The 56,146-nt window shown below is 71.1% G+C and carries 47 protein-coding genes and 1 pseudogene (2 of these 48 cut by a window edge); 26 read left to right on the top strand and 22 right to left on the bottom strand.

Annotated elements, in window-relative coordinates; all coding sequences use genetic code 11:
• A protein-coding gene (locus ACOZ90_RS07400; protein ID WP_422893013.1) for a multidrug efflux RND transporter permease subunit crosses the window boundary here: on the bottom strand, positions 1 to 2,573 show its 5' portion. It extends 541 nt beyond the left edge of the window; only the first 2,573 of its 3,114 coding nucleotides appear in the window; it begins with the start codon at positions 2,571 to 2,573; the stop codon falls past the left edge of the window.
• Positions 2,570 to 3,796, bottom strand: coding sequence for an efflux RND transporter periplasmic adaptor subunit (locus tag ACOZ90_RS07395; protein ID WP_422893012.1), 1,227 nt, complete (start codon positions 3,794 to 3,796; stop codon positions 2,570 to 2,572). Before ACOZ90_RS07395 ends, ACOZ90_RS07400 begins: the two co-directional genes overlap by 4 nt.
• Positions 3,797 to 4,118: 322 nt before the next feature.
• On the opposite strand from ACOZ90_RS07395, the gene ACOZ90_RS07390 reads away from it, so the two are divergent.
• From ACOZ90_RS07390 to ACOZ90_RS07370, 5 genes are all read left to right on the top strand, one after another.
• Entirely contained in the window at positions 4,119 to 5,231 is a 1,113-nt protein-coding gene (locus tag ACOZ90_RS07390) for a UDP-N-acetylglucosamine--N-acetylmuramyl-(pentapeptide) pyrophosphoryl-undecaprenol N-acetylglucosamine transferase (protein ID WP_422893011.1), read from the top strand.
• A 100-nt stretch (positions 5,232 to 5,331) separates the two neighbouring features.
• Positions 5,332 to 6,945, top strand: a complete 1,614-nt coding sequence (locus ACOZ90_RS07385; RefSeq protein WP_422893010.1) for a phytoene desaturase family protein — start codon at positions 5,332 to 5,334, stop codon at positions 6,943 to 6,945.
• 204 nt (positions 6,946 to 7,149) lie between these two features.
• Positions 7,150 to 9,987 (top strand): bifunctional [glutamate--ammonia ligase]-adenylyl-L-tyrosine phosphorylase/[glutamate--ammonia-ligase] adenylyltransferase, encoded by a 2,838-nt coding sequence (gene glnE / locus ACOZ90_RS07380; RefSeq protein ID WP_422893009.1) that lies wholly within the window; start codon positions 7,150 to 7,152, stop codon positions 9,985 to 9,987.
• Positions 9,988 to 10,150: 163 nt separating this feature from the next.
• Positions 10,151 to 10,714 (top strand): TlpA family protein disulfide reductase, encoded by a 564-nt coding sequence (locus ACOZ90_RS07375; RefSeq protein ID WP_422893008.1) that lies wholly within the window; start codon positions 10,151 to 10,153, stop codon positions 10,712 to 10,714.
• 83 nt (positions 10,715 to 10,797) lie between these two features.
• Entirely contained in the window at positions 10,798 to 12,225 is a 1,428-nt protein-coding gene (locus ACOZ90_RS07370; RefSeq protein ID WP_422893007.1) for an amidohydrolase family protein, read from the top strand.
• A 17-nt stretch (positions 12,226 to 12,242) separates the two neighbouring features.
• On the opposite strand, the gene ACOZ90_RS07365 is transcribed toward ACOZ90_RS07370, so the two are convergent.
• Positions 12,243 to 13,244, bottom strand: a complete 1,002-nt coding sequence (locus ACOZ90_RS07365) for a mitochondrial fission ELM1 family protein (protein ID WP_422893006.1) — start codon at positions 13,242 to 13,244, stop codon at positions 12,243 to 12,245.
• 106 nt (positions 13,245 to 13,350) lie between these two features.
• On the opposite strand from ACOZ90_RS07365, the gene ACOZ90_RS07360 reads away from it, so the two are divergent.
• From ACOZ90_RS07360 to ACOZ90_RS07350, 3 genes are all read left to right on the top strand, one after another.
• Positions 13,351 to 13,938 carry a malonic semialdehyde reductase gene (locus ACOZ90_RS07360; RefSeq protein ID WP_422893005.1) on the top strand — a complete coding sequence of 196 codons (588 nt, stop codon included), beginning with the start codon at positions 13,351 to 13,353 and terminating at the stop codon, positions 13,936 to 13,938.
• Between the two features lie 54 nt (positions 13,939 to 13,992).
• Positions 13,993 to 14,592: a YceI family protein gene (locus tag ACOZ90_RS07355; RefSeq protein WP_422893004.1), complete on the top strand. Its 600-nt coding sequence runs from the start codon at positions 13,993 to 13,995 to the stop codon at positions 14,590 to 14,592.
• Between the two features lie 91 nt (positions 14,593 to 14,683).
• Complete coding sequence (locus ACOZ90_RS07350; protein ID WP_422893003.1) at positions 14,684 to 15,394, top strand: pirin family protein; 711 nt, start codon at positions 14,684 to 14,686, stop codon at positions 15,392 to 15,394.
• A 27-nt stretch (positions 15,395 to 15,421) separates the two neighbouring features.
• On the opposite strand, the gene ACOZ90_RS07345 is transcribed toward ACOZ90_RS07350, so the two are convergent.
• The 7 genes from ACOZ90_RS07345 to ACOZ90_RS07315 form a co-directional block, all read right to left on the bottom strand.
• Entirely contained in the window at positions 15,422 to 16,798 is a 1,377-nt protein-coding gene (locus ACOZ90_RS07345; RefSeq protein ID WP_422893002.1) for a leucyl aminopeptidase family protein, read from the bottom strand.
• Between the two features lie 3 nt (positions 16,799 to 16,801).
• Complete coding sequence (locus ACOZ90_RS07340) at positions 16,802 to 17,515, bottom strand: HAD family hydrolase (protein ID WP_422893001.1); 714 nt, start codon at positions 17,513 to 17,515, stop codon at positions 16,802 to 16,804.
• A gap of 47 nt (positions 17,516 to 17,562) precedes the next feature.
• On the bottom strand, positions 17,563 to 18,654 hold the full coding sequence (locus tag ACOZ90_RS07335; RefSeq protein WP_422893000.1) for an AI-2E family transporter: 1,092 nt from the start codon (positions 18,652 to 18,654) through the stop codon (positions 17,563 to 17,565).
• A gap of 17 nt (positions 18,655 to 18,671) precedes the next feature.
• Positions 18,672 to 19,163: a protein sip-5 gene (locus ACOZ90_RS07330; protein WP_422892999.1), complete on the bottom strand. Its 492-nt coding sequence runs from the start codon at positions 19,161 to 19,163 to the stop codon at positions 18,672 to 18,674.
• On the bottom strand, positions 19,160 to 19,651 hold the full coding sequence (locus ACOZ90_RS07325) for a phage holin family protein (RefSeq protein WP_422892998.1): 492 nt from the start codon (positions 19,649 to 19,651) through the stop codon (positions 19,160 to 19,162). Before ACOZ90_RS07325 ends, ACOZ90_RS07330 begins: the two co-directional genes overlap by 4 nt.
• Before the next feature lie 10 nt (positions 19,652 to 19,661).
• Positions 19,662 to 20,018, bottom strand: a complete 357-nt coding sequence (locus ACOZ90_RS07320) for an ElaB/YgaM/YqjD family protein (protein ID WP_422892997.1) — start codon at positions 20,016 to 20,018, stop codon at positions 19,662 to 19,664.
• Between the two features lie 83 nt (positions 20,019 to 20,101).
• A complete protein-coding gene (locus ACOZ90_RS07315) occupies positions 20,102 to 21,583 on the bottom strand; it encodes a Do family serine endopeptidase (protein WP_422892996.1) in 1,482 nt (493 codons plus the stop codon).
• Positions 21,584 to 21,984: 401 nt separating this feature from the next.
• Here ACOZ90_RS07315 and ACOZ90_RS07310 point away from each other — a divergent pair, with 401 nt between their 5' ends.
• From ACOZ90_RS07310 to ACOZ90_RS07295, 4 genes are all read left to right on the top strand, one after another.
• Positions 21,985 to 24,135 (top strand): adenosylcobalamin-dependent ribonucleoside-diphosphate reductase, encoded by a 2,151-nt coding sequence (locus ACOZ90_RS07310; RefSeq protein ID WP_422892995.1) that lies wholly within the window; start codon positions 21,985 to 21,987, stop codon positions 24,133 to 24,135.
• A 76-nt stretch (positions 24,136 to 24,211) separates the two neighbouring features.
• Positions 24,212 to 24,757 carry a hypothetical protein gene (locus ACOZ90_RS07305; RefSeq protein ID WP_422892994.1) on the top strand — a complete coding sequence of 182 codons (546 nt, stop codon included), beginning with the start codon at positions 24,212 to 24,214 and terminating at the stop codon, positions 24,755 to 24,757.
• A gap of 91 nt (positions 24,758 to 24,848) precedes the next feature.
• The gene (locus ACOZ90_RS07300; protein ID WP_422892993.1) at positions 24,849 to 25,640 is read left to right on the top strand and encodes a TSCPD domain-containing protein; all 792 of its coding nucleotides are present in this window, start codon (positions 24,849 to 24,851) and stop codon (positions 25,638 to 25,640) included.
• An 86-nt stretch (positions 25,641 to 25,726) separates the two neighbouring features.
• The gene (locus ACOZ90_RS07295) at positions 25,727 to 27,130 is read left to right on the top strand and encodes a YbjN domain-containing protein (RefSeq protein WP_422892992.1); all 1,404 of its coding nucleotides are present in this window, start codon (positions 25,727 to 25,729) and stop codon (positions 27,128 to 27,130) included.
• Here ACOZ90_RS07295 and ACOZ90_RS07290 read toward each other — a convergent pair whose 3' ends face one another.
• The 4 genes from ACOZ90_RS07290 to ACOZ90_RS07275 all read right to left on the bottom strand — a co-directional run bounded on the left by ACOZ90_RS07290 (position 27,131) and on the right by ACOZ90_RS07275 (position 32,033).
• A complete protein-coding gene (locus ACOZ90_RS07290) occupies positions 27,131 to 27,616 on the bottom strand; it encodes a hypothetical protein (RefSeq protein WP_422892991.1) in 486 nt (161 codons plus the stop codon).
• A 40-nt stretch (positions 27,617 to 27,656) separates the two neighbouring features.
• Entirely contained in the window at positions 27,657 to 28,079 is a 423-nt protein-coding gene (cueR, locus tag ACOZ90_RS07285; RefSeq protein WP_422892990.1) for a Cu(I)-responsive transcriptional regulator, read from the bottom strand.
• A gap of 14 nt (positions 28,080 to 28,093) precedes the next feature.
• Positions 28,094 to 30,574, bottom strand: a complete 2,481-nt coding sequence (locus ACOZ90_RS07280; protein ID WP_422892989.1) for a heavy metal translocating P-type ATPase — start codon at positions 30,572 to 30,574, stop codon at positions 28,094 to 28,096.
• Between the two features lie 64 nt (positions 30,575 to 30,638).
• The gene (locus ACOZ90_RS07275; protein WP_422892988.1) at positions 30,639 to 32,033 is read right to left on the bottom strand and encodes a KamA family radical SAM protein; all 1,395 of its coding nucleotides are present in this window, start codon (positions 32,031 to 32,033) and stop codon (positions 30,639 to 30,641) included.
• Positions 32,034 to 32,291: 258 nt separating this feature from the next.
• On the opposite strand from ACOZ90_RS07275, the gene ACOZ90_RS07270 reads away from it, so the two are divergent.
• Positions 32,292 to 33,578 carry an acyltransferase family protein gene (locus ACOZ90_RS07270; protein ID WP_422892987.1) on the top strand — a complete coding sequence of 429 codons (1,287 nt, stop codon included), beginning with the start codon at positions 32,292 to 32,294 and terminating at the stop codon, positions 33,576 to 33,578.
• A 36-nt stretch (positions 33,579 to 33,614) separates the two neighbouring features.
• On the opposite strand, the gene ACOZ90_RS07265 is transcribed toward ACOZ90_RS07270, so the two are convergent.
• From ACOZ90_RS07265 to ACOZ90_RS07250, 4 genes are all read right to left on the bottom strand, one after another.
• The gene (locus ACOZ90_RS07265) at positions 33,615 to 34,607 is read right to left on the bottom strand and encodes a glutathione S-transferase family protein (RefSeq protein WP_422892986.1); all 993 of its coding nucleotides are present in this window, start codon (positions 34,605 to 34,607) and stop codon (positions 33,615 to 33,617) included.
• A 101-nt stretch (positions 34,608 to 34,708) separates the two neighbouring features.
• The gene (locus tag ACOZ90_RS07260; RefSeq protein ID WP_422892985.1) at positions 34,709 to 36,076 is read right to left on the bottom strand and encodes a sensor histidine kinase; all 1,368 of its coding nucleotides are present in this window, start codon (positions 36,074 to 36,076) and stop codon (positions 34,709 to 34,711) included.
• Positions 36,073 to 36,735, bottom strand: a complete 663-nt coding sequence (locus tag ACOZ90_RS07255) for a response regulator transcription factor (protein WP_422892984.1) — start codon at positions 36,733 to 36,735, stop codon at positions 36,073 to 36,075. The genes ACOZ90_RS07260 and ACOZ90_RS07255 overlap by 4 nt, the downstream gene beginning before the upstream one ends.
• Complete coding sequence (locus tag ACOZ90_RS07250; protein WP_422892983.1) at positions 36,735 to 37,064, bottom strand: PepSY domain-containing protein; 330 nt, start codon at positions 37,062 to 37,064, stop codon at positions 36,735 to 36,737. The genes ACOZ90_RS07255 and ACOZ90_RS07250 overlap by 1 nt, the downstream gene beginning before the upstream one ends.
• Positions 37,065 to 37,173: 109 nt before the next feature.
• Between ACOZ90_RS07250 and ACOZ90_RS07245 the strand changes: the two genes are divergently transcribed.
• Entirely contained in the window at positions 37,174 to 39,231 is a 2,058-nt protein-coding gene (locus ACOZ90_RS07245; RefSeq protein ID WP_422892982.1) for a TonB-dependent receptor plug domain-containing protein, read from the top strand.
• 26 nt (positions 39,232 to 39,257) lie between these two features.
• Here the strand turns inward: ACOZ90_RS07245 and ACOZ90_RS07240 are convergent, their stop codons facing one another.
• Complete coding sequence (locus ACOZ90_RS07240; protein WP_422892981.1) at positions 39,258 to 39,710, bottom strand: nucleoside deaminase; 453 nt, start codon at positions 39,708 to 39,710, stop codon at positions 39,258 to 39,260.
• Positions 39,711 to 39,790: 80 nt separating this feature from the next.
• Between ACOZ90_RS07240 and ubiE the strand changes: the two genes are divergently transcribed.
• From ubiE to ACOZ90_RS07225, 3 genes and pseudogenes are all read left to right on the top strand, one after another.
• Positions 39,791 to 40,549: a bifunctional demethylmenaquinone methyltransferase/2-methoxy-6-polyprenyl-1,4-benzoquinol methylase UbiE gene (gene ubiE / locus ACOZ90_RS07235; protein ID WP_422892980.1), complete on the top strand. Its 759-nt coding sequence runs from the start codon at positions 39,791 to 39,793 to the stop codon at positions 40,547 to 40,549.
• 85 nt (positions 40,550 to 40,634) lie between these two features.
• A pseudogene (locus tag ACOZ90_RS07230) lies at positions 40,635 to 42,638 on the top strand (M1 family metallopeptidase); the annotation flags it as partial.
• Between the two features lie 59 nt (positions 42,639 to 42,697).
• Positions 42,698 to 43,432 carry a hypothetical protein gene (locus ACOZ90_RS07225; protein WP_422892979.1) on the top strand — a complete coding sequence of 245 codons (735 nt, stop codon included), beginning with the start codon at positions 42,698 to 42,700 and terminating at the stop codon, positions 43,430 to 43,432.
• 30 nt (positions 43,433 to 43,462) lie between these two features.
• Here ACOZ90_RS07225 and ACOZ90_RS07220 read toward each other — a convergent pair whose 3' ends face one another.
• The gene (locus tag ACOZ90_RS07220) at positions 43,463 to 43,819 is read right to left on the bottom strand and encodes a putative signal transducing protein (RefSeq protein WP_422892978.1); all 357 of its coding nucleotides are present in this window, start codon (positions 43,817 to 43,819) and stop codon (positions 43,463 to 43,465) included.
• Entirely contained in the window at positions 43,816 to 45,276 is a 1,461-nt protein-coding gene (locus ACOZ90_RS07215; RefSeq protein WP_422892977.1) for an MATE family efflux transporter, read from the bottom strand. Before ACOZ90_RS07215 ends, ACOZ90_RS07220 begins: the two co-directional genes overlap by 4 nt.
• 64 nt (positions 45,277 to 45,340) lie before the next feature.
• Between ACOZ90_RS07215 and ACOZ90_RS07210 the strand changes: the two genes are divergently transcribed.
• Entirely contained in the window at positions 45,341 to 46,549 is a 1,209-nt protein-coding gene (locus ACOZ90_RS07210) for an alkaline phosphatase (protein ID WP_422892976.1), read from the top strand.
• Positions 46,550 to 46,595: 46 nt separating this feature from the next.
• Here ACOZ90_RS07210 and ACOZ90_RS07205 read toward each other — a convergent pair whose 3' ends face one another.
• Complete coding sequence (locus ACOZ90_RS07205) at positions 46,596 to 47,531, bottom strand: carbohydrate kinase family protein (protein WP_422892975.1); 936 nt, start codon at positions 47,529 to 47,531, stop codon at positions 46,596 to 46,598.
• 256 nt (positions 47,532 to 47,787) lie between these two features.
• On the opposite strand from ACOZ90_RS07205, the gene ACOZ90_RS07200 reads away from it, so the two are divergent.
• The 8 genes from ACOZ90_RS07200 to ACOZ90_RS07165 form a co-directional block, all read left to right on the top strand.
• Positions 47,788 to 48,828 carry a rod shape-determining protein gene (locus ACOZ90_RS07200; protein ID WP_422892974.1) on the top strand — a complete coding sequence of 347 codons (1,041 nt, stop codon included), beginning with the start codon at positions 47,788 to 47,790 and terminating at the stop codon, positions 48,826 to 48,828.
• Positions 48,829 to 48,841: 13 nt separating this feature from the next.
• The gene (mreC, locus tag ACOZ90_RS07195; protein WP_422892973.1) at positions 48,842 to 49,825 is read left to right on the top strand and encodes a rod shape-determining protein MreC; all 984 of its coding nucleotides are present in this window, start codon (positions 48,842 to 48,844) and stop codon (positions 49,823 to 49,825) included.
• On the top strand, positions 49,822 to 50,304 hold the full coding sequence (gene mreD, locus ACOZ90_RS07190) for a rod shape-determining protein MreD (RefSeq protein WP_422892972.1): 483 nt from the start codon (positions 49,822 to 49,824) through the stop codon (positions 50,302 to 50,304). The genes mreC and mreD overlap by 4 nt, the downstream gene beginning before the upstream one ends.
• Before the next feature lie 27 nt (positions 50,305 to 50,331).
• Positions 50,332 to 52,254: a penicillin-binding protein 2 gene (gene mrdA, locus ACOZ90_RS07185; protein WP_422892971.1), complete on the top strand. Its 1,923-nt coding sequence runs from the start codon at positions 50,332 to 50,334 to the stop codon at positions 52,252 to 52,254.
• The gene (gene rodA, locus ACOZ90_RS07180) at positions 52,251 to 53,360 is read left to right on the top strand and encodes a rod shape-determining protein RodA (protein WP_422892970.1); all 1,110 of its coding nucleotides are present in this window, start codon (positions 52,251 to 52,253) and stop codon (positions 53,358 to 53,360) included. Before mrdA ends, rodA begins: the two co-directional genes overlap by 4 nt.
• A gap of 80 nt (positions 53,361 to 53,440) precedes the next feature.
• The gene (gene mltB, locus ACOZ90_RS07175; protein ID WP_422892969.1) at positions 53,441 to 54,595 is read left to right on the top strand and encodes a lytic murein transglycosylase B; all 1,155 of its coding nucleotides are present in this window, start codon (positions 53,441 to 53,443) and stop codon (positions 54,593 to 54,595) included.
• A complete protein-coding gene (locus tag ACOZ90_RS07170; RefSeq protein WP_422892968.1) occupies positions 54,592 to 55,962 on the top strand; it encodes a septal ring lytic transglycosylase RlpA family protein in 1,371 nt (456 codons plus the stop codon). Before mltB ends, ACOZ90_RS07170 begins: the two co-directional genes overlap by 4 nt.
• 66 nt (positions 55,963 to 56,028) lie before the next feature.
• Positions 56,029 to 56,146, top strand: the 5' portion of a protein-coding gene (locus ACOZ90_RS07165; protein WP_422892967.1) for a D-alanyl-D-alanine carboxypeptidase family protein. Its footprint extends 1,109 nt past the window's final position; 118 of the gene's 1,227 nt are visible here — the first part of the coding sequence; the start codon lies at positions 56,029 to 56,031; the stop codon falls past the right edge of the window.

The following is a 56,146-nucleotide window of genomic DNA, read 5'->3' as shown; positions in this document are numbered from 1 at the left end:
AGCGAGTTGCGGAATGCCTGCGCCGCGCCCTGCAGCCGCAGTTCGACCGCCGCGGGCAGTTCGATCGCGGCGCGCGCGGCCTCGATCTGGTCGACCGCCTCGCCCAGCGAGGCGCCCGGCGCGAGGTTGAACGACACTGTCGCCGCCGGGAACTGGCCGATGTGGCTGACCATCAGCGGCGCGGCGCGGGTCTCGACCCGGGCGATGCCGGACAGCGGCGTCTGCCGGCCGTCCGAGGTCGCCACGTGGATGCGCCCGATGGCGTCGGGCCCGAGCTGGAAGCGCCCGTCCACTTCCAGCACCACCCGGTACTGGTTGGCGTGGGTGAAGATGGTGGAGATCTGGCGCTGGCCGAAGGCGTCGTACAGGGCATTGGCCACGTCCGAGACCTGGATGCCCAGGCGCGCGGCGGCGTCGCGGTCGATGTCCACCCACGCCTGCAGTCCGCGGTCCTGGAGGTCGCCGGCCACGTCGGCCAGCGCCGGTGCTTCGCGGAGGTTTTCGATCAGGCGGTCGGTCCACAGGGCCAGCTGCGCGCTGTCCGGGCTGGTCAGCGCGAACTGGTACTGGCCGCGGCTCACGCGGTCCTCGATCGACAGTTCCTGCACCGGCTGCATGAACAGCTCGATCCCCTGCACCTGCGTCGCGCGCTGCTGCAGGCGGGCGATGATCGCGTGCGCGCCCTGGTCACGTTCGGCATGCGGCTTGAGCTCGATCAGCAGGCGGCCGGTGTTGAGGGTGGGGTTGGTGCCGTCCACGCCGATGAAGGACGACAGCGAGGCCACGTCCTGGTCCTCCAGGATCGCCGTGGCCAGCGCCTGCTGGCGCTCGGCCATGGCCTGGAACGACACCTGCGCCGGCGCCTCGCTGATGCCCTGGATCAAGCCGGCGTCCTGCGAGGGGAAGAACCCCTTGGGCACCATCACGTACATCAGCGCGGTCAGCGCCAGGGTGGCGACCACGATGCCGAGCATCAGCGGCTGGCGGGCCAGGGTCCAGTGCAGGGCGCGGTCGTACAGCACGATCACGCGGTCGAACATGTCGCCCTCGGCGCCGCTGGCCTTGTCATCCCCGGTGGCGATGCCATGGTCGCGCCCCGGCTTGAGGAAGCGCGCGCACAGCATCGGCGTAAGGGTCAGCGAGACCACCAGCGAGATCGCGATCGCCACCGCAAGCGTCATTGCGAACTCGTGGAACAGTCGGCCCACCACGTCGCCCATGAACAGCAGCGGGATCAGCACCGCGATCAGCGACACCGTCAGCGAGATCAGGGTGAAGCCGATCTGTTTCGCCCCGTCCAGCGCCGCCTGCAGCTTCGACTTGCCCTCCTCCAGGTGCCGGGCCACGTTCTCCAGCATCACGATCGCGTCGTCGACCACGAAGCCGGTGGCGATGGTCAGCGCCATCAGGGTCAGGTTGTTGAGCGAGTAGCCGGCCATCAGCATGAAGCCGAAGGTGGCCACCAGCGACAGCGGCACCGCCAGGCTGGGGATGATGGTGGCCGGGATGGTGCGCAGGAACACGAAGGTCACCAGCACCACCAGTCCGATCGCCAGCAGCAGCTCGTGCTGCACGCCCTTGATCGAGGCGCGGATGGACTCGGTGCGGTCGCTGAGCACGGTCACGTCCACGGCGGTCGGCATCGCCGCCTGCAGCCGCGGCAGCAGCGCGTGCACCGCGTCCACCACCTCGATCACGTTGGCGCCGGACTGGCGCTGGATGTTGATCAGGATCGCCGGGGTCTCGCCCGACCACGCCGCCAGCTGGCGGTTCTCCGGGCCCTGGTCCACTTCGGCCAGGTCGCCCAGCCGCAGCGGCGCGCCGCCGCGCCAGGCGATCACCAGGTCGCGGTACTCCTGGGCAGAACGCATCTGGTCGTTGGCGTCGAGCATGATCGCCCGGGTCGGGCCGTCGAAGCTGCCCTTGGGCATGTTGACGTTGGCCGCCGAGATCGCGGCGCGGATGTCGCCCATGCCCAGGCCGGCCGCGGCCAGCGCGTTGGGGTTCACCTCCACCCGCACCGCCGGGCGCTGGCCGCCGGCCAGGCTCACCAGGCCCACGCCGGGCAGCTGCGACAGGCGCTGTGCCATGCGGGTGTCGACCAGGTCGTAGACCTCCGGCAGTGGCAGGGTCGGCGAGGTCACCGCCAGGGTCAGGATCGGGGTGTCGGCCGGATTGACCTTGCGGTATACCGGCGGCATCGGCAGGTCGCCGGGCAGCAGGTTGCTGGCGCCGTTGATCGCCGCCTGCACTTCCTGTTCGGCCACCCCAAGGTCCACTTCCAGCGAGAACTGCAGGGTGATCACCGAGGCGCCGCCCGAGCTGGTGGACGACATCTGGTTGAGACCGGGGATCTGGCCCAGGTGGCGTTCCAGCGGCGCGGTGACCGCGCTGGTGGTCACCGAAGGGCTGGCGCCGGGGTAGAAGGTCAGCACCTGGATGGTGGGGTAGTCGACCTGCGGCAGCGCCGCCACCGGCAGCAGCCGGTAGGCGAAGATGCCCGACAACAGCAGCGCCAGCATCAGCAGCGTGGTCGCTACCGGGCGCAGGATGAAGGGGCGGGACAGGTTCATGCGCCGGCGCCGGTTCCGCTGTCGGCGGCCTGATCTTCACCGGCCTCCTCGACGGGCTGGCCGCTGGCGTCCACCACTTCCACCTTGGCACCGTCGCGCAGCCGGTCGATGCCTTCCAGCACCACCCGGTCACCTGCCTCCAGGCCCTCGAGCACTTCGATCCGGCCGTCGCTGGAGGCGCCCAGCGCCACGCTGCGCACGTGCGCGGTGTCCTCGGCGTCGATCACGTAGACATAGGTGCCCTGGCTGCCGAACTGCACGGCGGCGTCGGGGATCGACAGGGTTTCCGCGTTGCCCAGCTGCAGCCGGATGTTGACCGACTGGTTGGGGAACAGGCGGTCGTCCTCGAACAGCGCGCGCAGGCGCAGGGTGCCGGTCTGGGTGTCGATGCGGTTGTCCACGCTGGACAGGGTGCCGGTGGCCAGCAGCCGGCGCTCCTCGCGATCCCAGGCCTCCACCGGCAGGTCGTCGCTGCGGCGCATGGCCTGGATCAGCGAGGGCACCGCGGTTTCCGGAATGGAGAACAGGGCGCTGATCGGCCGGGTCTGGGTGATGGTGACGATGCCCTCGGCGTCGCCGCTGCGCACCAGGTTGCCGGCGTCCACCTGGCGCAGGCCCACGCGGCCGGCCACCGGCGCGGTGATGCGGGTGTAGCCCAGCTGCAGCCGGGCCTCGTCGACGGCGGCCTGGTCGATTTCGCGGCGCGCCTCGAGCTGGCGCACGCGGGCCTCCAGGTCCGACACGTCCTGGGCGGCGACGAAGTCGCTTTGGGCCAGGTCGCGGAAGCGGCGCAGCTGGATGCGGGTGTTCTCCAGTTCGGCCAGGTTCTGGCGCTGCTGGCCCTCGGCCTCGGCCAGGCGGATGCGGTAGGGCGCCGGGTCGATCTGGGCCAGCAGCTCGCCTTCGGCCACCCGCTGGCCTTCTTCGAACTCCACCCGCAGCAGCTCGCCGTCCACCCGCGAGCGCACCGTGACCTGGTGCAGCGGGGTCACCGTGCCCAGCGCCCGCAGCTGCACCGCCAGCGGCGCGCGTTCGGCCGCGGCCACGCGCACCGGGGTGGGCGGCCGGTTGCCGCCGGGGCCGAACGCGCCCCACCCGCCGCCGCCGGCCGGCGGCGGCGCGGCGTCTTCCCCGCCCGCGCAGCCGCGCCAGAGCAGCAGCACCGCGGCCAGCGCGGCAATCACGATCAGGATGGTCTTGGTGCGGCGGGAGGCTGGCTTCATGGAGTGTCCGTGGGGTGGTGCCGATCCCCGGGCGCGGCCGTGGCCGGTGGGGCCGTCGTGGTGCCGGCCCGATCCGGAGGGGGGGAGGGAGGGGCGTGCAACAGGTTGATGCGACCGGTGATTTTACAGGCCGCGGGTGACAACCCCCTTGGCCGGAAAGTCATGCCCGGGGCGGGGCCAGGCGCCCGTTCCGGGCGTACGCAATGGGCAGGTTCGACCGCTGCGGCGGCGTATGGTTCCCCGAGGCGTGCTCGCCTGGCGCCGGTTTCGGCCCGCCGCGCGCGTGGCTATAGTCGCGATCCCCCCCTGCATGCGAGCGGCGATGTCCGGTTCAAGCACAGGCCGCGCGCGCGGCACGATCGCCCTGGCCGCCGGCGGCACCGGCGGGCACCTGTTCCCGGCCGAGGCGTTGGCGCGCGAGCTGATGGCGCGCGGCCATCCGGTGGTGATCCACACCGAGCGCCGCGGCGCGGCCTACACCGCGGCACTGGAGGGGATCGAACACGTGGTGCTGCCGGCGCGCTCGCTGGCCGGCGGGATCGCGGGCAAGCTCAAGGCCGCGCTGACGATTGGCCGGGCGGCGTCGCGGGCGCGCGCCGACCTGCGCCGGCGCGGCGCGGTGCTGATGGTCGGCTTCGGCGGCTATCCCAGCTTTGCCCCGGCGCTGGCGGCCAGGTCGCTGGGCCTGCCGCTGCTGCTGCACGAACAGGCGACCCGGATGAGCATGGCCAACCGCCGGCTGCTGCGGCTGGCGGACGGCGTGGCGACGTCGTTCCCGCAGGTGGCCGGGCTGGAGGGCTTCGACCCGGCCAAGGTGTGGGAGACCGGCAACCCGGTGCGGCGCACGATCCTGGACGCGCGCGGCGGCTATCCGCCGTTCGGCGAAGACCGGCCGCTGCGGCTGCTGGTTGTGGGCGGCAGCCAGAGCGCGGCGGTGTTCGGCCGGGTGGTGCCGCCGGCGCTGCTGGCGCTGGACGAGGGCGTGCGCGGGCGGCTGCAGGTGTCGCTGCAGTACAAGGGCGAGGATGCCGGCGCGATCGCCGCGCGCCTGGGCGAGGCCGGGATCGAGGCCGACGTGCGCCCGTTCTTCGACGACATGGGCGAGCGCCTGCGCGATGCGCACCTGCTGATCGCCCGCGCCGGTGCCACCACCGCGGCCGACCTGCTGGTGGTGGGGCGGCCGGCGATCTTCGTGCCGATCCCGCACGGCGGCTCGCGTGACGAGCAGCGGCGCAATGCCCAGACCCTGGCCGACGCCGGGGTGGGCTGGTGCGTGCCCGAGCCGGAGCTGACGCCGCAGGCGCTCGGCGCCCGGCTGTCGGAACTGTTCGCCTCGCCAACGGCCCTGCCCGACGCCGCGCGCGCCGCCGCCGCCCTGGGCAAGCCCGACGCCGCCTCCCTCCTCGCCGACGCCGTGGAACACCTCCTCCGGTAGGAGCGCGCGCATGGCGCGCTTCTGTGGCCTTGGGGCGGGTGCTTGCAGTGGCCGTGGATTTGCGGCGCAATCGGTGGTTCATCGTTCACCCGGATCGCGGATGTCCCGACAGGACGAGGTACTGATCATCGGCGGCGGCCACAACGGCCTGGTCTGCGCCGCCTACCTGGCAGGTGCGGGGCTGAAGGTGCGGGTGCTGGAGCGGCGCGAGATCGCCGGCGGCGCGGCGGTGACGGAGGAATTCCATCCCGGCTTCCGCAACTCGGTGGCCAGCTACACGGTGAGCCTGCTCAATCCGAAGGTGATCGCCGACCTGCGCCTGGCCGAGCACGGCCTGCGCGTGGTCGAGCGCCCGTTCGCCAACTTCCTGCCGCTGCCGGACGGGCGCGCGTTCCGCCTGGGCGGCGAGCACACGCAGGCGGAAGTGGCGAAGTGGTCGGCGCGCGATGCGCAGCGGCTGCCGGACTACTTCGCCATGCTCGAGCGGGTGGTCGCGGTGCTGCGCGAACTGATGCTGCTCACGCCGCCGAACGTGTCCGACGGCTTCGTGCTGGCCGACTGGCTGGCCTCGGCCGGCGTGGCCCGGCGCCTGCGCCGGCTGGACATGCGCGGGCGGCGCGACCTGCTGGATCTGTTCACCAAGTCGGCGGGCGAGCTGCTCGATGACTGGTTCGAATCCGAACCGCTGAAGGCGGCGCTGGGCTGGGACTCGATCGTCGGCAACTTCGCCAGCCCGTACACGCCCGGCTCGGCCTACGTGCTGCTGCACCACGTGTTCGGCGAGGTCAACGGCAAGGCCGGCGCCTGGGGCCACGCCATCGGCGGCATGGGCGCGATCACCGCGGCGATGCAGGAGGAATGCGCCGCGCGCGGCGTGTCCATCCAGACCGCAGCGCCGGTGGCGCGGGTGCTGGTGGAAGGCGGCCGCGCGGTGGGCGTGGCGCTGGAGGACGGCCGCGAGCTGCGCGCGAAGACCGTGGTCTCCAACCTCAACCCGAAGCTGCTGTACACCCAGCTGGTCGAACGCGCGCACCTGGACGAGGACACCGCGCAGCGGATCGAACGCTACCGCTGCGGCTCGGGCACCTTCCGCATGAACGTGGCGCTGTCCGGGCTGCCGGACTTCACCGCCGCGCCCGGCACCGCGCTGCAGCCGCACCACCAGAGCGGGATCCTGGTGGGGCATTCGCTGCGCCATTTCGAGCAGGCGTATTTCGACGCGAAATCGAAGGAGCACAACCCGGGCTGGGCGCGCGCGCCGGTGGTGGAACTGGTGATCTCCTCCACCCTGGACGACACGCTGGCGCCCGCGGGGCAGCACGTGGCCAGCCTGTTCTGCCAGCACGTGCACCCGCAGGTCGACGGCGGCTGGGACGCGCACCGGGACGCGGTGGCGAAGCTGATGATCGACACCGTCGACGCGGTCGCGCCGAACTTCGCCGCCAGCGTGCTCGGCTATGAGGCGCTCTCGCCGCTGGATCTGGAGCGCCGGTTCGGCCTGGTGGGCGGCGATATCTTCCACGGCGCGCTCGGCCTGGACCAGCTGTTCTCGGCGCGGCCGCTGCTGGGGCAGGGCAGCTACCGCGGCGCGCTGGGCGGCCTGTACCTGTGCGGCTCGGGCACCCATCCGGGCGGCGGCGTCACCGGCCTGCCGGGGCGCAATGCAGCGCGCGAGATCCTGCGTGACCTGCGGCGCGGGCCGCGTCCGGAGTAGCAGATCGTTAGTGAACCCGCCAGTATCGTTTTGCACTGCAGCGTGCAAGTCGCATAACACTTCGTTCACAGTCTCCCTGCACCCGACGTGGGGGAGGGAGCAAAAGCCCGCTACCGGATTCCGGCAGCGGGCTTTTTTTATTTCGCTTCCAGCGCCGTACGGCCCGCGGTCGCCAGCCCGCAGCGCGGTGCCACAATGCGCTGCATGAACGATGAAGACCCCGGTTCCCGCCTGGACGCCCTTGCCGGACGCGCGCTGGAACGCCTGCGCCTGGCGCTGGGCGACCAGGCCGGGTTGCTTGATGCGCCCGGCAACGCCGGGCGGGTGAGCCAGGTGGCCATCGCCAGCGACTTCGCCATCGACACCCTCGAGCGTCAGCCCGCGCTGGCGGCCGCCCTGCTGGGAGATGACGGTGCCGGGCCGCCGCCTCCACCGGTGCTCGATGCAGGCAACCGGGACGACTGGCAGCGACTGCTGCGCCTCCATCGCACCGCCGAATCAACCCGCCTGGTCTGGCGCGACGTGCTGGGCCTGGACGACATCGACGGCACCCTGGCCGGCAGCACCCGCCTGGCCGACAGCTGCCTGCAGCTGGCGCATGACGCGCTGGAGCAGGAGTTCGCACGCCGCCACGGCGTGGTCCGCGACGCTGGAGGCGGGCAGGTGCGGCTGGTGGTGTTCGCGCTGGGCAAGCTCGGCGGGCAGGAGCTGAACTTCAGCTCCGACGTGGATCTCGTCTACGCCTACGCGAGCGCGGGCGAAAGCGACGGCGCGCGCCCGCTGGCCGCCGAGCAGTACTTCGCGCGCCTGGGCCAGGCGCTGGCGAAGCTGCTGGACGAGGTCACCGCCGACGGCTTCTGCCACCGGGTGGATCTGCGCCTGCGCCCGTTCGGCGGCGCCGGGCGGGTGGCGCTGAGCTTCACCGCCCTGGAGCACTACTTCCAGACCGAGGGCCGGGACTGGGAGCGCTACGCCTGGCAGAAGGCGCGCCCGGTGGCGGGTGACGTCGAAGCCGGTCGCGGCTTCCTGCGCCAGCTGCAGCCGTTCGTGTACCGGCGCTACCTGGATTACGGCGCCTTCGACGGCCTGCGGACGATGAAGGCCTCGATCGCCGCCGAGGTGGCGCGCAGGGAGCTGGCCGACGACGTCAAGCGCGGGCCGGGCGGGATCCGCGAAATCGAGTTCCTGGCCCAGGTGCTGCAGCTGATCCGCGGCGGCCGCGAGCCTGCGCTGCGCGAGCCGCGGCTGCAGCCGGCGCTGGCCGCCCTGGCCGAAGCGCGCCACATTCCCGACGACAGCGCCCGCGAGCTTTGCGCGGCCTACCGCTTCCTGCGCCGGCTGGAGAACCGGCTGCAGATGCTGCGCGATGCGCAGGTGCACGCCGTGCCCGCTGAGCCGCTGGACCGGCTGCGGATCGCGGGTGGACTCGGATACGGCGACTGGGACGCGCTGGCCGGCGAACTGCAGGCGCACCGCGCGCGGGTGGCACGCGAGTTCGAGGCCCTGCTGGCCCAGCGCAGCGACAAACCGGCCGTCGACAGCGACGTCAGCGGTTACTGGCGCGCGCTGCCCGACGGCGGTGATGCCCAGGTCCTGACCGCGGCCGGGTTCGGCGATGCGCCAGCGGTGGACGCCGCGCTGCGTGACTTCGCCCGCTCGCCCAGCGTGCGCGACCTGTCGGACGCCACGCGCGCAAGGCTGGACCGGGTGATGCCCTTGCTGCTGCAGGCCAGTGCCCCGGCCGACCGGCCGCTGGAAGCGGTGCGGCGGCTTCTGGCGCTGGTGCACAACATCCTGCGCCGCAGCGCCTACCTGGCCCTGCTCGACGAGCAGCCCAGTGCGCTGGAGCGGCTGATCGACCTGGTCACCCGCAGCGCGTTCCTGGCCGAGCGCGTGGCAGCGCATCCGCTGCTGCTGGACGAACTGCTCGACGCCCGCGCCGAGGGGCCGCTGCCGGACCGGGCGCTGTTCGCTCGGGCCTGCGCGCCCGCGCTGCGCCACGAAGACCTGGAGCAGGCCCTGTTCGTCCTCAACGAGACCCGCCAGGCGCTGAGCTTCCGCATCGGCCTGGCGGTGCTGGACGGCCGCCTGCCCGCGCGCGACGGGTCGCGACAGCTTGCGTGGCTGGCCGATGCGGTGGTGGAGGTGGTGGTGGAACTGGCCCGCCGCGACCTGTTCAGCAGCCGCGGGGGCATCGCCGGTGCCCGCTTCGCGGTGCTGGGTTACGGCAGCCTTGGCGGCGAGGAGCTGAGCGTGGGCTCGGACCTGGACCTGGTGTTCCTCTACGACGCGCCCGCCGATGCCCAGTCCAATGGCGGCCGCCCGCTGGATGCGCCGCGCTGGTTCGCGCGGCTGGCGCAGAAGGTGGTGTCGCTGCTGGGCACCGTGACCGGCCCCGGGCGCCTGTACGAGGTGGACGTGCGCCTGCGGCCGGACGGCGCCAGCGGCCTGCTGGTTTCCTCGCTGGCCAGCTACGACGAATACCAGCGCGAGCGCGCCTGGACTTGGGAGCACCAGGCGCTGGTGCGCGCGCGCTGCGTGGCCGGTGACGACAGTCTGTGCGCCGACTTCGAGCAGGTCCGCGCCCGCGCGCTGGGGCGCCGGCGGGATCCTGCCGCGCTGCGCAAGGACATCGTCGACATGCGCCGCAGGATGCGCGCCGAGCTGGACCGCGGCGCCGCAGGCCGCTTCGATCTCAAGCACGGTGAGGGCGGCCTGACCGACCTGGAGTTCCTGCTCCAGTACCTGGTGCTGCGCGAGTCACACGCGCATCCCCGGTTGCTGGAGCCGCGCGCGACGCCGGCGCTGCTGGAAGCCGCAGGGGCTGCCGGCATGCTTGAACCGGCCACCGTCGAGGCCCTGCGCGAGGCCCACGCCACCCTCGCCAGCCTGGCCCTGGGCTGCAGCCTGGACCGCCGCTCGCGCCTGGTCCCTGACAGCGAGGGCCTGCAGGCCGCCCGCGCCGCGATCCGCGCCGCGGCGAAGGCCAACGGGCTGGGGTGGATCCCGGAGCCGCCAGGCTCACCTGACGCACCGGCCTAGAAGCGGCTCAAGGCAAAAGCCGCCCTTTCCACGGCTTTCAACAGACGGATGCCTGGTCCAGCAGCAACAGCGACCGGGCGTTACCCGGCTGCCGCTGCTCCAGGCACCGATGGTGTAACGTCGCCCTGCCATTGGCGCACGGTCGCGCTGCAGGGGGAAGGAAATGAAGTGGACAGGACACGCCACGCGATGGGTGGTCGGAGCGTTGGCGTTTGCGCTGGCCGCGGCCGCCAGTGCCGCGCCCGATTTCGGCATGGCCCCGCCCGACTATCTGGGCAAGACGCCGGACGGGGAAGAGGTGCGGATCAGCGACCGCCGCGGCAAGGTGGTGATGGTGAGCTTCTGGGCGTCGTGGTGCGGGTATTGCCGCAGGCAGTTTCCCATGCTCGATACCTTCCAGACGCGCGTAGGCCGCGACCGGCTCGAGGTCATCCTGGTCAATTTCAAGGAGTCCGCCCGTGACTACCGTGCGGTCCGGCGCGACCTCAAGAACTCGCCGGTGACGTGGACCCACGACGCGGATGGGGCGATCTCCGATGCCTACGGCGTGAGTGCGGTGCCGCGGCTGTTCGTCATCGACAAGCACGGCGAGCTGGCCTACACGCAGTCGGGCTATTCGGACGACATGCTGCCCGAGCTGGTGGACGTGGTGAACGAGCTGCTGGCCGAACCCGGCCCGGATGTCGCCGCGCCCGCGGCGCAGGCAGTGGGCGCCGGCGGGGGCTGAGGAGGTCTGTGCATGGGCGGGCCGATTGGTTAGGGTCGGGGCGCGGCCCCGCCCGCCGCGCGATCCCGACCGGAGGAAACACCATGCCCGCGATCCCGTCCCGCAATGCGCCGCGGCGCACGTGGTTCCTGCTGTGCGCGGTCGCGCTGGGCCTGATGCTGGCGGGGTGCGGCAGCGGCGATGCCATGGCGGAACCGGCCAGTCCCACAGTCGCGCCCGATCCGGACGCGATCGCCTTCGTCGGCGTGAACGTGGTGCCGATGGACAGCGAGCGGGTGCTGGAGAATCACACCGTGGTGGTGCAGGACGGCCGCATCACCTCTGTTGCCGCGGACGATTCGCAGGTGCCGGAAGGCGCGCAGCGCATCGACGGCGACGGCCGCTGGCTGATGCCCGGCCTGGCGGAAATGCATGGTCACGTGCCGGGGCCGGATGATCCGCAGTACGCCGAGGACACGCTGTTCCTGTATGTCTCCAATGGCGTGACCACGGTGCGCAACATGGCCGGGCACGCGTCGCACCTGGCGCTGCGCGCGCGGATCGAGTCGGGCGGGCTGGTGGGCCCGACGCTGTTCGCGGCCAGCCCGTGGCTGACGCCGGACAGCGCGGGCACGCCCGAAGCCGCGGCGCAGGCGGTGCGCGACTACCAGGCGCAGGGCTTCGACCTGATCAAGCTGGGCACCGTCGACCTGGCCTCGTACGAGGCAATGGCGCAGACGGCGCATGAAACCGGCATGCCGTTCGGCGGGCATATTCCGGCCGATGTCGGCCTGGTGGCGGCGCTGGACGCGCGCCAGACCTCGATCGACCACTACGACCGTTACGCCGAGTTCCTGGTGCCGGACGATGCCGGCACCGAGGGCCGCGACCCCGGCTTCTTCGGCAGTGGCTGGGTGCACCTGGTCGACCGCGGGCGCATCCCCGAGGCGATCGAGCGCACCCTGGCGGCGGGCACCTGGAACGTGCCGACCCTGAGCCTGGTCGAGCACCTGGCCTCGGACGTGCCGGCCGAAGAGATGATCGCCTGGCCGGAGATGCGCTACATGCCGCAGCGGGTGCGCGACGGCTGGGTGGAATCCAAGCGCCGGTTCCAGGCGCGCGACGATTTCCAGCCCGCGGCCGCGCGGGCGCTGGTGGAGCTGCGCCGGGGACTGACCCGCGCGCTGCATGCCGCCGGCGCGCCGATCGCCCTGGGCTCGGATGCGCCGCAGTTCTTCAACGTTCCGGGTTTCTCGATCCACCACGAGATGGAGATGATGGTGGCCAGCGGCCTGACGCCCTACGAGGTGCTGGCCACCGGCACCCGCGAGCCGGCGCGCTATTTCGGCACGCCCGAGGCGTTCGGCACCGTGGAGCCCGGCCGGCGCGCGGACCTGATCCTGCTTGAGGCGAACCCGCTTGACGACGTCGCCAACGTGCAGCGCCGCGCCGGGGTGATGGTGCGCGGCCGGTGGCTGCCCGAAGCCGACATCCAGGCCCGCCTGGAAACGATCGCCCAGGCCAATCTGTAGAAGCGCCTGGCGCGATCCTATCCTGGGGCCAGGCGCTCCCTGACTTCGGCGGCGACGCGGGCGGTTTCGTGCAGCGGGTGGGATTCGAACGGCGCCAGCGTCGCGTCCGCCGGGCGGATCCGGCCGCGCGCCACCAGCGCGTCGAGGAACCGGCGCGGGCGCCCGCGGGTGCCCGTGGGCTCGAACACGAATACCGGCGCCCAGGTGGCGCAGGCCTCGGACACCATGTTCACCGAATCGGGCGTGCACACGATGCGGTCGGCCCAGGCCAGCAGGCCGGGGTAGGGGTTGGGGCCGTCCTCGGCGCCCAGCCAGGCCACGCCCTGCCAGCCGTCGCCGGAGCCGTCGTCCATGCGCGCCCGCAGCGCCGCGGCGACGCCGGGATCCGTCCGCCGCGATGCCGTGGCCAGCACGCTGCCGCCGCCGGCCAGCACCCCGGACACGATCGCGGCCATCCGGTCGAACGCCGCCCGGTCGAAGCGCGCGTGCCGGCTGCTGCCGCCCAGCAGCAGCGCAATGCGCGGCCGCGGCAGCATCGCCAGCGCTGGAAAGTCGGTGCGCGCGCGCGCCAGCCAGGCGTCATCGACGGGGTTGAGGCTGCCCAGCAGGGTAATCACGTTGGGCCCGGCCAGGCCGTCGTGTTCGGGGGCGACCACCAGATTCCAGTGCGCCGGGTCGATGCGCGGGTCCAGGATCTGCACCGCCTTTGCACCGGCCTCGCGCAGCAGGCGCGTGGCCAGCGCGGCCTGCCGACCGCAGCCGATGGCCAGGGCGGGAGGCGCTTCGCGCAGCGCCGCGGTGAATTCGGGTCCGAACGCGATCCCGGCACCCGGCAGGCGGCGCGGTGCCGCCCAGCGCCATGGAGGCCGCGGGGCCAGGGACCAGTTGCGGGCCGATTCCAGGCCCAGCGCGCCGGCCAGCGAGAGGGCCTGGCGGAGGTTGCCGGCGTGGCCGTCGGTGAGTGTCCAGGCCGTTGCGGTATTGGGCTCTAATGAGTGTTTTATGGTCGATTGTTCCATATGTACGACCTTACGTTCCGGGCAGCATGTCCCTGAATCGACCGGTGAACTCTACACTGGAGCCCTGTTCACATGCGGCATCCGACCCCGGGGAGACACTTCCAAGATGAGCCAGGCCTTGACCGACGCAGCGTTCGACCAGCTTTTCCGCACCGCCCGCACCTACAACCGGTTCAGCGGCGAGATCGACGACGCCACCATCCACCGGCTCTACGAGCTGCTCAAGTGGGGCCCGACCAGCGCCAACCAGTCGCCGGCGCGCTTCGTGTTCGTGCGCTCGCCCGAGGCCAAGGCGCGGCTGGAACCGGCGCTGGACGAGGGCAACCGGGCCAAGACCATGGAGGCGCCGGTGACGGTGATCGTCGGCCACGACCTGGAGTTCCACGAGAAGCTGCCGTACCTGTTCCCCCACACCGATGCCAAGGCGTGGTTCGACGGCCCGCAGGAGGGCCGGCGCGAGCACGCCTTCCGCAACGGCACCCTGCAGGGCGCGTACCTGATCATCGCCGCGCGCGCGCTCGGCCTGGATACCGGCCCCATGACCGGTTTCGACGCGGCGAAGGTGGACGAGGCCTTCTTCAAGGGCACGTCCATCCGCTCCAACTTCCTGGTCAACCTGGGCAAGGGCGATCCGGCCAGCATCTTCGATCGTTCGCCCAGGCTGTCCTTCGGCGAGGCCTGCCGCATCGAGTGACCACGGCCGTCCGGCCGGTCCCCCAACGCACCCAGTCCTTTCAGGAGATCCCCCATGAAGCACCGCAACTTCCGCACCCTGGCGCTTGCCGCCGCCCTGTCCGTTTTTACCACCGGCGCCATCGCCGCGCCGGTCACCTACACCATGGATCCCGCCCACACCACCGTGGCCGCCAAGTGGAACCACTTCGGGTTTTCCAACCCGGTGATCCTGTTTGGCGACATCGACGGCACCATCGTCTACGACGCCGACAACGTGTCCGCCTCCAGCGTCCAGGTGACCCTGCCGCTGTCGGGCGTTGAATCCAACGTGCAGGCGTTCAACGACCATCTGCTCAGCGACGACTTCTTCGACGCCGCGCAGTTCCCCGAAGCCACCTTCCGCAGCACTTCGGTGGAAGCCGACGGCGACGACGAGCTGAAGATCACCGGCGAGCTGACCATCAAGGGCATCACGAAGGAGGTGGTGCTGGAGGCGGACATCAACCTGATCGGCGAGCATCCGGCGACGGGCAAGCAGACCGCGGGCTTCGACGCCGAAACCACGATCAAGCGCAGTGACTTCGGCCTGGGCCTGTACGTGCCGAACGTGGCCGACGAGATCGAACTGCACATCACCACCGAGGCCCCCGTCGCCAGCGGCGACGAAGGCTGATCGAGGGCTGATCCAGCCGGCCGCCGCGTTCGCGCAGGAGCGCGCATGGCGCGCTCATGCGACTGGCGCTCCTGCAACCGTTATCCCCAGCATGAAAACCTTCCGTCCAGCCGCCGAGCGCGGCCATGTCCGCACCGGCTGGCTCGACGGCCGCCACAGCTTTTCCTTCGGCCATTACCATGACCCGCAGTGGATGGGCTGGGGGCCGCTGCGCGTGATCAACGAAGACCGCGTGGCGCCCGGCGGCGGCTTCGCCCCGCACGGCCACGCCAACATGGAGATCATCAGCTACGTGATCTCCGGCGGCCTGGCGCACCGCGACAGCGGCGGCAACGAAGGCGTGCTGCGCCCGGGCGAGCTGCAGTGGATGAGCGCCGGCCACGGCATCGAGCACAGCGAATACAACCATTCCGATTCCGAGCCAGTGCACTTCCTGCAGATCTGGATCCAGCCCGATCGCCTCAACGCCCAGCCGGACTATGCACAGAAGGCCTTCGCGCCGGCCGCGCGCCGCGGCAAGTGGGGCCTGCTGGCCTCGCCGGACGGGGCCGAGGGCAGCCTGGCGATCCGCCAGGATGCGCGCCTTCTCGGCGTGCAGCTCGGGGCGGGCGAATCGATCGCCCGCCCGCTCGACCCTGCACGGCGCTACTGGCTGCAGGTGGTCCAGGGCGAAGCCAGCGCCGGCGACCGCCGCCTGGTGGCCGGTGACGCGATCGGCTACGTCGACGAAACCGGCGAGCTGCGCATCACCGGCTCCGGCGATACGCTGGCCGACATCCTTCTTTTTGACCTTCCCGCCTGACCCGCGACATCGCCTTGTGGGGCCGCGTCAGTTTCCGTACCGCGCCTTGAGCATCGCCCAGGCTGCGCGCAGCCCCTGCGCCTCTCCCCCGATGGGGCGGCCGGGGCGCTCGCTGTCGTTCCAGGCGAACACGTCCAGGTGGGCCCAGGCGGTGCCCTCGGGCACGAAGCGCTCCAGGTACAGCGCCGCGGTGACCGAGCCGGCCATGCGCGAGCCGGCGTTGGCGATGTCGGCCACGCGGCTGGTGAGGTAGCGCAGGTACGGCCGCCACAACGGCATCCGCCACACCGGGTCGCGGTGATCCATGCCGGCCTTCAGCCAGGCCTCGGCCACCGCGTCGTCGTTGCTGTACAGCGCGGGCAGATCCGGGCCCAGCGCGATCCGGGCGGCGCCGGTGAGGGTGGCGAAGTCGATCAGCAGGTCGGGCGAGGATTCGCCGGCATAGGCGAGCGCGTCGCCCAGCACCACCCGGCCCTCGGCGTCGGTGTTGTCGATCTCCACGCTCACGCCCTTGCGGGTGGCGACCACTTCGCCCGGGCGGAAGGCGTCCGGCCCGATCGCATTCTCCACCGCCGGCACCAGCACCGACAGGCGCACCGGCAGGCCGCGCGCCATTACCAGCCCGGCCAGCGCCAGCGCGTGCGCGGCGCCGCCCATGTCCTTCTTCATGTTGCGCATGCCGTCGGCCGGCTTGATGTCCAGGCCGCCGGTGTCGAAGCACACGCCCTTGCCGACCAGCGCCAGCAGCGGGTCGGAGTCCTTGCCCCAGGTCAGGTGCAGCAGCCGCGGGGCGCGGTGCGAGGCGCGGCCGACGGCGTGGATGGCGGGGAAGTTCTGCCTGAGCAGCTCGTCGCCGGCGATGCTTTCCAGCTGGCCGCCGTGGGTTTCGGCCAGCCCGCGCGCCGCAGCTTCCAGCTCGTCCGGCCCCATGTCCTGGGTCGGCGTGTTGACCAGGTCGCGCACGCGGCGGCAGGCCTCGATCAGCGCCACGGTGTCCTCGTCGGCATCGATCGCCAGCTGCGCGGGCGCGCGCGGCGCTTTCCTGTAGCGGTCGAAGCGGTAGCTGCCGATGCCCCATCCCAGCGCCAGCGCGGCGGCGGCTTCCGCATCCGGCGCCTGGGCCGGCTGCCAGGCGCCCGCGGGCAGTGCGAACGGCGCGTGCGCGTAGGAGAACGGGTCGTGGCGATCGCCCAGCCCGAGGATCGCGCCCGGCTCGGCCTCGCCCTGCCGCGGCAGGGTCAGCCACGAGGCCGGCGCGGCGTCGAAGGCATGGGCCTGCACCCACTGCCGCACCTGGTCGTCCTGCTGCTCCAGCCAGCCGGGCAGGGTGTCGCGGTCGAGCAGATGCAGCGGGCGGGCGGCGCCGGCCTTGTCGGCGGCGATCAGTCCTGGGGGAAGGGTCATGCGTCAACGCTCCTTTTCGTGTGCGGGCCCGGCGTCGATCCAGTCGGCCAGTCCGGCCAGGCTGTCGAACTCCAGATCCGGGGTGATGTGGCCGTGCCGCCACCGGCGGCCGTCCCGGTTGATCCAGCAGCTTCTCAGGCCCGCGCGTGCGGCGCCGGCGACATCGGATTCGATGTGGTCGCCCACGTGCAGCACCAGGCCGTGGTCGCAGCCCAGGCGGTCGCAGGCGGCGTGGAAGATGCAGGGCGAGGGCTTGGCCTTGCCGTGCTCGCCGGAGCCCAGCTGGAACACGAAGTGCCGCCGCAGCCCGATCCGGCCCAGGTCGGCGTTGCCGTTGGTCAGCGCGGCGATGGGCACCCGTGCTGCGATGCGTTCCAGCGCGGCGACGCTGTCCGGATAGCACTCCACGTCGTTGCGCGCGGCGAAGAACGCCTCGTAGGCCGCGTCCACGTGGGCGGTATCGTCGTCGGCCTCGCGCAGCGCGCGTTCGATGCACAGCCGGCGCAGCGCGGACATGTCATGGGCGAGGTGGGTGTTCTGCTCGTAAACCTGCGTGCGCAGCCTGCGCATGGCCGGGATCGGGAAGCGCTTCGCGGTGCGCGGGCAGTGTTCGCGCAGCCAGTTATCCAGCGCCTGCTCGATCCGCTCGCCGATGGGCGCGAACGGCCACACGGTGTCGTCCAGATCCAGGGTGATGGCGCGCACGGGGAAATGCATGGATCCATTCTACGCAACGCCCCGCGGGCGTTTGCCCCCGCAACGGATCATTCCAGCAGCCGCGCCCAGCGCTCCATGCCCTCGATCCGCGACAGCACGATCTTGGCGCAGACCAGCAGCGGCACCGCCAGCAGCAGGCCGATGAAGCCCCACAGGAAGCCGAACAGCATCAGCGCCAGTACCAGCAGCAGCGGCGAGAGCGCCATGCGCTGGCCGACCACCACCGGGGTGACCAGCTGGCCCTCGATGCCCTGCAGGATCATGTACGCGGCCACCGGCAGCAGGGCCTGGCCCAGGTCGTCCCAGACGATCAGCCCCATCAGCAGCAGGCCGGTGGCGGCGATGAACGCGCCCACGTAGGGCGCATAGTTGAGCAGCGCCACCAGGGTGCCCCACAGCAGCGCGTTGGGCAGGCTCAGCCCGATCAGGTACAGCGCACCGGCCACCGCCGCGCCAAGCAGGGCGTTGATCACGGTGATGGTGAGGATGTAGCGCGAGACCTCGCGCTCGACCTCCTGCAGGATTCCCAGGGTCAGCCGCTTCTGGTCGCGGTTCGGGCCCATCGCGATGACGTGGCGCTGCAGGCGTTCGCCGTAGACCATGAAGAAGAACGTCAGCAGCACCACGGCCAGCACCGACATCAGCATGCGCGGGGTGGCGGTCAGCCGCTCCCAGGGGTCGCGCTCGCGCACCGCCACCACTTCCAGCTGCTGGGCGTCGCCGTCGGCGACGCGGGCGACGGTGGCGGCGGCCTCGCTGGCCTGCTGCATGGGGCCGGTCATCTGCTGCAGCTTGGGCGTGAGCACCTGCAGCTCGCTGGGCAGCTGCTGCATCCACTCGGCGGCCGGCGCGGCCAGCTGGCGGCCGAGCATGACCGCCAGCACCACGCCTGCCACCAGCAGCAGCAGGGCGCCGGCGAACAGCGGAATGTGGAGCCTGCGCATCCCGCGCAGCAGCGGGCTGGCGATCAGGGCCAGGAACATCGCCAGCAGCACCGGCACCAGCACCTCGCGCGCGGCCCAGGCGGTGAACAGCACCGCCAGCGTCGCCAGCACCAGTACCGGCACGGATGCGCGCGGCCGCTCGGGCTCGGGGACGGTGCCGGGAAGGGGTGGCTCGGGTGTGGCCGGCGTGCCCATGTGCGGTGGCCGGCTGCTCAGCGTTCGGACAGTTCGGTGGCCGCTTCGGCCGGCGACGGCTGGCTGTCCCAGCGTTCGTCAGGACGGCGGGGCGGCTCCGCGGCCGCCGCTGCGGGGCCTGCCGGATCCGCGTGCGCGGCGGCGGCGCTGGCGGCCTGCTCCGCCGTCTGCTCGGCGGCCTGTGCGGCGTCGTCCGTGGTTTCGGCCGCCTCCCTGGCGGTCATGGCGGCGAACGCCGCCTGCAGCGAGCCGACCAGGCCGATGGCCGATGAGAGCAGCTGCACCGTGCCCGGCCCGGCCACCTTGCCGATGCTTCCGATCGCCTTCTCCGGCCCTACCCGGCCGCTGACGAAACCCGTAGCCAGGCCGGCCACCACGATCCGCAGCGGCGTCCACGCTTCGCGCCACTGCTGGCGCAGCCGTGACTGGCTCTCGCCGACCTGGCGGATGCGCCCGTCCACCAGCGCCTCGCTGCGCTCGACCCGCTGTTTGAGCCGGGAAAAGCTCATGCCGCCGGCGTCCCGGGCTGCGCGCCTTCACAAGCGTCTTCTTCGTCCTCCGGCTCGTCCTTGAGCAGGCCCAGCCGCGCCAGCTGGCGGCGGGTGGCCTGGAGCCCGGCGTGATCCACGTAGACCATGCATCGCCAGCCGGCCAGGGCGGTGGCGGCCAGGCAGATCACCCCCGCGGTCGCGATCGCGGCCAGCCAGCTCATGCCCAGCGCGTGCAGCGCGGCGACCAGCATCGCCACCGTCAGCAGCCAGGCGGAGACGCCGAACACTACGGCCACGGCCAGCCACGCCGATGCGCGGATGATCGCGCCGCGGGCGAGCTCCAGATCCGCCAGCACCAGCCGCCGGAATGCGCGCAGGGTGTCGCGGCCGGCGCCCAGGGTCTCGCGCCCGGCTGCCGTCACCCGGCGGACGCTTTCATCCAGGTGCGGGGCAGGCTCCTGATCGGCGCCGGCCTCGCCGGCGCTGTCGGGACGCTCGTCGTTCACGGGTCTGCGGTTACCTGCTGCGGGCAAGCTTGGCGATGATCCAGCCGGCGGCGAAGGCGACGCCGAACGAGGCCAGCGGGCGCTCGCGGATCAGGTCGGCGGCGCTGTCGACCAGATCGCGGCTCTTGTCCATCACCTGGTCGAGCTGCTCGCGGCCGGCTTCGCCCAGGTTCTCGATCGCGCCCAGGCCCGACAGCGCGCTGTCGGCCAGGTCGCCCTTGACGTTGGCGCGGCCCAGCTTGAGCTCGTCGCCGGCCACGCTGGCCGCGTTGCGGATCGCATCGCCGGCATCGTGGGCGGCCTGCTTGAGGTGGTCGCCGGCCTCGCCGAGGTTGGACTTGACCGATTCGGTGGAGGGGGTGCTCATCGCTGGATCTCCTGTGGGTGGTGTTGTGGGGTGGGGAGCGGAAAGCCTGCATCAATCCATGTGCAGGGCGTGCGAGCGGGCGATCACTCCAGCCGCACCTGGCCGCGCGAGCGGCCGCGCTGGATCACCAGCACCAGCTCGTCGGGCGACTCGGACAGCGCGGCGCGGAAACCGGCCAGGTCACGGAACGGCCCGCCGGAGGAAGCCAGGATCAGGTCGCCGGCGCGCAGGCCGTTGCGGGCGGCGCGGCTGTCCGCCTCCACGCTTTCGACCCTCACCCCGCCGACCCGGTCGCCGCCGCTGCGGCGCAGCGCCTCGGGCAGGTCGGCGAGCACGGCACCGGCCAGGCGCGGGTCGTAGCTGGCGCCGTCGCGCGGCACCTCGCGCAGGCGCGCGCTCACGCTCACCGGCTCGCCGTCGCGCAGCAGCTCCAGCGAGACCGCGGTGTCCACCGGCTGCAGGCCCTGGAAGTTGCGCAGCGACTCGCTGTTGTCGATGCGCTGGCCGTTGGCCGCGACGATGACGTCGCCGGCGCGCAGCCCGGCCTCTGCGCCCGACGAGCCGGGGTGAACGCGGGTCACCACCGCGCCGCTGGGCGACTCCAGGCCCAGCCCTCTGGCGATGCGCTCGTCCACGGTCTGGGTGTCCACGCCCAGGGTGCCGCGGCGCACCTCGCCGGTGGCGTACAGCTGGCGCATCACGCTGCCGGCCAGGTTGGAGGGGATGGCGAAGCCCAGGCCGATGTTGCCGGCCATCGAGCCCTGCACGTTGAAGCTGGCGGTGTTGATGCCGACCAGCTCGCCGCGCAGGTTGACCAGCGCGCCGCCGGAGTTGCCGGGGTTGATCGAGGCGTCGGTCTGGATGAAGTTCTGGTAGCCCACGCCGGGCACGTTGCTGCGGCCCACGGCCGAGACGATGCCCGAGGTCACCGTCTGGCTGAAGCCGAACGGATTGCCGACCGCGACCACGAAATCGCCGACCTTGAGGGTGCCGCTGTCGGCCAGCGGCACCGCGGTCAGGTTCTCGGCGGGGATGCGCATCAGGGCGACGTCGGTTTCCGGGTCGGAGCCGATGAACTCGGCATCCAGGGTGCGGCCATCGCTCAGGGTCACCGACACCGTCGCCGATTCGGCGCCCTGGGCCACTTCGATCACGTGGTGGTTGGTGAGCACGAGCCCGCGCGCCGAGTCCACGATCACGCCCGAGCCGAGCGATTCGGCGATGCGCTCCTGCGACAGCTCCGGGAACATGCGCCGGAAGAACGGGTCGTCGCCGAACGGGCTGCGCGAGCGCACCCGCTGGCGGGTGTGCACGCTGACCACGGCGGGGGTCACCCGCTCGAGCATCGGCGCCAGCGACGGCAGCGGCTGGCCGTCCACGGCGGCAGGCAGGCCGGCCACGGTGACGTTGCTTGTGGCGGTGAAGAACGGCGGCGGCAGCGCATCGGCCTGTGCGGCAGGCCGGGCCTGGGCGGGAGGCTGCAGGCCGTACTGGATGGCGGTTGCGGCCAGGCCGCCGAACGCGGCGGCGGCCACCAGGGCGATGAGGGTGGGGAGCGGTCGCATGGGCACGGCCTGTTTATCCTGCAGGCATGGTGGCAGATACGTGAAACGGAGGCCATTGTGGCCCCGAAGCCGGGCTTCGGCGGCGCTGCGCCGCGCCTTCCGTCAACCCTGCGGCCAGGGCCCCGCGCGCTGTTGACTTATGTCCGGGGCGGGCGTAGCGTGGACTCCCGCTGGCCACTACATCTTGGGGTTTCGGGAATGAGCGAGGCCCAAGCAATGGGGGTTTGTCTCACGACCCTCCTGGATCGCGGGGGGCGGATCCGAAGCATGTCGAGTGTGACGGAAAGCACAATAAACAAGCCATGACCGCCGCTTTTCGAAGCCCGGCGGCGGGGCGGCCCATTGAACAAAAACAATTGCCCGGGCACGGCCGGGCCGGTGAAATCAGGAGATAGCGCAGCATGAGTACCGTTCGCCTGGAGGCGGTCAAGCAGGACAAGGCCATGGAGATCGAGCTCCAGCCCGCATCACTGGACATCTGGGACAAGAAGTACCGGCTCAAGACCAAGCAGGGCGAGGCCCTGGACGCCGACGTGGACGGCACCTGGCAGCGCGTGGCGCGCGCCCTGGCCGACGCCGAGGCGGACGAATCCAAGCGCGGCTACTGGCACGAGCGGTTCCTGTGGGCGCTGCGCCGCGGGGCGATCCCCGCCGGCCGCATCACCTCCAACGCCGGCGCGCTGGAGCACAAGCCCGCCACCAGCACCATCAACTGCACCGTCTCGGGAACCATCACCGATTCGATGGACGGCATCCTGGAGAAAGTCCACGAGGCCGGGCTGACCCTGAAGGCCGGCTGCGGCATCGGCTACGAGTTCAGCACCCTGCGCCCGCGCGGGGCGTTCGTGGCCGGCGCGGGCGCCTACACCTCCGGGCCGATGTCCTTCATGGATATCTACGACAAGATGTGCTTCACCGTGTCCTCGGCCGGCGGCCGCCGCGGCGCCCAGATGGGCACCTTCGACGTCAGCCACCCGGACGTGAAGGACTTCATCCGCGCCAAGCGCGAGGACGGCCGGCTGCGCCAGTTCAACCTGTCGCTGCTGATCACCGACGGCTTCATGGACGCGGTGGAGAACGACGCCGAGTGGCCGCTGGTGTTCCCGATCAGCAGCAAGGAGTCGGGCGACGTCGACCTGGAAGACGCCTCCGCCGTGGCCTGGCGCGAGTGGCCGCAGCACGAGGGCTACATCGTGCGCGACGACGGCCTGGTGGCCTGCAAGGTGTACGGCCACATCAAGGCCCGGCACCTGTGGGACATGATCATGGTGTCCACCTACGACTACGCCGAGCCCGGCTTCATCCTGATCGACCGCGTCAACGAGATGAACAACAACTGGTGGTGCGAGAACATCCGCGCCACCAACCCCTGCGGCGAGCAGCCGCTGCCGGCCTACGGCGCCTGCCTGCTGGGCTCGGTCAACCTGACCAAGTTCGTGCGCAACCCGTTCACCGAGCGGGCGCAGTTCGACTGGGACGAGTACCGGGAAGTGGTGCGGGTGTTCACCCGCATGCTCGACAACGTGGTCGAGATCAACGGCCTGCCGCTGGAGCAGCAGCGCCAGGAGATCATGCGCAAGCGCCGCCACGGCATGGGCTTCCTGGGCCTGGGCTCCACCCTGACCATGCTGCGGATGAAGTACGGCTCCAAGGAGAGCTGCGAATTCACCGAGCGCGTGGCCCGCGACATGGCCATCGCCGGCTGGGAGAGCGGCCTGGCGCTGGCGGAGGAGAAGGGCCCGGCGCCGATCATGGAGGAGCGCTTCGCGGTCACCGCCGAGATGCTGCGCAAGCGCCCGGAGATGGCCGCCGATGGCTGGAAGGTGGGCCAGGAGATCCCCGGCAAGGTGCTGCACGCCCGCTACTCGCGCTACATGCAGCAGGTGGCCAAGGTGGCCCCGGAGCTGGTGGAGCAGCTGGCCGAGACCGGCGCGCGCTTCACCCACCACAGCTCGATCGCGCCCACCGGCACCATCTCGCTGAGCCTGGCCAACAACGCCTCCAACGGCATCGAGCCCTCGTTCGCCCACCACTACAGCCGCAACGTGATCCGCGAGGGGCGCAAGTCCAAGGAGAAGGTGGACGTGTTCTCCTTCGAACTGCTGGCCTACCGCGAGATGGTGAACGCGAAGGCGATGCCGTACTCGGAGGAGCCCGGCACGCAGCTGCCCGACTACTTCATCTCCGCCGACGACATCTCGCCGAAGGAACACGTGGACGTGCAGGCGGCGGCGCAGAAGTGGGTGGACAGCTCGATCTCCAAGACCGCGAACGTCCCCACCGACTACGCGTACGAGGACTTCAAGGACATCTACACCTACGCCTGGCGCCAGGGGCTGAAGGGCTGCACCACCTTCCGCTTCAACCCGGCCGCCTTCCAGGGCGTGCTGGTGAAGGAGAAGGATCTGGAGAACACCACCTACCGCTTCGAACTCGAGGACGGCGAGGTGGTGGAGGTCAAGGGCAACGAGCAGATCGAGTACGACGGCGAGGTGCACACCGCCGCCAACCTGTTCGACGCCCTCAAGGAGGGGTACTACGGCAAGTTCTGATTGCGCATCCGGCCCCGCTTCGCGCTAAATTCCGCTCACGGGCACGGTGCCCGTATCCCAGACGAGGACAACCCCGATGAGCAACGGTAATGGAGTGACGGCGACGGTCGCGGACACCGCGGAAGCCGTCGCCGGGAAAGCGCAGGAAGCCGGGAAGAAGGTCGCCAAGCGCGCGCGCAAGGCGGCCACCCGGGTACAGGGCACGGCGAAGAAGGCGGCCAGCACGGTCAGCAAGCGTGCGAAGAAGGTGGCCGAGGCTGCGGACAAGGGCCTGGAGCGGGCGAAGAAGAAGCTCACCGCCGCCAAGGACAGCGCCAAGGCCGAAGCCACCGCGCTCAAGCGCAAGGGCGCCGGCAAGGCCACGAAGAAGGCCGCGAAAAAGACCACGAAGAAGGCAGTCACGAAGAAGGCGGTAAAGAAGGCAGCCAAAAAGGCGGTGAAGAAGGCGGCCAGGAAGGTCGCGAAGAAGGCCACGGCGACCAGGAAGACCGTCAAGAAGGCCGCAAAGAAGGTTGCCAAAAAGGCCGCCAGGAAGGCCGCCACCAGCAAGCGCGCGGTGGCCAAAAAGGCCAGCAAGGCACGCAAGACCGTAAGGAAAGCCGCGAAGAAGGCCGCCAGCTGAAGCCTTCGCCCACCCCTCCCGGCCACGGGAGGGGTGGGGAGCCACCCGATTATTCGACAACGACGCACCACGCATTACCGAGAGACCCGCAATGACCGTCACCATCAAGAAGAAGATCACCGGCTACTCCGTTGCCACCGCCGAAGAGCGCAAGGCCGCAGCCGCGCCCGCTCCGGTGGAGGCCAAGCCCACCGCCGACGTGATCCAGATGCACGAGCGCATCGAGCGTCCCGAAGTGCTGGTGGGCAGCACCTACAAGATCAAGTCGCCGCTGGTGGAGCACGCCATGTACGTGACCATCAACGACATCGTGCTCAATGCCGGCACCGAGCACGAGCAGCGGCGTCCGTTCGAGGTGTTCATCAACTGCAAGTCGATGGAGCACTTCCAGTGGATCGTGGCCCTCACCCGGATCATGAGCGCGGTGTTCCGCAAGGGCGGCGACGTGACCTTCCTGGTGGAGGAGATGAAGGCGGTGTTCGACCCGCGCGGCGGCTACTTCAAGGCCGGCGGCGTGTACATGCCCTCGCTGGTGGCCGAGCTGGGCTCAATCATCGAGGATCACCTCAAGACCATCGGCATGCTCCACGACCCGGACATGAGCGACGAGCAGCGCGCGCTGATCGCCGAAAAGCGGCAGCAGTACGAGGATCGCTCAAAAAAAAACGCTGACGCCGCCGCCCGCGCCGAAGACGCCGGCCCGGTAGGCGAGCTGCTGGCCGACCAGGGCCGCGACGGCGCCGGCGAGGACGTCGCCGTCACCGGTGACGGCACCAGCTTCCCGCCCTCGGCCACCATGTGCCACAAGTGCAGCACCAAGGCGGTGGTGATCATGGATGGCTGCGCGACCTGCCTGAACTGCGGATACTCGAAGTGCGGCTGATGCGCCGCGCGCGCTGAACACCGGGGACGGGCCCACCGGGGAAGGGGCCCGCAGTCCTGCCCTGGGGCGGGCGCGCAGGGGAGAACATGAGGAACGTACTGCTTCTGGCGCTGCTGGCGCCGGTCGGCGCCGCGGTGGCGGCGGATGGCCCGGTCACCGGGCCGGCGGTGGTGTCGATGCTCGAGGGCCTGGGCTACAGCGCCGAACTGGATCGCGACGGTGCCGGCGATCCGCTGGTGCTCACGCGGGCCGGGGGGCTGGACTACGCCATCTATTTCTACGACTGCAGCGACGACGCCTGCGAGGCCCTGCAGTTCCGCATCGGCCTGGATCTGGAAAACGGCACCACCCACGAGGTGATCAACGAGTTCAACCGGGGCTATCGCTACGTGCGCAGCTTCCTGGACGAGGAGGCCGATCCGTTCCTGCTGATGGACGTGGAGATGACCCACGCCGACCACTCCGCCCAGTTCAATACCCATCTGGGGATCTGGGAAGATCTGCTGGATGCGTTCACGCTGGCGGTGGGATTCCGGCAGGAAGGAGAAGACCTGGCCGGGGATCGCGACAGGGTCGCCTGGCCGGTCGCGCCGCAGCTCGGGTCGTTTCTGGCGTACGACTCCACGTATACCTCGGTGACGCATGACGGGAGCGACCAGTCCGCCGAAATCAGTGCCACTGGCCTGGCCCGGATCGCGGTCGAGGAGGACGGCGAGGGCGGCTTCCTGCAGCGCTGGAGTTCAAGCGATACGCAGGTTGAGCTGAACGGGCTGCCGCCGGAAGCCGCGGCGGCGTTCGAAGGCGCGATCACGGCGATGGACGGGATCGTGCTGGAAGCCCGGCTCGACCAGGATGGCCATTTCGTCAGCCTGGCCAACCTGGACCAGGTTGCCCTCGCCTATCGCCAGGTGGTGCAGGTCATGTTCGACGACATCAACGCCTCGCTGCCGGTCGAGGGCGGGGCCGGATCCGGCGAGGTTGATGTCTCCGGCATGCTTGACCTGCTCGCCTCCCCGCAGGTGCTGGAGCGGCAGCTGGCCGAGCTGCCGGTCGCGTACAACTTTCCCTCCGGCGGCGGGCTGGTGCCGGGCCGGGAGTATGCCTACCAGGACGAGGGCACCAGCCCGCTGGGCGGCGACGTGATTCCCATGAACAACTCGATGCTGCTGCGCCCCTCCAGCGAAGTCCCCGGCCACTATGAAATGGAATGGACGCTGCTGCCGGATCCGGACGCGATGTGGGGGGCCATCGATGGCGCGGCCAGACAGCTGCTGGGCAACATGGCCGCCGACGACACCGAAGCCGGGGAGCAGCTGGAGCAGGCCATGGCCGAGCTTGGCGAAGACGCCGCGTTCACCACCACCGTCCGCTACCGCATCGACGCCGCCACCGGCATCGTGCACCGCATGGAACACGTGTCGACCAAGCGCTTTGGCGGCCGGGAGGAAGTGGAGACCAACTTGCTGGTGCTGCGTGAGCCGGCGGACTAGCTAGGGTTGTAGTTCCGACCCCATGGGTTGGCAGTCCTCTGTTGACTGCTCGGGCCGTTCGCCGCCCAGCAGGTTGAGCAGGTTGTACACATCGGTGGCCTGGTGGGCGTCAAGTGTCAGGCCCTGTGCGCCCGGCCCGGTTCGGGAGAGGGTCAAGGTATATTCGCGAGCCAGAGCCAGGGGGGCGTTTGCGCTTGTGACCAGCGTCGGAGCATCCTCTCGTTCTCCGGTCAGGTGGCGCACCTGGATCGTTCCGGGCTGGCCGGGCAGCCGTAGCGTGTAATCCGTGACCTTCGGCGGGTTGCAGCAACCGCCGTTCCAGACCCACCTCACCCGCTCTATCCCTGCGCCCCTGTCAACGAAGAAGTAGTAGTGATGGCTGGTTGCATCCTCGCCTTCGGAGCGACAGTGCGTCCATGGGGCAGCAGCGTGGGATGGATCGGATGCCAGCCCCAGTACAGCAGCGGCGATGAGAAGTTGATACATGCCAGGCGCTCCCTTGCCTGCCCGGGGACTGGCGAGCGTATCAGGTGCTTCGTTCCGTGCCGGCCTGGTTTGTGGTCGAGGACTCCAGACCGGCCAGGATCGGGCAGTCCGGCCTGTGGTCGCCGGCGCAGCAGTCGGCCAGCTCCTGCAGGGTGTCGGCCATCTGCCGGAGCTTGGCGATGCGCTGCTCCAGGTCGTCGATGTGGGCCTGGGCCAGGCGCTTGACGTCGGCGCTGCGGCGCGAGCGGTCGTTCCACAGGTCCAGCAGCTCGCTGATCTCGGCGACCGAGAACCCCAGGTCGCGGGCGCGGCGGACGAAGCGCAGGCGGTGCACGTCGGCCTCGCCGTAGAGACGGTAGCCGCTGGCGCTGCGGCCGGCCTCGGGGATCAGGCCGGCCTGCTCGTAGTAGCGGATCATCTTGGCCGAAACGCCGGACGCCGCGGATGCTTCGCCGATATTCATCCCGCCTCCCGCGCTCATGCCGCCACCGCCGGCGGCTGGAACCGGCGCAGGCGCAGCGCGTTGGCGAGCACGAACACGCTCGACAGCGACATCGCGCCGGCGGCCAGGATCGGCGAGAGCAGGATGCCGAACGCCGGGTACAGCACGCCCGCGGCCACCGGGATCAGCGCAGTGTTGTAGGCGAAGGCCCAGAACAGGTTCTGGCGGATGTTGCCGATGGTGGCCTTGGACAGCGCGATCGCGGTGGGCACGCCCTGCAGGCTGCCGGACATCAGCACCACGTCGGCGGCCTCCATGGCGATGTCGGTGCCGGTGCCGATGGCGATGCCGACGTCGGCCTCGGCCAGCGCCGGGGCGTCGTTGATGCCGTCGCCGACGAAGGCGACCCGGCCGTGGGCGGACTTCAGCGCCTGCACCGCCTCGACCTTGCCGTCGGGCAGCACTTCGGCGACCACTTCGTCGATGCCCAGGCGCCCGGCGATGGCCCGGGCGGTGCGGGCGTTGTCGCCGGTGATCATGGCCACCTTCAGGCCCAGCGCGTGCAGGGCGGCGATGGCGGCCGGGGTGTCTGGCTTGATCGGGTCGGCGACGGCGATGATCGCGGCCAGGCGGCCGTCGATGGCGGCGTACAGCGGCGACTTGCCTTCGCTGCCCAGCCGTTCGGCGGTCGCCGAGAACCCGTCCACGTCCAGGCCCAGCGAACGCATGTGGCGGTCGGCGCCGACTTCGACGTCGCGGCCGTCGACGCCGGCGCGCACGCCCATGCCGGTGATGGACTCGAAGTCCTGCGGCCGCGGCACGTTGATGTTCTCGGCCTCGGCCGCCTCGACGATCGCCCGGGCGATCGGATGTTCCGAACTGGACTCCACCGACGCCACCAGCCGCAGCACTTCCTCGCGTGCGAAGCCGTCGGCCACCTCCAGGTCGGTCAGCGCCGGCCGGCCCTCGGTCAGGGTGCCGGTCTTGTCCACCGCGACCACGCGCGCGTCGCGCAGGAGCTGCAGCGCTTCGCCCTTTCGGAACAGCACGCCCAGCTCCGCGCCGCGGCCGGTGCCGACCATGATCGAGGTCGGCGTGGCCAGGCCCATGGCGCAGGGGCAGGCGATGATCAGCACCGCCACCGCGTTGACCAGGCCGAAGGTCAGCGCCGGCTCGGGGCCGAACACCAGCCACACGATGAAGGTCAGCAGCGCCGCCAGCATCACCGCCGGTACGAACCACAGCGTGACCCGGTCGACCATGGCCTGGATCGGCAGCTTGGAGCCCTGCGCCTGCTCGACCAGCTGGATGATCCGTGCCAGCACCGTCTGCCCGCCCACCGCGGTGGCGCGCAGGGTGAAGGCGCCCTTCTGGTTCACGGTGCCGCCCACGGCCTCGCTGCCGGCGGTCTTCTCCACCGGCACCGGCTCGCCGGTGATCATGGATTCGTCCACCCAGCTCGCGCCCTCGACCACCTCGCCGTCCACCGGCACCCGCTCGCCCGGCCGCACCGCGACCAGGTCGCCAGCCACGACCTCGGCGATCGGTACTTCAATCGTGCGCCCGTCGCGCACCACCTGCGCCACCGCGGGCTGCAGGCTCACCAGCCGCTTGATCGCCTCGGAGGTGCGGCCCTTGGCCCGCGCCTCCATCCAGCGGCCCAGCAGCACCAGCACCACGATCACGGCGGCGGCCTCGTAATACACGTTGACCGTGCCGGCGGGCAGCAGCCCGGGGGCGAAGGTGGCGACCACCGAATAGGCGTATGCGGCCAGCGTGCCGACAGCCACCAGCGAGTTCATGTCCGGCGCCAGCCGCAGCAGCGCGGGGAAGCCGGCGGTGTAGAAGCGCCGGCCGGGGAGCGCCAGCACCAGCGTGGTCAGCACGAACTGCAGCACCCAGCTGCGCTGGATGCCGATGGCCTGGTCGACCCAGGCGTGCATGCCGGGGATGAGGTGGGTGCCCATTTCCAGCAGGAACACGGGCAGGGCGAGGGCGGCGGCCAGCAGCACGTCGCGGCCCAGCGCCCTGCGCTCGGCGTCGCGGCGTGCCGCGGCCTCGTCGTCGGTCGCGGGCGCGCCGGCATCGATCGGGCTGGCGCGGTAGCCGGCGCTTGCGATCGCGTCCACCAGCGCCCCGGCCCCCGCGGTGCCGCGCACGGTGGCGCGTTCGGTGGCCAGGTTCACCGCGGCGCTTTCCACGCCCGGGACGGCCTGCAGGGCCCGCTCGACCCGGCCCACGCAGGAGGCACAGGTCATGCCGGTCACGGCCAGCTCGGTGGTGCCGGCGGAAACGCGGTAGCCGGCCTTTTCGATCGCGCCCACCAGCGCCGCCTGGTCGACGTTGGCACCGGGCTGCGCGCTGACCTGCACGCGGCCGGTTGCGAGGTTGGCGCTGGCATCGGCCACGCCTTCGACCGCGCCAAGCGCGGCCTCGATGCGCCCGATGCACGAGGCGCAGTGCATGCCCTCCACGGGCAGGGTGACGGGGGAGGGTGCCTGAGTGTCGTTGTTCATGCGGCCAGCATAGACCTTCCCATCATGGGAAGGTCAAGCGCCGCGCGGGGAAACGGGGGGTGGTTCAGACCAGGGCGAGCTTCTCGGCCTTGAGGTCGGCGAAGTCTTCCTCGTAGAAGAACTTCTCCGCACCGAAGGCGGGCTTGAGGTGCGGCAGCCAGGTGGCGTTCTCATCGAATTTCGCGAAGAACGGCTTCTGCACCCAGTCCGGATTGCGGCCCTGGATGAAGCGCAGCACGAACACCTTCTCGCCGTTGATCTCGGTCACCCCCTGGATCTCGACCTTGCCCGGGTCGGCCGACATCGACGGCCCGCGCGCGGTGCGCGCCAGCCCGGACACCTGCTGCATCGCCTCGCGGTAGATGTCCCACGCCTTCACCAGCGGCACCTCGAAGTAGTGCCGGGCGCCGGTGTCGCGCTCGACGAACATGTAGTAGGGCACCATCCCCAGCTGCACCTGGGTGGTCCACATCCGCGCCCAGGTATCGGCGTCGTCGTTGATGTGGTGCAGCAGCGGGGCCTGGGTGCGGATCTGGGCGCCGGTGGCGCGGATGCGGCGGATCGCCTCGCGGCAGATCGGCGTTTCCATCTCGCGCCAGTGGTTGAAGTGGGCCATGAAGGCCACGTGCTTGCCGGCGTCCACCAGCTCGCGCAGCAGCGCCAGCACCTCGTCGGCATCCGGGTCGGTGACGAAGCGGTAGGGCCAGAAGGTCAGGCTCTTGGAGCCGATGCGGATGTTGCGCACGTGCGCCAGCTCCGGCTTTTTCAGCCCTTCGAGGTAGCCGCGCAGGTGCCGGGCCTTCATCACCATCGGGTCGCCGCCGGTCACCAGCAGGTCGGTCACCTCGCGGTGTTCGGCCAGGTAGGCGTGCAAGCTGTCGGCCTCGCTGGAGGCAAAGCGCAGGTCCTTGTCGCCGACGAACTGCGCCCAGCGGAAGCAGAACGTGCAGTAGCTGTGGCACACCTGCCCCTGGCTGGGGAAGAACAGCACGGTTTCGCGGTACTTGTGCTGCATGCCCGGCAGCGGTTCGCCGTCAAGCCGGGGCAGGTTGAGATCCATCTGCCCGGCCGGGTGCGGGTTGAGCTCGTCGCGCACGCGCTTGATCACCGGCGCCATTTCGGCCGCGGTGGCCTCGCTGCGGACCAGTTCGGCGACCTCGTCGAAGTGCTCCGGCAGCAGCATGTCGCGCTGCGGGAACACCAGCCGGAAGATCGGGTCGTCCGGGATGTTGTTCCAGTCGATCAGCTCCTCGATCACGTATTCATTGACCCGGAATGGCAGCACCTGGCTGACGACTTTCATCTCGAAGCGCTGCGCCTCCGACAGCGCCTGCACCTGCCTGATCGAATCAAGCTGGCGATGGGTGTAGACCTTGAATTCGCGGGCGGGGAAGTGCGCGCCGTTGTTGTCCTGGCCGTCGGACTCTTCGTGCGGGAATGCGCGGGCAAGTGCTTCCATGTAGGAACTCCACAGTAATGACGCCAGCCAACGGAGCCCGGGGCTCCGCGGAAATGCCGCCTGGATTGGCTTTGGGCCGGGTAGGGCATGCAGCAAGTGGGCGACGTGGCGCCCGCTGCAAAGCCGCGTGGACTGGATCCCCGACCAGCGAAATGGCCGCCTGCACGCGCGCTGCCATCGAGCGCTCCGGCGCGGCCGGCTGTTTTTCAGGGTAACAAACGCGATCCTGCGCTGCAGGGCGTTGCGTATGATCGCCAGATGACAGGACGCGACCGTTACCCCGACGCGCTGCGCGCCGGCGCGCTGCTGGTGGTGGTGCTGGGGCACTGGGTCGCGACCCTGCCGCGGCTTGAGGGCGGGCAACTGGCCGGCACCGACCACCTGCTTGCCGCCTGGGATGCGGCCGGCGTGCTCACCTGGCTGGTGCAGGTGGTGCCGCTGTTCGTGTTCGTGTCGGCGGCCGTGAGCGCGCCGGGCGTGGAGCAGCGGCTGGAGCAGGGCGCTTCGCAGTTGCGCTGGTGGGCGGGCCGGGCGCTGGGCCTGGCCCGGCCCACCGTGACCTACCTGGCCGTGCTTGCGGCGCTGGCGCTGGTGGCGCTGTTCACCGGCGGCCGGCTGCTGGAGGCGTTCAACAGCTCGCTCACGATCCATCTGTGGTTCCTGATGATGTTCCTGGCGGTGCAGGGGCTGCTGCCGCTGGCGGTGCGTGCCGACCGCAGGTTCGGGCTGGGCGCGGTGGCGGCGCTGATCGCGGTCGCGGCGGCGGCCGACCTGATCCGGGCCGGGGTGCGCGGCCCGGCGGATCTGCTCGAACTGGGCGCGCGCGTGCGCGAAAGCGCCCCGGGCATCGGCTGGATCAACATGCTGGCGGTGTGGCTGCTGCCGCAGCAGCTGGGGATCGCCTGGAAGCGCGGACGCTTCGCCGGTGCCCGTGCCGGCATCGTGATGCTGGCGCTGGGCGTGGCCTGGCTGGCGGCGGCGATTGCCAGCGGCTATCCGGTGGCCATGGTCGGGGTGGAGCTGGCCGGCAACAACATGCTGCCGCCGACGCTGGCGCTGGTCGGCGTGATGTGGCTGCAGCTGGGGCTGGTGCTGCTGTGCGAGGCGCCGGCGCGGCGGCTGCTGGAGCGGCACCCGGTGGCCCGCGTGGTGGCCGTGCTCAGCGCGCTGGGCATGCCGCTGTACCTGTGGCACAAGCTGGCCGAACTGCCGGCGGCGTGGCTGGGCGAGCGGCTTGGCGCGCCGATCGATGCCGGCGATCCGGGCGAGCCGGGGTTCTGGCTGGGGCGCCTGCTGTGGCTCACGCTGTGCGCGCTGGCGGTGGCGCCGGTGATGGCGGCGGTGGTGGGGTTCGAAATGCGCCGGCGCCGTGACCTGGAGCCGGCGGCCGGTGCGGCTGCGGTCGTCGCCGGGGGCGTGGCGCTGTTCGGCGGGCTGGGCGCGGCGCTGGCCCTGGGCGTGGTGCCCGGCGCGCTCATCGGCCTGGCGGGCGTGGTGGCCGCCTCGTGGCTGCTGCGCGCCCATCCGCAGCCGCCCGCGCGCTGAGCGCGGCCCCGGCCCTGCTCCGGAAGAAGACGGGGCCTATGGCGCGGGCGCGGCGTCCAGGTGCCCGCGCCCGTGCGGCGCGTCCAGATCCTGCACCGGTCCAAGCGGGACGATGCCGTTGGGATTGATGGTGTCGTGGCTGCGGTAGTAGTGCTGCTTGATGTGGTCGAAGTCGACCGTGGCGGCCACGCCGGGCCACTGGTACAGCTCGCGCAGGTAGCCGGACAGGTGTTCGTAGTCGGCGATCCGGCGCAGGTTGCACTTGAAGTGGCCGTGGTAGACCGGGTCGAAGCGCAGCAGGGTGGTGAACAGCCGCCAGTCGGCCTCGGTGATGCGCTCGCCCAGCAGGTAGCGCTTGTCGGTCAGGCGCGCGTCGACCTCGTCCAGGGCTTCGAACAGCTTGCCGACCTCTTCCCCGTAGACGTCCTGTTCGGTCGCGAAGCCGGCCTTGTACACGCCGTTGTTGATGGCGTCGTAGACGCGCTTGTTGAGGGCGTCGATTTCCGGCAGCAGTTCCTCTGGCGCGTAATCGCCGGGTTTTGCGCCGATGCCGTCGAAGGCCGAGTTGAGGATGCGGATGATCTCCGACGATTCGTTGTTGACGATGGTGTTCGTCTGCGTGTCCCACAGCACCGGTACCGTGACCCGGCCGCTGTAGTCCGGCTGTGCGCGCAGGTAGACCTCGTACAGGTAATCTGCGCCCTCCGGGTCCGGTACCACGCCCTCGCCGGGCTCGAAGGTCCAGCCGTTCTCGGCCATGTACGGATTCACCACGTACACCGGGATCATGTCCTCCAGGCCCTTGAGCGCGCGCAGGATCAGGGTGCGGTGCGCCCACGGGCAGGCCAGGCACACGTACAGCCGGTAGCGGCCGGCCTCGGCCTTGAAGCCGCCCCCGCCGCTCGGACCTGGACTGCCATCGGGCGTGATCCAGTTGCGGAACTGGGCGTCGGTGCGTACGAAACGCCCGCCGGTGCTGGAGGTGTCGTACCACTGGTCTTCCCAGCGGCCGTCGATGAGCAGGCCCATGGCCGTTCTCCTCGGATGCGTTGCCCCAAGAATGCATCGCGGGAGGTGTGCTGCGCGTTGCGGTCGCGGGCCGTTGCGTTCCACCGGGCCCGGCGCGCGGATCAGCGCGCCGCGGGTGGGGCCGGCATCACTCTGCCCGTGGGCCAGGAAAACGTGACCGCCAGGCCGCCCATGCCGGAGCGGCCCAGCCGGATGCCGCCGCCGGAGGCTTCCACCAGCTCGCGGGCGATCGCCAGGCCCAGGCCGGTGCCGCCTTCATCCAGGCGGCCGCCGCGGCGCATCACCTGTTCAAGGTGGTCATCGTCGATGCCCGGGCCATCGTCCTCGACGCTCAGCGTGGTCGATTCCGGCCCGCCGGCACCGCTCACCCGCACCTGGCGGCGGGCGTGGCGGGCGGCGTTCTCCAGCACCGCGCCAAGCATCTCGGACAGGTCGTCGGGCTGCACCGCCAGCTCCAGGCCGGGCGGGATCTCGATGGCGAAAGCGAGCTCACCGCCCTTGTCGGTGTGCTCGATCACGTTGACCAGCCGCTCCACCGTCGGTTGAACCGGAGCAAGGCCGCCCGGGCCGCGGCGGATCGCCGCGATGCGCGCGCGCGCGAGTTCGGAGTCGATCGTGCGGCGGATGGCCGAGACCGCGCGATCCAGACCGTCGGCGGCGCTGTCCGCGCCGGCTTCGCGCGCGCGCCGGCTCTGCGCGGCCACTGCGGCCAGCGGCGTCTTCAGCCCGTGGGCCAGATCGGCGGCGCGGCGGCGGGCCAGCTCCAGGTCGTGCTCGCGCACGTCGGCCAGGGCGTTGATGGCGTCGGTCAGCGGCTGGATCTCGCGCAGCCGGGCGGCCGGCAGGCGCGCGCTGGCGCTGTCGTGCAGCACCGCCAGGTCGCTGCGGATGCGCCCCAGCGGGCGCAGCCCGAGCCGGACGTGCAGCCACGCCGCGGCCGAGAGCACCAGCCACAGCGCGGCGAGGAAGGCGGCCAGCTCACGCCCGAACTCGTCGCGGGCCATGGTCAGCGGGGCCGCGTCCTGGGCCAGCTGGATCAGCACCTGCGGGCCGTTGGCATCCGGTTCCACCATCCGCTCCAGGATTGCGACGGGCTGCCCGTACGGCCCCGGCGCACGGCGCAGCGCCCAGCCCTCGACCGGCGGCTGCCCGCTGCGATCCAGGTCGCCGTCCCACAGCGAGCGCGACTGGTCCGCGCCGGCGGGCGTGGACACCTGCCAGTAATAGCCGCCGGCCGGGGTCTGCAGGCGCGGATCCATCGGCGGCTCGCCGATCAGCGGCGCCCCGCCCGCGTCGACCTCCAGCGCGGCGGCCAGGCGCAGGCCGTCGCGGGTGAGTTCGGATTCCAGCCGTCGCTCCAGGTGGCGCTCGAACAGCAGGGTCATGAACAGCCAGGCCACGACCAGGGCCAGCAGGATCGCGGCAGCGGCGCCGGCGAGCAGGCGCCAGTGCAGCGAGCGGATGATCATCCGCCGGGCTCCAGCAGGTAGCCGAAGCCGCGACGGGTGGTGATGATGGCGGCGCCGAACTTGCGCCGCAGGCGCGCGATAATCGCTTCGATGGCGTTGGTGTCGCCCGATTCGCTGGCGCCATAGAGGTGCTCGGCCAGTTCGCCGGCGGACACCGCGCGGCCGGGCTGGTGGGCCAGGTAGTCCAGCAGGCGGAATTCCAGCGGCGACAGGTGCGCGGGGGCGCCGTCGTAGACCGCGCTCATGCGGGTGGTGTCCAGGCGCAGCCGCCCGATCTCGATCACGTTCGACAGCCGTCCGGCGCCGCGCCGGATCAGGCCGCGGATGCGCGCGATCAGCTCGCCCATCTCGAACGGCTTGGACATGTAGTCGTCGGCGCCGGCCTCGATGCCTTCGACCTTCTCGGTCCAGTCGCCGCGTGCGGAGAGCACGATCACGGGGAAGCCGCGGCCGGCCGCGCGCCAGCGGCGCAGCACCGACAGTCCGTCCAGCCGCGGCAGGCCCAGGTCGAGCACGACCGCATCGTAGTCTTCAACGTCGCCCTGGTACCACGCGGTCTCGCCGTCGCCGGCCACCTCGACCACGAACCCGGAGGTTTCCAGCGCGCGCCTGAGGTCGGACTGGATGTCGGCATCGTCCTCGACGATCAGGCACCGCATCAATCGTCCTCGATTTTCCGGATCTCGGCGGTGTGGGCGTTGACGTCGACTTCCAGCACCCGGCCGGTGGCAGTCAGCACCTTGACCTCGTATTCCCAGCCGCGCTTGCTGCTGCGGTCCAGCTCGACCTCGATGACGTCGCCGGGTACGCGCTGCTGCACCACATCCAGGATGTGGTTGAGCGGCAGGATCTCGCCGCGCTGCAGCAGCCTGCGGGCCTCGACGTGGTCGTCGTCGTCGGCAAATGCGGCCGGGGTGGTGAAGATCGCCGCAAGCGCGATGGCCAGCGCGAGCGGGAGGAACAGCTTGGTGGGGGCGGTCGTTTTCATGGCGGCGATCATGGGCCGGGGTGCCTGACAGCAGGCTGACAGCGGGCGTGGCCGGGATGTCAGCAACGCCGGTTCAGGATGGCCGGTCCCTGCCGCCTGTATACCATTCATGCCGACCCGTTTCCCCGCACCTGCCGTGTTTGCCCTGCTTGCGCTTGCCTGCCACGCGGCCCCCGCCGTGGCAGGGCCCGGCTATGGCCCGGTCGACGCCGGGACCCAGGGCGTCACCGTGTTCGAAGCGGAGGGTTTCGCGTCGGCGGCGCCGGCCAACGCCCACGACATGGTGATCCGCCTGCCGGGCTTCAGCATCGTCGAGGCCGATTCCGACGTGCGCGGCTATGCCGGGGCGCGCGGCAACGTGCTGATCGACGGTGCCCGGCCCACCAGCAGGCGTGAGGACATCGACGATCTGCTGGCGCGGATTCCGGCGGGGTCGGTGGAGCGGATCGAACTGATCCGCGCCGGTGCGCCGGGCGTGGACATGGGCGGGCACGCGGTGCTGGCGAACGTGGTGCGCAGGCGCGTGGCAGCCGTGGAGATGGCGCTGGAGGTCGGCGCTGCCGCGGCCACCGACGGCTGGGCGGGGCCTCAGACGCAGTTCGAGTACGGGCGCCGCAGCGATGACCGGATGCTGGAACTGGCGCTGTCGGCGGCGTCGGAGCTGGACGAGGACACCGGCCCGGGGCGCATCCACGCCGTCTCGCCCGACGGCGTGCCGGTGGAGGATCTGACGGTCGACACGCGCCGAATCGATGATCTCTACGGGGCGAACGCGAGCTGGCGCCAGCCGCTTGCGGGCGGCAGCCTGGGCGTGAACGCCGCCCTGCGGGGCGAGCGTGTCAGCGAGCGCGAGGAGCGGATGGATCGCGACACCGGCATGCACCTCGAGTCTGCTGCCGATACGGAGCGAATGGACGAGCTGGAGATCGGCGGCCGCTACGTGCGTCCGGTCGGAGCGCGCTCGCGGCTGGAGCTGGTGCTGGGCCAGCGGCTGGATCGAACCCGGGCGCTGTCGCTGGAGCGGGAAGACGGCGACGAGGAGCGCTTCGAGGAAAACACCGAGACCGGCGAAACCCTGGCCCGGGTGGATCTGGGCCACGCGTATTCCGACCACCTGCGGCTGACGGCGGGGCTGGAGGGCGCGTTCAATTTCCTGGAGGGCGACGCCCGGCTCACTGAAAACGGCGAGCGGGTCGAACTGCCCGGCTCGGACGTGCGCATCGAGGAGCGCCGCGCCGAGGCGTCGCTGGGCGCGGCGTGGCAGCCGGGCAGCGACTGGACGCTGGAAGCGGACGTGCGGGTGGAGACCTCCAGGCTGCGCCAGAGCGGCGACACGCCGATGGCGCGCGACTTCGTCTACGTCAAGCCGCGGCTGACCGCGTTCTGGGAGCGCGATGATCGCGACAGCTTCCACCTGTCGCTTGCGCGCGAGGTGGGGCAGCTGGATTTCGACGACTTCGTCGCTTCGGCGGCGCTGGACACGGGCGTGATCAGCGCCGGCAACGCGGAGCTGGAGCCGGACAAGACCTGGCGCATGTCGGCCGGCTGGGAGCGCAGCTTTTGGGAGGACGGCGCGCTGGTATTGACCTGGACACATGACCGCATCAGCGACGTGGTCGACCGGGTGCTGGTGGTGTCCGGCGACGACGTGTTCGACGCGCCGGGCAATATCGGCGACGGCACCCGCGACACCCTGGAGCTGGAGCTGTCCGCATCGCTGGACAGGCTCGGCATGGCCGGCTTCCGGTTCTCGTCGCAGCTCCAGTGGCGAACCAGCTCGGTGCGCGACCCGACCACCGGCCGCAAGCGCGGGATCTCGGGCGAGGCGCCGCTGGAAGGCAGCCTGCGCCTGACCCGGGTGCTTCCGGAGCACCGCATCACCTGGGGCATGGGCGTCGACCTCGCCGAGCGCGAGACGGAGTACAGCTACGACGAGGTCAGCCGCGAGCGCGAGCCGCTGTCCTGGCACCTGTTCGCCGAGAAGCGCCTGGCCGGTGGCTGGCGGGTGCGCGCCGAGGCGCGGGACCTGTTCGGGCGCCGCTTCACCGAAGCGCGTGACAAGTACGACGGGCCGCGCTCGGCGATGCCGCTGGAAGAGCGCGAATACCGCAGCCACCGAACCCCGGGCCAGGTGCTGGTCACCGTCCGCCGCAGCATTGGCGGCTAGGCTGCGGTCACGCTGCGGCGCGGGTCTCAGTCTGCGCCGATGTCCTCGTTCCAGATGGCCGGGTTGGCGGCGATCCACTCGCCCATCATGCGGATGCAGCCGGGGTCGGCCAGGTCGACCACCTCCACGCCGTGCTCGCGCAGCCAGTCGTGGCCGCCGTGGAAGTTCACCGTGTCGCCCATGACCACCGTGGCGATGCCGAACTGGCGCACCAGGCCGCTGCAGTACCAGCACGGCGAGAGCGTGGTGACCATGATGGTGTCGCGGTAGCTGCGCTGGCGGCCGGCCTTGCGGAAGGCGTCGGTCTCGCCGTGCACGGAGGGGTCGTCCTCCTGCACCCGGCGGTTGCGGCCGCGGCCGAGCAGGGTGCCGTCGCGGTGGAACAGGGCGGCGCCGATCGGGATCCCGCCCTCGGCCAGGCCGGCGCGGGCTTCTTCCAGCGCCACCTGGAGCATTGCGTGGTAGTCGGTTGCGGTCATGCGGACTCCGGAGGCGGGCTGCGACCGAGCATAGGCGTGGCGGCGGCCACCGTCACCCCGGGGGGTGCGATAATCGGCCCATGAGCGCATCCAAAGAATCCGGTACCACCCATTTCGGCTTCCGCGACGTCCCGGTGGGGGAGAAGCAGAAGCTGGTCGGCCAGGTGTTTTCCTCGGTCGCGGGCAGCTACGACCTGATGAACGACCTGATGAGCCTGGGCATCCACCGGGTCTGGAAGCGCTACTTCACCGCCACCGCGCAGGTGCGGCCGGGCGACCGGGTGCTGGATCTGGCCGGCGGCACCGGCGACATCGCCGCGCTGCTGATGCCGCGCCTGGGCGCGGACGGCGAGGTGGTGCTGGGCGACATCAACGGCGAGATGCTGAAGGTGGGCCGCGACCGCATGACCAACCGCGGGCGCGTGCGCGGGTTCGAATACGTGCAGTGCAACGCCCAGGCGCTGCCGTTCCCGGACGCCAGCTTCGACCTGGTGACCATCGCCTTCGGCCTGCGCAACGTGACCGACAAGGACGCGGCGCTGCGCGAGATGCACCGGGTGCTACGGGTGGGCGGCCAGGCGCGGGTGCTGGAGTTCTCTGAGGTGACGCTGGACTGGTTCAAGCCGGTCTACGACTTCCATTCCTTCCAGGTGCTGCCGCGGCTGGGGCGGCTGTTCGCGGGGGATTCGGACAGCTACCGCTACCTGGCCGAGTCGATCCGCAAGCATCCGCCGCAGGAGGAGCTGAAGGCGATGATGCAGGCGGCCGGCTTCGAGCGCTGCGGCTACCGCAACCTGTCGGCCGGCATCGTCGCCATCCACGACGGCTATCGGGTCTGACCCGGCCGGGGCGCGCTCCTGCCAGCGGGTTGCCGGAGCGGCGGGGGTAGACTTGTGGATCTGATTCCCCGAGGACTGGCCCGCCATGCGTTTTCCCCCGAACCCGCTCCGCCGCCTGACCCCCCTGGTCGCCCTGTCGCTGCTGGCCCTGCTGGTCGCCGGCTGCCAGCGCGAGCCGACCCCCGAGACCACCACCACGCCGGCCAAGCGACCGGAGGCCGCCGTGACCGCGCCCGCCCGTGACGAACATTCCTACGCCGAGCCGGGCAAGGTCGTCATCGACGACCTTGCGCTGGACCTTGCGCTGGACTTCGACAGCCGCACCCTCGCCGGTACCGCCACCTACAAGCTTGACTGGAAGGACGAAGCGGCGGCGGAGCTGGTGCTCGACACCCGGGACCTGACGATCGAGCGGGTCGAAGGAAATACCGGCGACGGCTGGCAGCCGCTGGAGTACACGCTGGACGACGCCGATCCGGTGTTCGGCAGCAGGCTCGCCATCCAGGCGCCGGGCCAGCCCGCGCAGGTGCGGGTGACCTACCGCACCTCGCCCGATGCCTCCGGCCTGCAGTGGCTGGAGCCGTCGATGACCGAGGGCGGGGAGCTGCCCTTCATGTTCAGCCAGTCGCAGGCCATCCACGCCCGGAGCTGGGTGCCGCTGCAGGACACGCCGGGCGTGCGCTACACCTACAGCGCGCGCATCACCACGCGCCCGGACGTGATGGTGCTGATGAGCGCCGACAACGATCCGGATGCGCAGCGCGACGGTGAGTACAGCTTCACCATGCCGCAGAAGATCCCGTCCTACCTGATGGCGATCGCCGCCGGCGACCTGGTGTTCAAGCCGATTTCCGAACGCGCCGGCGTGTGGGCCGAGCCGGCGACCGTTGACGCGGCGGTGGCCGAGTTCGAGGACACCGAGCAGATGATCGCCACCGCGGAGGCGCTTTACGGGCCCTACCGCTGGGAGCGCTACGACCTGCTGATCCTGCCGCCGTCGTTCCCCTACGGCGGCATGGAAAACCCGCGCCTGTCGTTCATCACTCCCACGGTGATCGTCGGTGACAAATCGCTGGTGTCGCTGATCGCGCACGAACTGGCCCACAGCTGGTCCGGCAACCTGGTGACCAACGCGAGCTGGAAGGACATGTGGCTCAACGAGGGCTTCACCTCCTACGTGGAGAACCGCATCGTCGAGGAGATCTACGGCGAGGAGTTCTCCGACATGGAGTGGGTGATCGCCCGCAGCGGCCTTGAGCAGGAAATCGAGGGCGTCAGCCCGGGCCTGCAGGTGCTGGCGGTGCAGCCCGATGACGCGACCGGTCCGGACGACACCTTCGGCTCGGTGGCCTACGACAAGGGCGCGTGGTTCCTGCAGTTCCTGGAGGAGCGCTTCGGGCGCGAGGCGCTGGACGCCTTCCTGCGCGGCTATTTCGACCACTTTGCGTTCCAGAGCATCTCCACGCCGGAGTTCGTGGAATACCTGGAGGCCGAGCTGCTGCCCAGGGATCCGAACGCGGTCAGCGAGGCGGAGCTGGACGAGTGGCTGCACCAGCCGGGGATCCCGCTGTCCGCCCCGCAGGTGCTCTCGCCGCGGCTGGGGCTGGTGGATTCGGCGCGCCTGGCCTGGCTGGGCAGCCACCAGCTGCCGCCGCCGCAGCTCACGTCCGAATGGAGCACCCAGGAATGGATCCATTTCCTGGAGGGCATGCCGGAGACGCTGGAGCTGGAGCAGATGTCGCAGCTCGACACCGCCTACATGTTCAGCCAGACGCCCAACGGCGAGATCGCGATGCGCTGGTTCCCGCTGGCGGTGCGCAGCGGCTACGCCATCGCGTATCCGCCGATGGAAGGGTTCCTGGAGCGGATCGGCCGGCGCAAGCTGATCATGCCGACCTACGAGGCGCTGGTGCAGACCTCCGAGGGTCTGGCAGTGGCGCGGGACGTGCTGGAGCGGGCCCGGCCGGGCTACCACCCCATCACCACCGCCTCGGTCGAGCAGGTGATCGCCGGCTCCCCGGCGGCGTCGGCGTCGCCGCCGGTGTCGCCGGTGCTCGATGGCGCGCCGGAGCCGGCCGCCGGTGACGAAGCCGGAACCGAAGACGCCAACGCTGATGACGCCGGCGAAAGCGGGCAGGGCGGCCGGGCATGACCGCCCCGGTGCGCAGCATCGCCGTGGCCCTGGCGGCGGCCCTCGCCCTGGCCGCCTGCGGCGACCCGGAGGCCGAGGCCCAGGCCCGCGCCGAAGCCCAGGCCGCCGCCAACGAGCGCGCGGCCGAAGAGGCCGAGGCCGGCTTCAACCAGGCGGTCAAGGACGAAAACTGGGCGCTGGCCAAGGCCCACGGCGACGTCCTGCTGGCGCGCTGGCCGGACACGCAGGTGGCCGCCCGGGTCGGCGAGCGCTTCGAGGAGGTGAAGGCGCAGGCCGACGCGATCCGCGAGGCCGACCGCACCGCGCGGCTGTGGACGTACAACGTGCAGGACGTGAAGGGCGGCCAGCAGCGCTCGTCGCAGATCCACTCGAAGGATCCGGTGGACACCGGCGACACCACCGACCGGGTGCAGCTCATCTTCCGCGACCATCCCGACTGGGGGCGCAGCAGCTACCTGGTGCTGGGCGGCGACGACTTCGCCCGGGGCTGCTACAGCGCCTGCCGGGTCACGGTGACGGTGGACGGCGGCGAGCCGCGGCGCATGGCCGCCAACCGCCCCGACACCGACGAGGCGATCGCCATGTTCATCGACGACAACCGTGCCCTGTGGCGCGCGATCGACGGCGCGACGCTGCTGACGATCGAGTTCCCCGTGGCGGCCGGCGACACCCGCACCGCGCAGTTCGAAGTCGGCGGCCTGGAGCGCAGCCGGATGCACGGCTGGGAATGACCGGCGTGGAGGGCCGGGGCGCGCCCGGGTTCAGCCCAGGATGCGGATCACCGCCCACCACAGGACGGGCACCAGCAGCAGTGCCGCGATAACGGCGATGGCGCGGCTGCGGGGGCGGGGTGCGTGGATTGCCGGGGCGGGCTCGGCATCCTGGCCGTCGTCCACGCTTTCCACCGGCGTGGACTGTTCCCAGTCGCGTACCAGCTCCCGGGCGCGGGTGGCGTCGGCATCCGGCACCCAGACGGTGACCATCCCGTTGACCGGCAGTTCGCCAAGCGCGCCCTGCAGGTATTCGCCGCGAACCTGGGCGGGAATGCCCGCCTGCTCCAGCAGCGCCCGGATCATGTGCGCGTCGACGCCGTGCGCGGCCTGGTAGACGGACTTCATGCGCGCTCCGCCCGGGGGCACGGGGTTGCCACCGGTGCCGGCGGCTGCGCGGGCACGTCGGCCGGGATCGGCGGCTCCTCCTCCGGCGGCAGCATGGTGGCCTGGCGCCAGCGGCCGAACCGGTAGTAGGCCATCGCCAGCCCCATCGCCACCAGCGCGCTGGCGGGGAAGCTCCACCAGATCGCATCGACGCCCAGTGCAGGCTGCAGGCCGGTGGCGAACGGTACCCGCACGCCCCACAGCGCCAGCCCCAGCATCAGCAGCGGCGGCACCACCGCGCCGGTGGAGCGCACCACGCCGAACAGCACGTAGGTGGCACCGAAGAACAGGAACGACCAGATGCCGATGCGGTTGATCTGCCGCGCCACTTCCAGCGACGGGCTGCCCTCGGGCAGGAAGATCGCCAGCACCCAGCGATCCAGCAGCAGCAGGGCGACGATCAGGGCTCCGGTGAGCACCAGGTTCACCAGCAGCCCCGTGCGCGTGGTGGCCTCCACCCGCGGCCACAGGCCGGCGCCCACGTTCTGCGCCGCCATCGACGAGCACGCCGCGCCGATCGCCATCGCCGGCATCTGCACGTAGTTCCACAGCTGCAGCACCGCGCCGTAGGCGCCGGTGGTGACGGTGCCGTGGTGGTTGACCATGGTCATCATCGCGATCATCGCCAGCGAGATCAGCACCATCTGCGCGCCCATCGGCACGCCCTTGAACACGAGCGTGCGCACCAGCGTCCAGTCCGGCTTGAACAGGTGCCATTCGTGGCGACCGATCCACAGCGGATGGCGGCGGTGGCGCAGCCACAGCAGCATCGCCGCCAGGCTGGTGGCGTTGGCGATCACCGTGGCCACCGCCGCGCCGGTCATGCCCAGTTCCGGCAGCGGGCCGAGGCCGAACACGAACAGCGGCACCAGCACCACGTCCAGCGCCACCACCAGCATCAGGAACCGGAACGGCGTGCGGCTGTCGCCAGCCCCGCGCAGCACCGCGGTGATGAAGGTGAACATGTACAGGAACGGCACCGCCAGGAAGATCACCTTCAGGTAGCCGTCCGCGTGCGGCAGGGCGGCCGCCGGCGTGCCCATCCACTGCAGCAGCTGGCGCGAGAGCGGCAGGCCGGCGAACGCCACCACCAGCGACAGCCCGATGAAGAAGGTGGCCGAGGTGCCGATGACCCGGCGCGCGCCCGCGGCATCGCCGCGCCCCATCGCCTGCGCCACCAGGATCGTGGCCGCCATGCCCAGGCCGAACACCGCCCCGAGCAGGAAGAACAGCACGTTGTTGGCGTTGGCGATCGCGGTCAGCGCCGCCTCGCCCAGGAAGCGCCCGATCCAGAACGCGTTGACCGACCCGTTGAGCGACTGCAGCGCGTTCGCGCCCAGGATCGGCAGGGCGAACAGCAGCAGGGTGGGGCCGATCGCCCCCTGGGTCAGGTCTCGGTTGCGGGAGGGCGCGCGCATCGGCCAGAGCCTACCCGATCCCGGTGTCAGCAGGACGCAACAACCGGCCACCAGAATGCCCGGCTTGACCCCGGCATTCCCGCTGGACCGCTTGACCCAGGAGTACTCGATGAACCACCGCCCGCTCGCGCGGAAACTTGCCGCCGCCCTGCTCGTGACGCTGGCCCTGTCCACCGCTGCGCATGCCGACGACGGCGAACAGCCCCGTGCGAAGAACGTCATCGTGTTCCTGGCCGACGCCATGGGCGTCTCGACGCTGCACGCCGCCAGCATCCACGGCCATGGCGAACCGCTCAGCCTGCACGTCCAGCAGTGGCCGCACCTGGGTCTGAGCGAAATGTCGCCCGCGGACAAGTGGGTGTCGGATTCGGCCAACGGCATGTCGTCGATCATGACCGGGGTCAAGACCCGCAACGGCGTGATCAGCCAGGGGCCGGACGCCGTACGCGGTGAGCGCGACGGTACCCCGATGAAGACGGTGCTCGAATACGCCGAAGAGCGCGGCCTGCGCACCGGCGTGGTCAGCACCCAGTCCATTGCCGACGCCACCCCGGCCGCCAACTACGCGCACTCCAACGACCGCCGCAAGCAGGGCGAAATCTTCATGCAGGCCTTCACCCCGCGCTACGGCGACGGCGTGGACGTGCTGATGGGTGCCGGCCGCGAGCGGATCGGCGGCCTGCTTGCCGAGGCGGGCACCGGCTTCGACGCGCTGGCCCGCCAGCACGACCGGCCGATCCACGCCTCGCTTGCCGAAGTGGATGCCGGCAACCGGCGCCCGGTGGTGGTGGCGGACAGCCTCGACGTCCATGCCGCCACCCTGAGCGCGCTGGAGCTGCTGCAGGATTCGCCGCAGGGCTACTTCCTGGTGGTGGAGTGGGACGCGCACACCGATGACGTGCGCAAGGGCCTGCAGAACGTGGTCGACTTCGACCGGCTCATGGCCGAGGTGGAACAGCGCGTCGACCTGGACGAGACCCTGCTGATCTTCACCGCCGACCATTCCTTCGGCCTGCAGGTGGACGGCGGCGAACGCGGCCAGCCGCTGCTGGCCGGCTACGGGGAGTGGAAGGCGTCGGGCAGCGACGACGACTTGGTCCGTCTGGAGAACGTGATGGTCAACCGCACCCACACCGCCGAGGAGGTGGTGGTGCTGGCCACCGGCGCCGGCGCGCACCGGGTGCGCGGCTACTTCCCGGGCACGCGGCTGTTCAACGTGATGCTGGACGCGTGGGGATGGGAGGCGGACGGCCAGGCGCCCGCCGCCGACTGACCCGCCTTCAGGGCTGACCGGTGCCGGGGTTCACCCGGCCCGGGGCTCACCCCAGCGCGTAGCCGAACTGCTCGCGGAACTGTTCGGCGAAGCCGTCGTAGTCGAAGCGCTGGTTCTGGGTGCCGTGGTGCTCGACCTTCAGCGCGCCCATCAGGTTGGCCATGCGGCCGGTGGTTTCCCAGTCGCGGCCGGCGGTGATGCCGTGGATCAGGCCGGCGCGGAACGCATCGCCGCAGCCGGTCGGGTCGGTGATCCGGCGCTCCCTGGCCGGCGGGATTTCGTGCACCTTGCCACCAGCGCGGATCACCGCGCCCTTCGGCCCGCGGGTGGCGACGTAGGCCTTCACCCGGCCGGCGATCTCCTCCTCGCTCCAGCCGGTGCGCTCGACCAGCAGGTTGGACTCGTAGTCGTTGACGGTGACGTAGTCGGCCTTGTCGATGAAGTCGCGCAGCTCCTCGCCGTTGAACAGCGGCATGGCCTGGCCGGGGTCGAAGATGAAGGGGATCCCGGCCTCGGCGAATTCGCGCGCGTTCTGCAGCATGCCCTCGCGCCCGTCCGGGCTGACGATGCCGAACTCCACGCCCGCCACGTCGCGGACGTGGTTCTCGTGGCTGCGCTGCATCGCCCCGGGGTGGAAGGCGGTGATCTGGTTGTTGTCGTGGTCGGTGGTGATGAAGGCCTGCGGGGTGAAAAGCTCGTCGATCACCTTGACCTGATCCAGGCGGATCCCGTTGTCCTCGAACCACTGCCGGTAGGGGCCGAAGTCCTGGCCCACGGTGGCCATCGGCACCGGCTCGCCGCCCAGCAGCTTGAGGTTGTAGGCGATGTTGCCGGCGCAGCCGCCGAACTCGCGGCGCATCGCAGGCACCAGGAACGAGACGTTCAGGATGTGCACCTTGTCCGGCAGGATGTGGTTCTTGAACTGGTCGGGGAACACCATGATGGTGTCGTAGGCCAGGGAACCGCAGATCAGGACGGACATCGGCAAATCGCTCGCGAGGGGCACAAAGGCGCACAGATTAGCCGCCCGGCCGCCTCGGGGCCAGAGGCGGCGGCCGGGATTCCGCGGCGCCGCGGCCCGCATGCGGTGGCGGGAAAGGGTGGTTTCCGGCATGCCAATGGCCCCTTGCGGCCCTGATTTTGCTAGGCTTGTCCGCCCCTCCGGCTCCGGCCATTCCCCCTTGTTTTCCGCCCGCGCCGCCCTTCGTGGCGGGCGCCCCGTACGGACCCGACGCCCGATGTTCAAGAAGTTCCGCGGCATGTTTTCCAATGACCTGTCCATCGACCTGGGCACGGCCAACACCCTCATTTTCGTCCGCGGCCAGGGCATCGTGCTCAACGAGCCGTCCGTGGTCGCGGTGCGCCAGGGCAGCGGCGGCCAGAAGACCGTCGCCGCCGTGGGCACCGAGGCCAAGCAGATGCTCGGCCGCACCCCCGGCAACATCACCACCCACCGGCCGATGAAGGACGGCGTGATCGCCGACTTCACCTACACCGAGGAAATGCTCAAGCACTTCATCCGCAAGGTGCACAAGAGCCGGTTCCTGCGGCCCAGCCCGCGGGTGCTGATCTGCGTGCCGGCCGGCTCCACCCAGGTGGAAAAGCGCGCGATCAAGGACTCGGCGCTGGAGGCCGGCGCCCGCGACGTGTCGCTGATCGAGGAGCCGATGGCGGCCGCGATCGGCGCCGGCATGCCGGTCACCGAGGCCCGTGGCTCGATGGTGGTGGACGTGGGCGGCGGCACCACCGAGGTCGCGGTGATCGCGCTCAACGGCGTGGTGTATTCCCAGTCCGCGCGCGTGGGCGGCGACCGCTTCGACGAGTCGATCATCAACTACGTGCGCCGCAACCACGGCATGCTGATCGGCGACGCCACCGCCGAGCGGGTCAAGCTGGAGATCGGCTGCGCCTGCCCGCAGGACGACAACGCCGAGACCGAGATCTCCGGCCGCCACCTGGCCGAGGGCGTGCCCAAGGTCATCACCATCAAGGCCAGCGAGGTGCTCGACGCGCTGCGCGAGCCGCTGTCCGGCATCGTCGAGGCGGTGCGACAGGCGCTGGAGCAGACCCCGCCGGAGCTGAGCGCGGACGTGGCCGAGCGCGGCATCGTGCTCACCGGCGGCGGCGCCCTGCTCAAGGACCTGGACAAGCTGCTCAGCCAGGAAACCGGCCTGCACGTGCAGGTGGCCGAGGATCCGCTGACCTGCGTGGCCCGCGGCGGCGGCCGTGCGCTGGAGCTGCTGGACATGCACGGCAACGAGTTCTTCTCCTCGGACTGACCGGGGGCGGCCCGTGCCCTCTTTCGCCAGTCCCGCCGCCCAGCGCTCCGGTGAAGTCTCCGGCACGCTGCGCCTGCTGGCCCTGCTGGCGGTGTCGATCGCGCTGATCATCGCCGACCACCGCGGCGGCTGGCTGGCCCAGGTGCGCGCCCACGCGGGGGTCGCGATGCAGCCGGTGTGGTGGCTGGCCGGGCTGCCGTCCCGGCTGGGCCGCAGTGTGCGCGAGGATGCGGTGACCCGCTCGCTGCTCAGCGAGGACAACCACCGCCTGCGCAACGAGCTGCTGGTGGCCAACGCCCGCCTGGCGCGGCTGCAGGCGGCGGCCGAGGAGAACACCCACCTGCGCCAGCTGCTGGGCGCGGCCGGCAGCGGCGGGCTGGACGTGCAGCTGGCGCCGATCCTGGACATCGACCTGGATCCGACCCGGCAGCGGCTGGTGCTGCGGGCCGGCAGCCGCGACGGCATCGGCCAGGGCCAGACCGTGATTGACGCCGGCGGCGTCGTGGGCCAGGTGATCCAGGTGGCCCCGGGCACCGCAGTGGTGCTGCTGCTGACCGACGTCGATCACGCGGTGCCGGTGATGGTGGCCCGTACCGGCGTGCGCCTGGTCGCCTTCGGGCAGGGCCGCAGCGACACGCTGGGGTTGCCGAACGTGCCGCTGTCCAGCGACGTACGGGTGGGTGACGAGCTGGTCACCTCGGGGCTGGGCGGACGCTTTCCGGCGGGATTCCCGGTGGGCACGATCACCGCGCTGCAGCCGGACGACAGCCGCGCGTTCCTGGTCGGCTCGGTGGATCCTGCCGCGCGCCTGGATCGCGGGCGCGACGTGCTGCTGCTGCGCGAGGTGGTTGCGCCGGCGCCGCTGCCGGCGGCGGCTGCGGAGCCGTCCGCTGCCGAACCGGCGCCGGACGCCGCGACCGACGCCGAAACCGGCCCCGCACCCGGCGACCAGGCAGCGCCCGTCCGGGACGATCCGCCCGTGGAGGAGACCCCGTGAGGCGCGCCACCAACGGCTGGGTGCTGCCGGTGAGCGTGGTGCTGGCGATCCTGCTGGGCCTGGTGCCGCTGCCCGAAGCGCTGCAGCCGCTGCGCCCGTACTGGTTGGCGCTGGTGGTGGCGTACTGGGTGATCGAGGACAACGAGCACCTGGGCCTGGGCTTCGCGTTCTCGATGGGGCTGATCGCCGACCTGGCCTTCGGCAGCATCCTGGGCGAGCAGGCGCTGCGGCTGACGGTGATGGCCTTCATCCTGCAGCGCTTCCGCACCCAGCTGCGCTTCTTCCCGGTGGCCCAGCAGGCCCTGGCGATCGGCGGCCTGCTGCTCAACGACCGGGTGGTCAGCGCGGCCGTGCACCTGGCGCTGGGGGTGCAGCAGGTGCCGTGGAGCTACTGGCTGGCGCCGGTGATCGGCATGCTGCTGTGGGCGCCGCTGTACCTGGTGATGGACGCGCTGCGGTTCAGCCGCCGGGGGCGCTGAGCGATGCGGATCACGCGCGCAGGGCGCATGCGCAATCCCGCCGCCGAGGCCGCCGCCTTCCGGCTGCGGGCGATCGTGGGGTTCATCATCGTGGCGGGCGCGCTGCTGGTGCTGGCCGGCTGGTACTTCCGCCTGCAGGTGGTGCAGCACAGCGAGTTCGCGCGCCAGTCCGAGGCCAACCGGATCAAGCCGCGGCCGGTGATCCCCGGGCGCGGCCTGGTGTATGACCGCCAGGGCCGGATCCTGGCCGACAACGTGCCCGCCTACCGGCTGGAGGTCACGCCCGAGGATGCCGCCGACACCGACACCCTGGTGGCCGGGCTGTCGCGGATCTTCGCGCTGGATCCGGAAGAGGTGGAGCGCTTCCGCGCCGAGCGCCGCGCGCGTCGCGGCTTCCAGCCGGCGACCCTTAAGCTGCGGGTGAGCGAGGAGGAGGTGGCGCGCTTCGCCGTCGACCGCTGGCGCTTCCCGGGCGTGGAGGTGGTGCCCTATCTCAATCGCCGCTACCCGCACGGCGAGCTGTTCGCGCATGTGCTCGGCTACGTCGGGCGCACGGACGAGGGCGACGTGGAGCGCTACGGCGAGACCCACGTGCTGTTTCCCTACACCGGGCGCACGGGCGTGGAGCGCTCGTTCGAGGGTGCGCTGCGCGGGACGATCGGCTACGAGCAGGTCGAGACCAACGTGGAGGGGCGCGCGCTGCGCACCCTGGGCAAGCTGCCCGCCCAGGCCGGCAGCGACCTGCGCCTGAGCGTGGATCTGGATCTGCAGCGGGCGATGGTGGAGGCGTTCGGGGACATGCACGGCTCGGCGGTGGCGGTGGAGCCGGCCACCGGCCAGGTGCTGGGCATGGTCAGCCTGCCCAGCTTCGATCCCAACCTGTTCGTCAACGGGATTTCCCACGCCGACTACCGCCGGCTGATGGACGACCCGGCGCGGCCGCTGTTCAACCGCAACGTGCTTGGCGGAGGGCCGCCGGGCTCGACCATCAAGCCGTTCGTGGCCCTGGCGGGCGTGGACAGCGGCCTGCGCACGCCCGAATCCAGGGTGTTCTCCACCGGCGAGTTCTTCATCCCGGGCCAGCGCCGTGGCTACCGCGATGCCGGATCCGGCGGCGGCTGGGTGGATCTGCGCGATTCGATCTCGCGCTCGATCAACTACTACTACTACGACCTCGCCTACGAGATGGGGATCGACCGGCTCGCCGAATTCATGCGGCGCTACGGCTTCGGCGAGCCGACCGGGCTTGAGCTGGTGGGCGAGAACGCCGGCATCGTGCCGTCCCGGGACTGGAAGGCCGGGCGCAGCAGCGAGCCCTGGTATCCGGGTGAGACGGTGATCGCGGGCATCGGCCAGGGCTACTGGATCGCCACCGCGCTGCAGTTGGCCCGCGGAACCGCGGCGATCGCCAACGGCGGCGCGCTGCATCCGCTGACCCTGCTGGCCGCGCGCCGGGACGGCTATGACCAGCCCTGGCGGGCCACGCCGGCGCCGCGGGGGGATGCGATCAGCGACCGTCCCGACCACCTGCGCGCCGTGCAGGAGGGGATGGAGAACACCATCCACGGCCGCGGCACGGCCACCGCGCTGGCGCGCGGCGCCGGGTACCGCATGGCCGGCAAGACGGGAACCGCGCAGCGGGTCGGCCGCCGCGGCGACGCGCGCACCGACCCGCGCAGCCTGCCCTACCACCTGCGCCACCAGGCGCTGTTCATCGGCTACGCGCCGGCCGAGGATCCGCAAATCGCGGTGGCGGTGATCGTCGAGCACGGCGGCTACGGCGGGGTGACCGCGGCGCCGATCGCGCGCAGCATCTTCGATGCGTGGCTGGTCGGGCCGGAGCCGGAGCCGGAAGCAGAAGGCCCGGCCGGGAGCGGCGCCGAGGGCGGAACGGCGCAGGACGAGCCCGTGCAGGATGTCCCGGCCGATGACCCGGAGGCCGGCGCATGAACATCATCCTGGCCTGGCTGCTGGAGATGTGGCGGCGCTTCACCCGCACCCTGGACTGGCTGCTGCTGGTGGCGCTGTGCGCGCTGATGGCGATCGGGCTGGCGGTGCTGCACAGCGCCAGCGGGCAGAACATGGACATGGTGATCGCCCAGGCGGCTCGCTACGGGGTGGGGCTGGGGGCGATGTGGCTGCTGTCGCGGGTGACGCCGCTGCGGCTGCGCGCGGTCACCCCGGCCTTCTACGCGCTGTCGATCATCCCGCTGCTGCTGGTGCTGTTCATCGGTACCGGCCGCCACGGCCAGCACTGGCTGAACCTGGGCGTGTTCTATTTCCAGCCGGCCGAGCTGATGAAGCTGAGCCTGCCGATGATGGCGGCCTGGTACCTCAACCTCGCCGGCCCGCCGCCGCGGCCGCTGGCGGTGCTGGCGTGCCTGGCCATCATCGCCCTGCCGACCGGCCTGATCATGCTCCAGCCCGACCTGGGCACGGCGGTGCTGGTGGCGGCCAGCGGGCTGTTCGTGCTGTACCTGGCGGGGCTGTCGTGGTGGTGGTTTGCGGCCGTGGCCGGGGCGGTGGCGGCCGCGGCCCCGGCGGCGTGGTTCTGGATGCTGCAGCCCTACCAGAAAGACCGCCTGATGACGTTCCTGGATCCCGAGCGGGATCCGCTGGGGGCCGGCTGGAACATCATCCAGTCGAAGATCGCGATCGGCGCCGGCGGGCTGGCCGGGCAGGGCTGGGGTGAGGGCACCCAGTCGCACCTGGACTTCGTGCCCGAGCACACCACCGACTTCATCTTCGCGGTGCTGGCCGAGGAGTTCGGCTGGGTCGGGGTGGTGGTGACGCTGGGGCTGTACCTGTTCGTAATCGGCCGCTGCCTGTGGATCGCCAGCGAGGCCCGCGACGGCTTTTCGCGGCTGCTGGCCGGCAGCCTGGGCCTGGCGATGTTCGTCTACGTGCTGGTCAACGGCGGCATGGTGTCCGGGCTGCTGCCGGTGGTGGGCGTGCCGATGCCGCTGCTCAGCTACGGCGGCACCGCCGCGGTGTCGCTGCTGGCGGGCATGGGCGTGGTGATGTCGATTGCCGCCCACCGGCCGGCGCGCGGTTGAGCGCCGATGACGGTGCGGTGGCTGAATGGCGCACGCTTCGTGCAGGCCAATCCGGTGTCCCCATGCTAACCTCGCGACCGATGACTCCACGCGCCCTTTTTCCGCTGGCCTCGTGCCTGATCGCCTTCGCTTTGGCCGCCTGTGCGACCGAGAGCCCGGCCCCGCTTCCCACGCCGGTTCCCGAAGCAGAAGCCCCGCTCCCCGAACCGCTCCCCGAGCCAGCGGAGCCCGCCGCGCCGGCGCCGCTGGCGCCGGTGCCGCCGCCGCCCGAACAGCGCCCCGAAGCGCCCCCGCCGGTCACCGACCCGGCGATCCCGCGCGCGCAGCGGGTCGACAACTTCGTCGACTACGCGGTGCGCACCCACGGCGTGGACGCGGCCCGCGTGCGCTCGGTGCTGGCCCAGGCGCAGGTGCGGCAGAGCATCCTGGACGCGATGTCGCGCCCGGCCGAGCGCACCCGCAGCTGGGGCGAGTACCGCCCGATCTTCCTCAACGACGCCCGCATCCGCGGCGGCCGTGACTTCTACGCCCGGCACCGGGCGGCGCTCGACCGGGTCGCGGCCGACACCGGCGTGCCGGCCGAGTACATCGTCGCCATCATCGGGGTGGAAACCAGCTACGGCGGATTCACCGGCAACCACCGCATCCTGGATGCCATCTACACCCTGGCCTTCGACCACGCCCCGCGCGCGCCGTTCTTCGCCGCCGAGCTCGGCCACCTGTTCGCGCTGGAGCGCGATGAGCCGACCCTGGACATCCTCGCCCTGCGCGGCAGCTACGCCGGCGCCATGGGGCTGGGCCAGTTCATGCCCTCCAGCTACCGGCTGTGGGCGAAGGACGGCGATGGCGATGGCCACCGCAACCTGCTCGACAACCTGGACGACGTGTTCGCCTCGATCGCCAACTACTTCGTCGCCTTCGGCTGGGAGCGCGGCGGGCCGGTGGTGGCGCGCGCCACCCGCGATGCGGGTGCGGAGGACTTCAAGCCCGAGACGATGGATCCGATCCACCGGCTGGAGGAACTTGCCGAACGCGGCTACCGGCCGCAGCCGGGCGAGCCGGTGGCCGAGGGCGCGACGCTGCTGTCGATGCAGGGTGCGGCCGGCCCCGAGTACTGGCTGGGCTACCGCAACTTCTTCGTCATCACCCGCTACAACCGGTCGCCGATGTACGCGCTGGCGGTGCACCAGCTGGCGCAGGAGATCCGCGCGGGAAGCGGCGGCGCCGGCCGATGAGGCTGCTCGCGGCCGCCGCGATCGCGCTTGCACTGGCCGCCTGCAGCGGCGCACCGAAGAAGCCTGAAGCGCCCCCGACCGCCACGGCCCCGGCGCAGGGGGCGGCCGATGCCGACCAGCGCCCGCGCCAGTCGCCCTACGCACCGGCGCAGGAAGACCTGTCCAAGCGCGGTGACTACGTGGCCGGCGGCCTGTACGCGCCGCACATCCGCGACACCGCTCCCGACTACATCCCGGACGTGGACGCGATCCCGGAGCCCGAGGTGGTCGACGAGCCGCGCTCGCGCTACGGCAATCGCTCGCCGTACACGGTGCTGGGCAAGCGCTATTCGGTGATGGACGACCCGGCCGGCTTCACCGAGCAGGGCATCGCGTCCTATTACGGCAACAAGTTCCACGGCCGCCGCACCTCCAACATGGAGGTGTACGACATGTACGCCTTCACCGCCGCGCACAAGTCGCTGCCGCTGCCCAGCTTCGCCCGGGTGACCAACCTGGCCAACGGCCGCTCGGTGGTGGTGCGGGTCAACGACCGCGGGCCCTTCCACGAGGGCCGGGTGGTGGATCTGAGCTGGGCCGCCGCGGTGAAGCTGGACATGCACCGCCAGGGCACGGCGCAGGTGGAAGTACGCGCGCTCAGTCCCGGCGAGCCGGCCCGGCACACCTATGAGGCGGTCGCCACCCGCGCTGAACCGCCGGCACCCGCGCCGGCGGCCCAGGCGCCGCCGCCCAGCGCCATCGACGCCCTGGTCGACGCGCTTCCCATTGCCAGCGCGGCCGCCGGCGAGCGTCCGGCACCGTCGGTGCAGCCGGCCGCGCAGGCGCCTGCCACGACGCCCGCTCCCGCCGCAGCGGTGCCCGAGATCGCCGAAGGCGTCGACCCGCGCTACGCCCACGAGCGCCGCTTCAACATGATGCAGAACGGCCGGGTGATGACGGCCGACGATTTCGATGCCTGGCTGGAAGAGCGGCAGATCGAACTGCGCGGGCTGGACGCGGTGGCCAGCGCGTCGGCAGCGCCCGCGCCCGCCGGCCCGCAGCAGCCCGTGGCGGCGGTCGCCTCGCCGGCGGCTGCCGTGCCTGCGGCGCCGGTGCAGCCCGCGGCAACGCAATCGCAGCCGGAGCCGCCGCCGGCCGATGCCGTCACCCTGCAGGTTGCCGCCTTCGGCGCGCGCGACAATGCCGAGCGCGCGCTGGCGATGCTGCAGGGCGCGGGCATCGCCGGGGTGCGGCTGGTGGACGGCCTGTCCGGCGGGCGCAGCGTCTGGCGCGTGCAGGTCGGCCCGGTGGCCGCCGCCATGGTTCCGGAACTCAGCGCCCGCTTTGCGGGTCTCGGGTTTGGCCAGCCGCAGCTGGTTCGCGATTAAACTTCCCGTTTCGCCCGTTTCACCGCCGCGGCGCCTGCATGCCGCGGCCAAGGAGTCACCGTCTTGATGAAGTCCCCGTTTTCCCGGCGCGCCCCCCGTCTCGCCGCGGCCGCCGCGGCGGCCCTTTCGGTTGCCGTGATCGGCCTGGCCCTCGCCCAGTCTCCGCAGCCCGCCCCGGTGCCCG

The sequence above is a fragment of the Luteimonas dalianensis genome, assembly GCF_049339425.1.
Classification (GTDB): domain Bacteria; phylum Pseudomonadota; class Gammaproteobacteria; order Xanthomonadales; family Xanthomonadaceae; genus Luteimonas; species Luteimonas dalianensis.
Note: the sequence above shows the minus strand (reverse complement) of the source record. Positions and strands in the feature narration are given on the sequence as shown.

What these genes read in the sequence shown, in the direction of transcription:
- ACOZ90_RS07305 (WP_422892994.1), top strand. Translation starts at nt 24,212, where the DNA reads ATGAGCAACGGTAATGGAGTGACGGCGACGGTCGCGGACACCGCGGAA.
- ACOZ90_RS07370 (WP_422893007.1), top strand. Translation starts at nt 10,798, where the DNA reads ATGCCCGCGATCCCGTCCCGCAATGCGCCGCGGCGCACGTGGTTCCTG.
- ACOZ90_RS07280 (WP_422892989.1), bottom strand. Translation starts at nt 30,574, where the DNA reads ATGAACAACGACACTCAGGCACCCTCCCCCGTCACCCTGCCCGTGGAG.
- ACOZ90_RS07350 (WP_422893003.1), top strand. Translation starts at nt 14,684, where the DNA reads ATGAAAACCTTCCGTCCAGCCGCCGAGCGCGGCCATGTCCGCACCGGC.
- ACOZ90_RS07335 (WP_422893000.1), bottom strand. Translation starts at nt 18,654, where the DNA reads ATGGGCACGCCGGCCACACCCGAGCCACCCCTTCCCGGCACCGTCCCC.
- ACOZ90_RS07240 (WP_422892981.1), bottom strand. Translation starts at nt 39,710, where the DNA reads ATGACCGCAACCGACTACCACGCAATGCTCCAGGTGGCGCTGGAAGAA.
- cueR (WP_422892990.1), bottom strand. Translation starts at nt 28,079, where the DNA reads ATGAATATCGGCGAAGCATCCGCGGCGTCCGGCGTTTCGGCCAAGATG.
- ubiE (WP_422892980.1), top strand. Translation starts at nt 39,791, where the DNA reads ATGAGCGCATCCAAAGAATCCGGTACCACCCATTTCGGCTTCCGCGAC.
- ACOZ90_RS07215 (WP_422892977.1), bottom strand. Translation starts at nt 45,276, where the DNA reads ATGCGCGCGCCCTCCCGCAACCGAGACCTGACCCAGGGGGCGATCGGC.
- ACOZ90_RS07265 (WP_422892986.1), bottom strand. Translation starts at nt 34,607, where the DNA reads ATGGGCCTGCTCATCGACGGCCGCTGGGAAGACCAGTGGTACGACACC.
- glnE (WP_422893009.1), top strand. Translation starts at nt 7,150, where the DNA reads ATGAACGATGAAGACCCCGGTTCCCGCCTGGACGCCCTTGCCGGACGC.
- ACOZ90_RS07225 (WP_422892979.1), top strand. Translation starts at nt 42,698, where the DNA reads ATGACCGCCCCGGTGCGCAGCATCGCCGTGGCCCTGGCGGCGGCCCTC.
- ACOZ90_RS07170 (WP_422892968.1), top strand. Translation starts at nt 54,592, where the DNA reads ATGAGGCTGCTCGCGGCCGCCGCGATCGCGCTTGCACTGGCCGCCTGC.
- mrdA (WP_422892971.1), top strand. Translation starts at nt 50,332, where the DNA reads ATGCGCAATCCCGCCGCCGAGGCCGCCGCCTTCCGGCTGCGGGCGATC.
- ACOZ90_RS07395 (WP_422893012.1), bottom strand. Translation starts at nt 3,796, where the DNA reads ATGAAGCCAGCCTCCCGCCGCACCAAGACCATCCTGATCGTGATTGCC.
- ACOZ90_RS07205 (WP_422892975.1), bottom strand. Translation starts at nt 47,531, where the DNA reads ATGTCCGTCCTGATCTGCGGTTCCCTGGCCTACGACACCATCATGGTG.
- ACOZ90_RS07310 (WP_422892995.1), top strand. Translation starts at nt 21,985, where the DNA reads ATGAGTACCGTTCGCCTGGAGGCGGTCAAGCAGGACAAGGCCATGGAG.
- ACOZ90_RS07330 (WP_422892999.1), bottom strand. Translation starts at nt 19,163, where the DNA reads ATGAGCTTTTCCCGGCTCAAACAGCGGGTCGAGCGCAGCGAGGCGCTG.
- ACOZ90_RS07260 (WP_422892985.1), bottom strand. Translation starts at nt 36,076, where the DNA reads ATGATCATCCGCTCGCTGCACTGGCGCCTGCTCGCCGGCGCCGCTGCC.
- ACOZ90_RS07220 (WP_422892978.1), bottom strand. Translation starts at nt 43,819, where the DNA reads ATGAAGTCCGTCTACCAGGCCGCGCACGGCGTCGACGCGCACATGATC.
- ACOZ90_RS07290 (WP_422892991.1), bottom strand. Translation starts at nt 27,616, where the DNA reads ATGTATCAACTTCTCATCGCCGCTGCTGTACTGGGGCTGGCATCCGAT.
- ACOZ90_RS07270 (WP_422892987.1), top strand. Translation starts at nt 32,292, where the DNA reads ATGACAGGACGCGACCGTTACCCCGACGCGCTGCGCGCCGGCGCGCTG.
- ACOZ90_RS07320 (WP_422892997.1), bottom strand. Translation starts at nt 20,018, where the DNA reads ATGAGCACCCCCTCCACCGAATCGGTCAAGTCCAACCTCGGCGAGGCC.
- ACOZ90_RS07250 (WP_422892983.1), bottom strand. Translation starts at nt 37,064, where the DNA reads ATGAAAACGACCGCCCCCACCAAGCTGTTCCTCCCGCTCGCGCTGGCC.
- ACOZ90_RS07200 (WP_422892974.1), top strand. Translation starts at nt 47,788, where the DNA reads ATGTTCAAGAAGTTCCGCGGCATGTTTTCCAATGACCTGTCCATCGAC.
- ACOZ90_RS07315 (WP_422892996.1), bottom strand. Translation starts at nt 21,583, where the DNA reads ATGCGACCGCTCCCCACCCTCATCGCCCTGGTGGCCGCCGCCGCGTTC.
- ACOZ90_RS07345 (WP_422893002.1), bottom strand. Translation starts at nt 16,798, where the DNA reads ATGACCCTTCCCCCAGGACTGATCGCCGCCGACAAGGCCGGCGCCGCC.
- ACOZ90_RS07365 (WP_422893006.1), bottom strand. Translation starts at nt 13,244, where the DNA reads ATGGAACAATCGACCATAAAACACTCATTAGAGCCCAATACCGCAACG.
- ACOZ90_RS07300 (WP_422892993.1), top strand. Translation starts at nt 24,849, where the DNA reads ATGACCGTCACCATCAAGAAGAAGATCACCGGCTACTCCGTTGCCACC.
- ACOZ90_RS07245 (WP_422892982.1), top strand. Translation starts at nt 37,174, where the DNA reads ATGCCGACCCGTTTCCCCGCACCTGCCGTGTTTGCCCTGCTTGCGCTT.
- ACOZ90_RS07340 (WP_422893001.1), bottom strand. Translation starts at nt 17,515, where the DNA reads ATGCATTTCCCCGTGCGCGCCATCACCCTGGATCTGGACGACACCGTG.
- ACOZ90_RS07390 (WP_422893011.1), top strand. Translation starts at nt 4,119, where the DNA reads ATGTCCGGTTCAAGCACAGGCCGCGCGCGCGGCACGATCGCCCTGGCC.
- rodA (WP_422892970.1), top strand. Translation starts at nt 52,251, where the DNA reads ATGAACATCATCCTGGCCTGGCTGCTGGAGATGTGGCGGCGCTTCACC.
- ACOZ90_RS07360 (WP_422893005.1), top strand. Translation starts at nt 13,351, where the DNA reads ATGAGCCAGGCCTTGACCGACGCAGCGTTCGACCAGCTTTTCCGCACC.
- ACOZ90_RS07295 (WP_422892992.1), top strand. Translation starts at nt 25,727, where the DNA reads ATGAGGAACGTACTGCTTCTGGCGCTGCTGGCGCCGGTCGGCGCCGCG.
- ACOZ90_RS07355 (WP_422893004.1), top strand. Translation starts at nt 13,993, where the DNA reads ATGAAGCACCGCAACTTCCGCACCCTGGCGCTTGCCGCCGCCCTGTCC.
- mltB (WP_422892969.1), top strand. Translation starts at nt 53,441, where the DNA reads ATGACTCCACGCGCCCTTTTTCCGCTGGCCTCGTGCCTGATCGCCTTC.
- ACOZ90_RS07375 (WP_422893008.1), top strand. Translation starts at nt 10,151, where the DNA reads ATGAAGTGGACAGGACACGCCACGCGATGGGTGGTCGGAGCGTTGGCG.
- ACOZ90_RS07255 (WP_422892984.1), bottom strand. Translation starts at nt 36,735, where the DNA reads ATGCGGTGCCTGATCGTCGAGGACGATGCCGACATCCAGTCCGACCTC.
- ACOZ90_RS07385 (WP_422893010.1), top strand. Translation starts at nt 5,332, where the DNA reads ATGTCCCGACAGGACGAGGTACTGATCATCGGCGGCGGCCACAACGGC.
- ACOZ90_RS07275 (WP_422892988.1), bottom strand. Translation starts at nt 32,033, where the DNA reads ATGGAAGCACTTGCCCGCGCATTCCCGCACGAAGAGTCCGACGGCCAG.